This window comes from Exiguobacterium sp. EA-TM-5 (genome assembly GCF_053878415.1).
The window spans coordinates 1,136,055-1,192,883 of record NZ_CM132670.1; the positions used below are offsets into that span (position 1 = coordinate 1,136,055).

The 56,829-nt window shown below is 48.9% G+C and carries 63 protein-coding genes, 1 tRNA gene, 1 other RNA gene, 2 pseudogenes and 1 riboswitch (2 of these 68 running past the window's edge); of the genes and pseudogenes, 60 read left to right on the plus strand and 7 right to left on the minus strand.

The genetic code is table 11. From position 1 onward, the window contains the following. The 4 genes from rapZ to ACV3PA_RS05845 all read left to right on the plus strand — a co-directional run. Positions 1-611 carry the 3' portion of an RNase adapter RapZ gene (rapZ, locus tag ACV3PA_RS05830; protein WP_053454172.1) on the plus strand. It extends 259 nt beyond the left edge of the window, so 611 of the gene's 870 nt are visible here — the last part of the coding sequence; its start codon lies beyond the left edge, outside the window; the stop codon is at positions 609-611. Then, complete coding sequence (locus tag ACV3PA_RS05835; protein WP_023469223.1) at positions 611-1,609, plus strand: gluconeogenesis factor YvcK family protein; 999 nt, start codon at positions 611-613, stop codon at positions 1,607-1,609. The genes rapZ and ACV3PA_RS05835 overlap by 1 nt, the downstream gene beginning before the upstream one ends. Then, complete coding sequence (gene whiA, locus ACV3PA_RS05840; RefSeq protein ID WP_053454171.1) at positions 1,606-2,562, plus strand: DNA-binding protein WhiA; 957 nt, start codon at positions 1,606-1,608, stop codon at positions 2,560-2,562. Before ACV3PA_RS05835 ends, whiA begins: the two co-directional genes overlap by 4 nt. 82 nt (positions 2,563-2,644) lie before the next feature. After that, on the plus strand, positions 2,645-2,881 hold the full coding sequence (locus tag ACV3PA_RS05845; protein WP_023469221.1) for a hypothetical protein: 237 nt from the start codon (positions 2,645-2,647) through the stop codon (positions 2,879-2,881). A 106-nt stretch (positions 2,882-2,987) separates the two neighbouring features. On the opposite strand, the pseudogene clpP reads toward ACV3PA_RS05845, so the two are convergent. Further along, a pseudogene (gene clpP, locus ACV3PA_RS05850) lies at positions 2,988-3,572 on the minus strand (ATP-dependent Clp endopeptidase proteolytic subunit ClpP); the annotation flags it as partial. Positions 3,573-3,754: 182 nt separating this feature from the next. Continuing rightward, a tRNA-Arg gene (locus ACV3PA_RS05855) sits at positions 3,755-3,830 on the minus strand. 154 nt (positions 3,831-3,984) lie between these two features. Between ACV3PA_RS05855 and ACV3PA_RS05860 the strand changes: the two genes are divergently transcribed. From ACV3PA_RS05860 to ACV3PA_RS05905, 10 genes are all read left to right on the plus strand, one after another. After that, positions 3,985-5,127 carry an RNA polymerase factor sigma-54 gene (locus ACV3PA_RS05860; RefSeq protein ID WP_456125820.1) on the plus strand — a complete coding sequence of 381 codons (1,143 nt, stop codon included), beginning with the start codon at positions 3,985-3,987 and terminating at the stop codon, positions 5,125-5,127. Beyond that, positions 5,118-5,378, plus strand: a complete 261-nt coding sequence (locus ACV3PA_RS05865; RefSeq protein WP_238237731.1) for a glutaredoxin family protein — start codon at positions 5,118-5,120, stop codon at positions 5,376-5,378. Before ACV3PA_RS05860 ends, ACV3PA_RS05865 begins: the two co-directional genes overlap by 10 nt. Before the next feature lie 118 nt (positions 5,379-5,496). After that, positions 5,497-6,522 carry a sugar-binding transcriptional regulator gene (locus tag ACV3PA_RS05870; RefSeq protein WP_238240119.1) on the plus strand — a complete coding sequence of 342 codons (1,026 nt, stop codon included), beginning with the start codon at positions 5,497-5,499 and terminating at the stop codon, positions 6,520-6,522. 53 nt (positions 6,523-6,575) lie between these two features. Continuing rightward, positions 6,576-7,583, plus strand: coding sequence for a type I glyceraldehyde-3-phosphate dehydrogenase (gene gap, locus ACV3PA_RS05875; protein ID WP_035409970.1), 1,008 nt, complete (start codon positions 6,576-6,578; stop codon positions 7,581-7,583). 121 nt (positions 7,584-7,704) lie between these two features. Beyond that, positions 7,705-8,889 carry a phosphoglycerate kinase gene (locus ACV3PA_RS05880; protein ID WP_050678694.1) on the plus strand — a complete coding sequence of 395 codons (1,185 nt, stop codon included), beginning with the start codon at positions 7,705-7,707 and terminating at the stop codon, positions 8,887-8,889. Positions 8,890-8,916: 27 nt separating this feature from the next. Continuing rightward, positions 8,917-9,669, plus strand: coding sequence for a triose-phosphate isomerase (tpiA, locus tag ACV3PA_RS05885; protein WP_053454168.1), 753 nt, complete (start codon positions 8,917-8,919; stop codon positions 9,667-9,669). Continuing rightward, positions 9,670-11,217, plus strand: a complete 1,548-nt coding sequence (gpmI, locus tag ACV3PA_RS05890; RefSeq protein ID WP_456125821.1) for a 2,3-bisphosphoglycerate-independent phosphoglycerate mutase — start codon at positions 9,670-9,672, stop codon at positions 11,215-11,217. It begins immediately after the preceding gene. 59 nt (positions 11,218-11,276) lie between these two features. Further along, positions 11,277-12,569 carry a phosphopyruvate hydratase gene (gene eno / locus ACV3PA_RS05895; protein ID WP_035409961.1) on the plus strand — a complete coding sequence of 431 codons (1,293 nt, stop codon included), beginning with the start codon at positions 11,277-11,279 and terminating at the stop codon, positions 12,567-12,569. Positions 12,570-12,838: 269 nt separating this feature from the next. Next, a complete protein-coding gene (locus ACV3PA_RS05900) occupies positions 12,839-13,750 on the plus strand; it encodes an acyl-ACP desaturase (protein WP_053454166.1) in 912 nt (303 codons plus the stop codon). 13 nt (positions 13,751-13,763) lie between these two features. Then, entirely contained in the window at positions 13,764-14,012 is a 249-nt protein-coding gene (locus tag ACV3PA_RS05905; protein WP_231925650.1) for a hypothetical protein, read from the plus strand. A gap of 137 nt (positions 14,013-14,149) precedes the next feature. Here ACV3PA_RS05905 and ACV3PA_RS05910 read toward each other — a convergent pair whose 3' ends face one another. Further along, on the minus strand, positions 14,150-14,452 hold the full coding sequence (locus ACV3PA_RS05910; protein WP_456125822.1) for a hypothetical protein: 303 nt from the start codon (positions 14,450-14,452) through the stop codon (positions 14,150-14,152). A 153-nt stretch (positions 14,453-14,605) separates the two neighbouring features. On the opposite strand from ACV3PA_RS05910, the gene ACV3PA_RS05915 reads away from it, so the two are divergent. From ACV3PA_RS05915 to ACV3PA_RS05985, 15 genes are all read left to right on the plus strand, one after another. After that, on the plus strand, positions 14,606-14,959 hold the full coding sequence (locus ACV3PA_RS05915; RefSeq protein WP_052019103.1) for a hypothetical protein: 354 nt from the start codon (positions 14,606-14,608) through the stop codon (positions 14,957-14,959). Positions 14,960-15,135: 176 nt separating this feature from the next. Continuing rightward, the gene (locus tag ACV3PA_RS05920; RefSeq protein ID WP_053454164.1) at positions 15,136-15,375 is read left to right on the plus strand and encodes a hypothetical protein; all 240 of its coding nucleotides are present in this window, start codon (positions 15,136-15,138) and stop codon (positions 15,373-15,375) included. Between the two features lie 197 nt (positions 15,376-15,572). After that, complete coding sequence (locus ACV3PA_RS05925) at positions 15,573-16,553, plus strand: LacI family DNA-binding transcriptional regulator (protein WP_053454163.1); 981 nt, start codon at positions 15,573-15,575, stop codon at positions 16,551-16,553. Continuing rightward, positions 16,550-17,428 carry a ribokinase gene (rbsK, locus tag ACV3PA_RS05930; protein WP_456125823.1) on the plus strand — a complete coding sequence of 293 codons (879 nt, stop codon included), beginning with the start codon at positions 16,550-16,552 and terminating at the stop codon, positions 17,426-17,428. The genes ACV3PA_RS05925 and rbsK overlap by 4 nt, the downstream gene beginning before the upstream one ends. Continuing rightward, positions 17,425-17,814, plus strand: a complete 390-nt coding sequence (rbsD, locus tag ACV3PA_RS05935; protein ID WP_456125824.1) for a D-ribose pyranase — start codon at positions 17,425-17,427, stop codon at positions 17,812-17,814. The genes rbsK and rbsD overlap by 4 nt, the downstream gene beginning before the upstream one ends. A 12-nt stretch (positions 17,815-17,826) precedes the next feature. After that, positions 17,827-19,305 carry a sugar ABC transporter ATP-binding protein gene (locus tag ACV3PA_RS05940; RefSeq protein ID WP_053454160.1) on the plus strand — a complete coding sequence of 493 codons (1,479 nt, stop codon included), beginning with the start codon at positions 17,827-17,829 and terminating at the stop codon, positions 19,303-19,305. Position 19,306: 1 nt separating this feature from the next. Continuing rightward, complete coding sequence (gene rbsC / locus ACV3PA_RS05945; RefSeq protein WP_053454159.1) at positions 19,307-20,275, plus strand: ribose ABC transporter permease; 969 nt, start codon at positions 19,307-19,309, stop codon at positions 20,273-20,275. 27 nt (positions 20,276-20,302) lie between these two features. Continuing rightward, a complete protein-coding gene (gene rbsB, locus ACV3PA_RS05950; protein WP_053454158.1) occupies positions 20,303-21,217 on the plus strand; it encodes a ribose ABC transporter substrate-binding protein RbsB in 915 nt (304 codons plus the stop codon). A gap of 146 nt (positions 21,218-21,363) precedes the next feature. Next, positions 21,364-21,597, plus strand: coding sequence for a preprotein translocase subunit SecG (gene secG, locus ACV3PA_RS05955; protein WP_023469201.1), 234 nt, complete (start codon positions 21,364-21,366; stop codon positions 21,595-21,597). A 101-nt stretch (positions 21,598-21,698) separates the two neighbouring features. Continuing rightward, positions 21,699-22,439: an alpha/beta hydrolase gene (locus tag ACV3PA_RS05960; RefSeq protein WP_035409936.1), complete on the plus strand. Its 741-nt coding sequence runs from the start codon at positions 21,699-21,701 to the stop codon at positions 22,437-22,439. A 14-nt stretch (positions 22,440-22,453) separates the two neighbouring features. Continuing rightward, positions 22,454-24,814: a ribonuclease R gene (rnr, locus tag ACV3PA_RS05965; RefSeq protein WP_053454157.1), complete on the plus strand. Its 2,361-nt coding sequence runs from the start codon at positions 22,454-22,456 to the stop codon at positions 24,812-24,814. Between the two features lie 32 nt (positions 24,815-24,846). After that, positions 24,847-25,317, plus strand: coding sequence for an SsrA-binding protein SmpB (gene smpB, locus ACV3PA_RS05970; RefSeq protein ID WP_029342464.1), 471 nt, complete (start codon positions 24,847-24,849; stop codon positions 25,315-25,317). Between the two features lie 58 nt (positions 25,318-25,375). Further along, positions 25,376-25,734, plus strand: a transfer-messenger RNA (tmRNA) gene (ssrA, locus tag ACV3PA_RS05975). Between the two features lie 124 nt (positions 25,735-25,858). Then, complete coding sequence (locus tag ACV3PA_RS05980; RefSeq protein ID WP_456125825.1) at positions 25,859-26,698, plus strand: GIY-YIG nuclease family protein; 840 nt, start codon at positions 25,859-25,861, stop codon at positions 26,696-26,698. Positions 26,699-26,770: 72 nt separating this feature from the next. After that, the gene (locus ACV3PA_RS05985; RefSeq protein ID WP_456125826.1) at positions 26,771-27,280 is read left to right on the plus strand and encodes a GNAT family N-acetyltransferase; all 510 of its coding nucleotides are present in this window, start codon (positions 26,771-26,773) and stop codon (positions 27,278-27,280) included. Between the two features lie 55 nt (positions 27,281-27,335). Here ACV3PA_RS05985 and ACV3PA_RS05990 read toward each other — a convergent pair whose 3' ends face one another. Then, entirely contained in the window at positions 27,336-27,701 is a 366-nt protein-coding gene (locus ACV3PA_RS05990; RefSeq protein ID WP_029342458.1) for a transcriptional activator HxlR, read from the minus strand. A 199-nt stretch (positions 27,702-27,900) separates the two neighbouring features. Between ACV3PA_RS05990 and hxlA the strand changes: the two genes are divergently transcribed. The 3 genes from hxlA (at position 27,901) to ACV3PA_RS06005 (ending at position 30,013) form a co-directional block, all read left to right on the plus strand. After that, a complete protein-coding gene (gene hxlA / locus ACV3PA_RS05995) occupies positions 27,901-28,536 on the plus strand; it encodes a 3-hexulose-6-phosphate synthase (protein ID WP_023469194.1) in 636 nt (211 codons plus the stop codon). Further along, positions 28,537-29,085, plus strand: coding sequence for a 6-phospho-3-hexuloisomerase (gene hxlB / locus ACV3PA_RS06000; protein WP_456125827.1), 549 nt, complete (start codon positions 28,537-28,539; stop codon positions 29,083-29,085). Between the two features lie 160 nt (positions 29,086-29,245). After that, positions 29,246-30,013 carry a hypothetical protein gene (locus ACV3PA_RS06005; protein WP_053454153.1) on the plus strand — a complete coding sequence of 256 codons (768 nt, stop codon included), beginning with the start codon at positions 29,246-29,248 and terminating at the stop codon, positions 30,011-30,013. A 71-nt stretch (positions 30,014-30,084) separates the two neighbouring features. On the opposite strand, the gene hisJ is transcribed toward ACV3PA_RS06005, so the two are convergent. Beyond that, positions 30,085-30,879 (minus strand): histidinol-phosphatase HisJ, encoded by a 795-nt coding sequence (gene hisJ, locus ACV3PA_RS06010; protein WP_053454152.1) that lies wholly within the window; start codon positions 30,877-30,879, stop codon positions 30,085-30,087. 122 nt (positions 30,880-31,001) lie between these two features. On the opposite strand from hisJ, the gene ACV3PA_RS06015 reads away from it, so the two are divergent. The 13 genes and pseudogenes from ACV3PA_RS06015 to ACV3PA_RS06075 all read left to right on the plus strand — a co-directional run bounded on the left by ACV3PA_RS06015 (position 31,002) and on the right by ACV3PA_RS06075 (position 41,221). Beyond that, positions 31,002-31,823, plus strand: a complete 822-nt coding sequence (locus ACV3PA_RS06015) for an ATP phosphoribosyltransferase regulatory subunit (protein WP_047393357.1) — start codon at positions 31,002-31,004, stop codon at positions 31,821-31,823. Next, positions 31,824-32,435, plus strand: a complete 612-nt coding sequence (gene hisG / locus ACV3PA_RS06020; RefSeq protein ID WP_053454150.1) for an ATP phosphoribosyltransferase — start codon at positions 31,824-31,826, stop codon at positions 32,433-32,435. It abuts the gene before it with no gap. Then, a complete protein-coding gene (hisD, locus tag ACV3PA_RS06025; RefSeq protein WP_456125828.1) occupies positions 32,432-33,649 on the plus strand; it encodes a histidinol dehydrogenase in 1,218 nt (405 codons plus the stop codon). Before hisG ends, hisD begins: the two co-directional genes overlap by 4 nt. Beyond that, entirely contained in the window at positions 33,649-34,620 is a 972-nt protein-coding gene (locus ACV3PA_RS06030; RefSeq protein ID WP_456125829.1) for a pyridoxal phosphate-dependent aminotransferase, read from the plus strand. Before hisD ends, ACV3PA_RS06030 begins: the two co-directional genes overlap by 1 nt. Further along, on the plus strand, positions 34,593-35,174 hold the full coding sequence (gene hisB / locus ACV3PA_RS06035) for an imidazoleglycerol-phosphate dehydratase HisB (RefSeq protein ID WP_456125830.1): 582 nt from the start codon (positions 34,593-34,595) through the stop codon (positions 35,172-35,174). Before ACV3PA_RS06030 ends, hisB begins: the two co-directional genes overlap by 28 nt. Then, positions 35,171-35,758 carry an imidazole glycerol phosphate synthase subunit HisH gene (gene hisH, locus ACV3PA_RS06040; protein ID WP_029342451.1) on the plus strand — a complete coding sequence of 196 codons (588 nt, stop codon included), beginning with the start codon at positions 35,171-35,173 and terminating at the stop codon, positions 35,756-35,758. Before hisB ends, hisH begins: the two co-directional genes overlap by 4 nt. After that, on the plus strand, positions 35,731-36,435 hold the full coding sequence (hisA, locus tag ACV3PA_RS06045) for a 1-(5-phosphoribosyl)-5-[(5-phosphoribosylamino)methylideneamino]imidazole-4-carboxamide isomerase (protein ID WP_035396350.1): 705 nt from the start codon (positions 35,731-35,733) through the stop codon (positions 36,433-36,435). The genes hisH and hisA overlap by 28 nt, the downstream gene beginning before the upstream one ends. Then, positions 36,429-37,178 (plus strand): imidazole glycerol phosphate synthase subunit HisF, encoded by a 750-nt coding sequence (gene hisF / locus ACV3PA_RS06050; RefSeq protein WP_456125831.1) that lies wholly within the window; start codon positions 36,429-36,431, stop codon positions 37,176-37,178. Before hisA ends, hisF begins: the two co-directional genes overlap by 7 nt. Beyond that, a pseudogene (gene hisIE, locus ACV3PA_RS06055) lies at positions 37,175-37,790 on the plus strand (bifunctional phosphoribosyl-AMP cyclohydrolase/phosphoribosyl-ATP diphosphatase HisIE). The gene hisF and the pseudogene hisIE overlap by 4 nt, the downstream one beginning before the upstream one ends. Before the next feature lie 221 nt (positions 37,791-38,011). Beyond that, complete coding sequence (trhA, locus tag ACV3PA_RS06060; protein WP_035396436.1) at positions 38,012-38,671, plus strand: PAQR family membrane homeostasis protein TrhA; 660 nt, start codon at positions 38,012-38,014, stop codon at positions 38,669-38,671. Then, a complete protein-coding gene (locus ACV3PA_RS06065) occupies positions 38,668-39,342 on the plus strand; it encodes a TVP38/TMEM64 family protein (protein WP_053454144.1) in 675 nt (224 codons plus the stop codon). The genes trhA and ACV3PA_RS06065 overlap by 4 nt, the downstream gene beginning before the upstream one ends. A gap of 84 nt (positions 39,343-39,426) precedes the next feature. Then, positions 39,427-40,344 (plus strand): proline dehydrogenase family protein, encoded by a 918-nt coding sequence (locus tag ACV3PA_RS06070; protein ID WP_035405952.1) that lies wholly within the window; start codon positions 39,427-39,429, stop codon positions 40,342-40,344. Positions 40,345-40,402: 58 nt separating this feature from the next. Then, positions 40,403-41,221, plus strand: a complete 819-nt coding sequence (locus ACV3PA_RS06075) for a DUF2785 domain-containing protein (RefSeq protein ID WP_456125832.1) — start codon at positions 40,403-40,405, stop codon at positions 41,219-41,221. A gap of 379 nt (positions 41,222-41,600) precedes the next feature. On the opposite strand, the gene ACV3PA_RS06080 is transcribed toward ACV3PA_RS06075, so the two are convergent. Together ACV3PA_RS06080 and ACV3PA_RS06085 are read right to left on the minus strand one after the other, a co-directional pair. After that, positions 41,601-41,858 carry a hypothetical protein gene (locus ACV3PA_RS06080; protein ID WP_290779023.1) on the minus strand — a complete coding sequence of 86 codons (258 nt, stop codon included), beginning with the start codon at positions 41,856-41,858 and terminating at the stop codon, positions 41,601-41,603. Between the two features lies 1 nt (position 41,859). Then, positions 41,860-42,507 (minus strand): class I SAM-dependent methyltransferase, encoded by a 648-nt coding sequence (locus tag ACV3PA_RS06085; protein ID WP_456125833.1) that lies wholly within the window; start codon positions 42,505-42,507, stop codon positions 41,860-41,862. Positions 42,508-42,690: 183 nt separating this feature from the next. Here ACV3PA_RS06085 and ACV3PA_RS06090 point away from each other — a divergent pair, with 183 nt between their 5' ends. From ACV3PA_RS06090 to ACV3PA_RS06160, 15 genes are all read left to right on the plus strand, one after another. Beyond that, positions 42,691-45,108, plus strand: coding sequence for a 3-hydroxyacyl-CoA dehydrogenase/enoyl-CoA hydratase family protein (locus ACV3PA_RS06090; RefSeq protein ID WP_456125834.1), 2,418 nt, complete (start codon positions 42,691-42,693; stop codon positions 45,106-45,108). Between the two features lie 17 nt (positions 45,109-45,125). Continuing rightward, on the plus strand, positions 45,126-46,316 hold the full coding sequence (locus tag ACV3PA_RS06095; protein ID WP_456125835.1) for an acetyl-CoA C-acetyltransferase: 1,191 nt from the start codon (positions 45,126-45,128) through the stop codon (positions 46,314-46,316). After that, positions 46,313-48,097: an acyl-CoA dehydrogenase family protein gene (locus tag ACV3PA_RS06100; protein WP_023469171.1), complete on the plus strand. Its 1,785-nt coding sequence runs from the start codon at positions 46,313-46,315 to the stop codon at positions 48,095-48,097. The genes ACV3PA_RS06095 and ACV3PA_RS06100 overlap by 4 nt, the downstream gene beginning before the upstream one ends. Positions 48,098-48,172: 75 nt before the next feature. Further along, the gene (locus ACV3PA_RS06105; protein WP_053454137.1) at positions 48,173-48,625 is read left to right on the plus strand and encodes a DinB family protein; all 453 of its coding nucleotides are present in this window, start codon (positions 48,173-48,175) and stop codon (positions 48,623-48,625) included. Between the two features lie 34 nt (positions 48,626-48,659). Continuing rightward, positions 48,660-49,022, plus strand: a complete 363-nt coding sequence (locus tag ACV3PA_RS06110; RefSeq protein ID WP_053454567.1) for an arsenate reductase family protein — start codon at positions 48,660-48,662, stop codon at positions 49,020-49,022. 64 nt (positions 49,023-49,086) lie between these two features. Next, positions 49,087-49,470 (plus strand): glycine cleavage system protein GcvH, encoded by a 384-nt coding sequence (gene gcvH, locus ACV3PA_RS06115; RefSeq protein WP_029342437.1) that lies wholly within the window; start codon positions 49,087-49,089, stop codon positions 49,468-49,470. Positions 49,471-49,568: 98 nt separating this feature from the next. Beyond that, entirely contained in the window at positions 49,569-49,850 is a 282-nt protein-coding gene (locus tag ACV3PA_RS06120; protein WP_035405990.1) for a thioredoxin family protein, read from the plus strand. 539 nt (positions 49,851-50,389) lie between these two features. Continuing rightward, entirely contained in the window at positions 50,390-51,028 is a 639-nt protein-coding gene (locus ACV3PA_RS06125) for a class I SAM-dependent methyltransferase (protein ID WP_456125836.1), read from the plus strand. A 3-nt stretch (positions 51,029-51,031) separates the two neighbouring features. Beyond that, the gene (locus tag ACV3PA_RS06130; protein WP_029342435.1) at positions 51,032-51,496 is read left to right on the plus strand and encodes an S-ribosylhomocysteine lyase; all 465 of its coding nucleotides are present in this window, start codon (positions 51,032-51,034) and stop codon (positions 51,494-51,496) included. Further along, a complete protein-coding gene (locus ACV3PA_RS06135; protein ID WP_456125954.1) occupies positions 51,493-52,416 on the plus strand; it encodes a PLP-dependent cysteine synthase family protein in 924 nt (307 codons plus the stop codon). Before ACV3PA_RS06130 ends, ACV3PA_RS06135 begins: the two co-directional genes overlap by 4 nt. Further along, positions 52,409-53,575 (plus strand): bifunctional cystathionine gamma-lyase/homocysteine desulfhydrase, encoded by a 1,167-nt coding sequence (locus ACV3PA_RS06140; protein ID WP_023469163.1) that lies wholly within the window; start codon positions 52,409-52,411, stop codon positions 53,573-53,575. Before ACV3PA_RS06135 ends, ACV3PA_RS06140 begins: the two co-directional genes overlap by 8 nt. Before the next feature lie 57 nt (positions 53,576-53,632). Beyond that, positions 53,633-53,737, plus strand: a riboswitch (SAM riboswitch). A 77-nt stretch (positions 53,738-53,814) separates the two neighbouring features. Further along, positions 53,815-54,837 carry a methionine ABC transporter ATP-binding protein gene (locus tag ACV3PA_RS06145; protein WP_456125837.1) on the plus strand — a complete coding sequence of 341 codons (1,023 nt, stop codon included), beginning with the start codon at positions 53,815-53,817 and terminating at the stop codon, positions 54,835-54,837. After that, entirely contained in the window at positions 54,834-55,499 is a 666-nt protein-coding gene (locus ACV3PA_RS06150) for a methionine ABC transporter permease (RefSeq protein ID WP_456125838.1), read from the plus strand. Before ACV3PA_RS06145 ends, ACV3PA_RS06150 begins: the two co-directional genes overlap by 4 nt. Before the next feature lie 32 nt (positions 55,500-55,531). Then, positions 55,532-56,365: a MetQ/NlpA family ABC transporter substrate-binding protein gene (locus tag ACV3PA_RS06155; protein ID WP_456125839.1), complete on the plus strand. Its 834-nt coding sequence runs from the start codon at positions 55,532-55,534 to the stop codon at positions 56,363-56,365. Positions 56,366-56,444: 79 nt separating this feature from the next. Next, positions 56,445-56,829, plus strand: partial view of an MDR family MFS transporter gene (locus tag ACV3PA_RS06160; protein WP_456125840.1) — the 5' portion only. Its footprint extends 866 nt past the window's final position; only the first 385 of its 1,251 coding nucleotides appear in the window; its start codon is at positions 56,445-56,447; its stop codon lies off the right edge, out of view.

Below are 56,829 nucleotides of genomic sequence, written 5' to 3' on the forward strand. Positions count from 1 at the left end.
TGCTGTATCTCGATGCGCGTAACGATGTCCTCGTACGCCGTTATAAAGAATCACGTCGTTCCCATCCGCTTGCACCCACTGACTCACCACTGATCGGGATTGAACGTGAGCGGACGTTGCTCGAAGGGTTCCGTGATAAAGCACAAATGCTGATTGATACGAGTGACATCAAACCACTCGTCCTAAAAGAACGATTATTGAAAGAGTTTACGACAGGAGAACGGATTCCGTTCACGGTCAACGTCATGTCGTTTGGTTTTAAACACGGATTGCCGCTTGATGCCGATCTTGTCTTTGACCTCCGGTTCTTACCGAACCCGTTCTACATTCCAGAACTGCGTCCAAAAACAGGACTCGATGAGGAAGTCGCGTCTTACGTCATGCAGTGGCCTGAAGCGAAGCTGTTCTATAAAAAACTCGTCGATTTGCTCGAGTTCCTGATTCCGCAATACGAGCGAGAAGGGAAGTCGCAACTCGTCATCGCCCTCGGTTGTACGGGAGGAAAGCATCGGTCGATTACGTTCGCGGAAGCAATCAGCAAGGAATTCGCGACGCAGTATCACATTGAGACGAACCACCGGGATTATGTACATGCGAAGGAGGAGAAGTGATGAAATGGGAACGTAAAGTCGTCGCCATTGGTGGCGGGACAGGACTCTCGACGCTTCTTCGTGGACTGAAGCATTATCCGCTCGATATTACAGCAATCGTTACCGTCGCGGATGACGGCGGAAGTTCTGGTCGCCTGCGGACAGAGTTTAATATGTTGCCGCCTGGCGATATTCGCAATGTCATCGTCTCCTTATCGAAATCGGAAACCCTGATGGACCGGATCATGCAGTACCGGTTTGAGACCGGCGAAGGATTACATGGGCATTCGCTCGGCAACTTGATGCTGACGGCAGCGACGCAACTCTGTAACGGTTCGTTCGTTGAAGCGATTGGTGTCATGGGACAACTGTTGAACGCGGAAGGAAAAGTCTATCCCGCGACAGAACGTACGATTACACTATGTGCTGAGTTCGAGGATGGAACGATCGTTAAAGGGGAGTCACTGATTCCGACGGTTGGTAAGAAAATCGAACGAATTTTCCTCGAGGAACAAGACGTCCGTCCAGTACCGGAAGCGATTCAAGCGATTCTTGATGCCGATGTCATCGTCCTTGGACCAGGGAGTCTCTATACAAGTATCATTCCGAACGTCTTGATCGATGAGATTCGAGAAGCAATTCAGCAATCGCTGGCTCCAGTCGTCTATATTTGTAACGTCATGACACAACCCGGTGAGACGACAGCATTTACAGCAAACGAGCACTTATCGACGCTCGAACGCTTTCTCGGTCAAGGAGTCGTCGATACGATCATCGTCAATAATGAGTCGATCGATGCTGGTTATTTGAAAAAGTATCAAAAGGATCACGCCGACATCGTCACCTATAATGAAAAACAATTCGAGTTAGCAGGCGTTGAAGTGCTTGCAGACGATATCGTTGATTATAATCATCACTTCATTCGTCACGATTCAGACGCCGTCGCAAGTCTCGTCATGCGAAAAGTATTATCGATTCGGCGCATGCGTCAACTCGAAGGGAAGGAGGAGCTGACATGAGCTTTGCCTCAGAAGTCAAAAAAGAATTAACGCAGATTCCGATTACCGATCATGAGATGAAGGCAGAACTTGCAGCACTCGCTCGGATGAACGGTGCGATCTCGTTCGGACTCGGACGCGGTCTGACACTGGATATTTCAACTGAGAATGCTTCGATTGCTCGTCGGATCTATTCGTTGCTTAAAAAAGCATACGGTGTTCACCTCGATCTGCTCGTGCGGAAGAAAATGCGTCTGAAAAAGAACAATGTCTACATCGTCCGTGTTAAACAACAAGCGGATAAGATTTTGCAAGACCTCGGGATTTTAGGGGAAGGATTCACGATGATTCGTTCGATCAGTGATGCGATCTTAAACGATGAACGAAAAGCACGCGCTTATTTGAGAGGGGCATTCCTCGCTGGTGGTTCGCTCAACAATCCGGCGACGTCGTCGTATCATTTAGAAATCTTCAGCTTGTACGAAGAACACAATGCGGCGCTACGCGGTTTATCGAATGTCTTTGACTTGAATGCGAAGGCGATCGAACGGAAAAAAGGACACATCCTCTACATCAAGGAGAGCGAAAAGATTTCCGATTTCCTCAAACTCATCGATGCGACACAATCGATGCTGCGGTTCGAGGACGTGCGGATTTTAAAAGATATGCGCAACTCGGTCAACCGTCTCGTTAACTGTGAGACAGCGAACCTCAACAAGACGGTCGGTGCGGCATTACGTCAAGTCGAAAACATCAAGTTCCTCGAGCGGACGGTCGGTCTCGACGTCTTACCAGATAAGTTGAAGGAAATCGCAATCTTGCGTGTCACGCATCAAGACGTCACGTTACAAGAGCTCGGTGAGATGGTCGAAAGCGGCTCCATCTCAAAATCAGGGATCAATCACCGGTTGCGGAAGATTGATCAAATCGCAGAAAAAATCCGAAATGGCGAGTCGATGACAGGGGCCTTATAAGAGGGTCGCTTGCGAGATGAACCATAGTCTACTATAATATATAGTCGATGCAACTAAATGTTCGAATTAAGGAGTTTTTGAAATGGCTAACGAAAAGAAACGTATTTCGCTGACTGTAGACGCGAAGTTTGACGAAGTATTAACGAAAAAAGCAAAATCAATCGGTGTACCGAAAAGCACGCTCGTTGCATTCGCAACATCATTATTCCTGAAGCAATTACAAGCAGAAGAAGAGCTTTCGCCACATGCGAACGCCATCTACTCGCTGATTCGTGAAAACCACGACATCGTTTCAGACATCACAGACTTGATCGACTGATCATCGACCTCTCGTTCTTTATGGAACGGGAGGTTTTTTGTATATGTATAGATGTGGAAATACGTATTAAAAAAGTGCCTCCCGTAAAGGAGACACTTTGGATGACTTATGCACGTTCCATGACGCGGTCGATGAGACCGTAGTCAGCAGCAGCTTGTGCTGACATGAAGTTGTCACGCTCTGTATCGCGTTCGATGACTTCAAGTGGTTGTCCTGTGTTTTCAGCCATGATTTTGTTGAGATGCTCACGCATTTTGATGATACGTTCCGCATGGATTTTAATATCCGATGCTTGACCTTGTGTACCACCGAGTGGTTGGTGGATCATGATTTCAGCGTTTGGTAACGCGAAACGTTTTCCTTTTGCGCCAGCTTGGAGCAAGAATGCACCCATTGATGCTGCCATACCGATACAAATCGTAGAAACTTGTGGTTTGATGAAGTTCATTGTATCGTAAATCGCCATACCGGCAGTGATCGAACCACCTGGGCTGTTGATGTAAAGCGAGATTTCTTTATCTGGATCTTCTGCTGCTAAGAACAGAAGTTGGGCAACGACTGAGTTGGCGACGTTGTCGTCAATCGCGCTCCCGAGAAGAATGATGCGGTCTTTTAGCAAACGTGAGTAGATATCGTAAGCACGTTCCCCGCGGTTTGTTTGTTCGATGACTGTTGGAATTAACATAGTCTTTGCCTCCTTATAGTTGGTATGTAGCTTCCTATTCGACTTATCCTTATCATAATCCTTTGGTCAATATTGGTCAAAAGATACGATGCGACTTTTAGGTATTTTTCCATTACAAGGGCAAATGAAACATATCAATATAGAAAAAAGGCAACGCCATTGCTGGCATTGCCTTGTAGTTGAATAAATGGTACACCCGGAGAGATTCGAACTCCCGACACCTGGTACCGGAAACCAGTGCTCTATCCCCTGAGCTACGGGTGCATCTGATGTACTGAACAATTAATAGTATATCGACATTTTTTCAGAAAAGCAATAGGGAAGCGTGAGTTTTCTTTTTCCTGAGCGGTGCGAGAAACGTTCGTAGGGTGTTTTTTAAAACGTTTCTTCTATAATAAGAGGCAGAGGAGGGGAATCGATGGATCAACGCCAAGAACAGACGCAACAGATGACATTATCGGCGTCACAACAGTATCAGTTACATGTGCTCGAGCAACCTGCGGCTGAACTCGAGGAGGAATGGCGACGATTGAAACGACGAATGCACCGCCATTACCCGAATCAGCTTTCGCTAGAAGTCGAGCAAGTGACGGGAAACATGGCGTCCTATGAAGAGGAGCTTCTTGCACAAATACGTTTAGAATCAGTCAGACAGGAAATAAGATATATGGCGGAACAACTCATTGTGTATTTAGAAGCGGACGGTTTAATGCGGACATCGGACGAGCAGCTCGCTGCATCCTTCTCGACTGATGTCGCATCGATTCAAGAAGCACGAACGCTCCTCCAACAATGTGAACCGGTCGGCATCGCTGCCCGTTCGGAACGCGAATGCCAGTGGTTACAGGCAATCGAGCTAGACGATGCGGAACTGATCGAACTAACGGATCGGTTGCGACATGAATCGGCGAATCAGGTGTTCACGCAGTACAGTGAACCGGATCGAACGCGGTTGCGAAAACGATTGACGCGACTAAGCCGGACCCCAGATCTTCAAAAAGGAGAACGAACGGTCACAGCAGAGGCGCGAATTCGTGTGTTGGATGGAGAACTTCATATCGACTGGATGACACTCGACACGGATCAGACGTGGCTCGAATTAAAAGAGGCAACGCCTTTTTTGCGCGCTTACGAACGACGACGTGTTACATTGCATGCCATTCTTTCAGTTTTACTTGAGCGACAAGGACGCTGGTTCAAAGGCGAACTGCATCTCGAGCCGCTGACGAAAAAACAAGTCGCAGAAGCAACGGGACATCATCCGTCGACGGTCGGTCGAGCGATTGCTTCGAAGTACGTCGAGACGGTACATGGTCTCGTTGCCCTAGAAGACTTGTTCGTCTCACGGACGACGACTGGGGATTCGAGTTTTTTAATCAAACGACGAATCGCCGAATACATTCAGCAAAGCGATCGACCGTTAAGTGATCAGCAATTGACGGACCGCCTGCAGGCAGACGGTCTGACAGTCGCGCGACGGACGGTCGCAAAATATCGGGCAGCGCTTGGATTGACCCGAAAAACGATGCAGCAAAGGAAGGCGCAATCAGAATGGGATTAAAACGACACAGACACTTAACACTCTATTCACGTCCGGGATGTACGCTGTGTGAAGAGGCCGCCATCTTACTCGACTTCGTACTCGATGAGTTTCCAGAATGGACGTTCGAGGAAGTCAACATTGATCAGGATGAAGCGCTCAGTCTACGGTTCTTATATGAGATTCCCGTCGTCATGCATGACGAGGAAATCTGGAGTTATGGCAAATTCGACACGGAAACAGTAAGAAAACGCTTACTTCAAAAAACTTGAGAAACGAGACTTGCAAGGCGAGAAATGGACTGTTATGATAACGGTGTACCAAGTGGGACACGTTATGACATGCGGGACAAAAAGCGTCCAGCTACTTGAGAGGAGAGGGAAATACATGATTCGGCAGTTAGTCCAGATCCAAAAACGAATCGTGCCTGATCTGATCGAAGAAATGCAGACACGCTACGACATCCTTCATTATGTGCGACTGATGCAACCGATCGGACGACGTACACTTGCGACAAGCCTTGGCTTGACGGAACGCGTCTTACGGCGGGAAGTCGACTTTTTGAAGCAACAAGACCTCCTAGAGGTCGCAACGCAAGGGATGTCCTTAACGGATGAAGGACGAAACGTTCTTCGCAGCATGCACAGCATCATGGGAGAACTCGCAGGGATCTCAGACATGGCGAAAGCCTTGAAAGAGAGACTCGGAGTACGGGACGTCGTCATCGTACCGGGTGATTCCGATGAGACCTTCTGGGTACAACGAGACATGGGGCGGGCGACCGTCGCACGACTCAAGCGAGAGCTTTCTTCAGACCATCACAATACGATCGCTGTCACAGGCGGTACGACGATGGCTTCGGTCGCGGCGATGATGTCGCCAGACAAGGAACACCGTCCAATGACGTTCGTTCCGGCGCGCGGAGGACTGGGAGAAACGCTCGAACTACAAGCGAACACAGTATGCTCACGGATGGCGTCACGCGCTCAAAGTGATTATCATCTGCTTCACATCCCGGACATGGTCAGTACAGAGACTTTCGTCAAGATGATCGAAGAGCCGAGCATAAAAAATGTGCTTCAAATGATTAAAGGTGCTTCAATCGTGGTACATGGAATTGGTGAGGCGAAAACGATGGCAAAACGTCGTCGCGCGTCTGAGGATCTCCTGACCCGACTGGAACATGAACAGGCAGTAGCGGAAGCATTCGGTTATTACTTCGACCGAGACGGCAACATCGTGCACCGGGTTAAGACAGTTGGTCTCCAACTGGATGACTTGAAGCAAGTTGAACACGTCATCGTCGTCGCAGGTGGTCATTCGAAGGCAGAAGCGATCAACGCCTATGTCAAACAGTCGCCTGACATCATCCTGATTACGGATGAAGGCGCAGCAGCTTCGATTTTGAAAGGGTAACCCCCTTTTGAATAATAGATAACTCGCTTTACATTAAAAGGAGGAAAATTATCATGGCAGTAAAAGTTGGTATTAACGGATTTGGACGTATCGGACGTTTGGCACTTCGTCAAATTCTTCAATTCGATGGAATCGAAGTAGTCGCGATCAACGACCTTACAGACACTAAAATGCTTGCACACCTTCTCAAATATGACACGACTCAAGGTCGTTTCGACGGCGAAGTTGAAGTACACGACGGTTACTTCCTCGTCAACGGTAAAGAAATCAAAACACTTGCTAACCGCAACCCAGAAGAACTCCCATGGGGCGAGCTCGGTGTTGACATCGTTCTCGAATGTACTGGTTTCTTCACAGACAAAGAAAAAGCTGAGCTTCACTTGAAAGCTGGCGCTAAAAAAGTCGTTATCTCTGCACCTGCAACTGGCGACATGAAAACAGTCGTCTTCAACACAAACCACGAAATCCTTGACGGAACTGAAACAGTTATCTCTGGTGCTTCTTGTACTACTAACTGTCTCGCGCCAATGGCTAAAGTTCTCCAAGATCAGTTCGGAATCGTTGAAGGTCTCATGACTACGATCCACGCTTACACTGGTGACCAAAACACACTCGACGCTCCACACCCTAAAGGTGACTTCCGTCGTGCACGTGCGGCAGCAGCAAACATCGTTCCTAACTCAACTGGTGCTGCAAAAGCAATCGGTCTCGTTCTTCCAGAACTTCAAGGTAAACTTGACGGATCTGCACAACGTGTACCAGTCGCTACAGGTTCACTCACTGAGCTCGTAACTGTACTCGACAAAAAAGTTTCTGTAGAAGAAATCAACGCAGCAATGAAAGCAGCTGCTAACGAGTCTTACGGTTACACTGAAGACGAAATCGTTTCTTCTGACATCGTTGGTATCTCTTACGGATCACTCTTCGATGCAACACAAACTAAAGTCATGACAGTCGGCGACAAACAACTCGTTAAAACAGTTGCTTGGTATGACAACGAAATGTCTTACACTAGCCAACTCGTTCGTACACTCAAACACTTCGCAGAAATCGCTAAGTAATTCGAGCAATTAAATAGCAATTGAATAAGAGCGGAAACGATATTAGTCTCCGCTCTTATTGCGGAAAAAAGCGGGAGGGGCATTCGCCCCTCACTATACGTAAGAGACGGAGGACGAATGTATGAATAAGAAATCGATTCGCGACATCGATGTACAAGGAAAACGCGTATTTACACGCGTAGATTTCAACGTACCGTTGGAAGACGGTAAAATCACGGATGACACACGGATCCGTGCTGCACTCCCAACGATCAAACACTTGATCGACGGCGGAGCAAAAGTCATTCTCGCTAGCCACATGGGTCGTCCAAAAGGCGAAAAGAACCCTGAGTTCTCACTTGCACCAGTCGTAGCACGCCTCAGCGAATTGCTTGGTAAAGACATCAAGCTCGTTGAAGAAGCATACGGTCCAGTTGCAGAAGAAGCAGTCAGCAAACTCGAAAACGGCGATGTCGTCGTCTTAGAGAACGTCCGCTTCTATCCTGGCGAAACGAAAAACGACGAAGAGCTCGCTAAAGGATTCGCGAAACTCGCTGACGTTTTCGTCAACGACGCGTTCGGCGCAGCACACCGTGCACACGCATCGACAGAAGGTATCGCACACCATGTCGACACAGCAGTTGCCGGTCTTCTCATCGAAAAAGAACTTCAAGTTCTCGGTAAAGCTCTTTCTAACCCAGATCGCCCGTTCACGGCAATCATCGGTGGTTCGAAAGTTGCGGATAAAATCGGTGTCATCGATCACTTACTCGACATCGTCGATACGTTGATCATCGGTGGCGGCTTATCGTACACGTTCCTCACAGCTCGTGGTATCGAAGTCGGTACTTCACTTCTTGAGGTCGACAAAATCGACCAAGCGAAGGAATTCATGAAAAAAGCAGAAGAAAAAGGCGTTAAGTTCCTCATGCCTGTCGACTGTGTCATCACGAAGGAATTCGGAGAAGAAACATATGTCGGACCACGTGACATCACAGAGATCCCAGCAGATCACATGTCACTTGATATCGGTCCAAAAACGGTTGAACTCTATGCAGAGGCAATCAAGAACTCGAAACTCGTCGTCTGGAACGGACCGATGGGCGTATTCGAACTCGATAAATACGCAAACGGTACAAAAGGTGTCGCGCAAGCTCTTGCGGACAGCGATGCGTACTCAATCATCGGCGGTGGCGACTCAGCTGCTGCGGCAGAGAAATTCGGTCTTGCTGACAAAATGAGCCACATTTCTACAGGTGGTGGAGCAAGTCTCGAATTCATGGAAGGGAAAGCTCTTCCTGGTGTCGAAGCGCTAAACGACAAGTAATCTAAGTTCACAAGGGAGTGTTTCTCAATGCGTAAACCAATTATCGCAGGTAACTGGAAGATGAATCTGACGCTCAAGGATGCAGTTGCATTCGCTGAGGAAGTCAAAGGAGCTGTACCTGCTTCGACAACAGTCGACGCAGCTGTCTGTGCACCAGCCGTATTCTTGGCACACTTGACAGAAGCAGCAGCTGGTACGGATCTTAAGATCGGTGCTCAAAACATGTACGACAAAGAGAGCGGTGCCTTCACTGGTGAAATCAGCCCGCTCATGCTCAAAGAACTCGACGTGACGTACGTCATCCTCGGTCACTCTGAGCGTCGTGAGTACTTCGGCGAAACAGATGCGTTCATCAACAGCAAAGCGAAAAAAGCGTTCGAGCACGGTCTCGTTCCTATCGTTTGTGTAGGTGAAACACTGGAAGAGCGTGAAGGCGGCAAGTTCGAAGACGTCATCCGCGAACAGACAGCAAACAGCCTTAAAGACCTTACTGTCGACCAAGTGAAAAATCTCGTCGTCGCATACGAGCCTGTCTGGGCAATCGGAACAGGTAAATCAGCGACAGAACAAGATGCACAAGATTCTTGTAAATTCGTCCGTGACGTCGTTGCAGCTGAATTTGGTGCTGAAGCAGCAGAAGCTGTCCGCATCCAATACGGTGGTAGCGTCAAACCGGAAAACATCAAAGAATATATGGCTCAACCAGACATCGACGGCGCGCTCGTCGGCGGTGCAAGTCTTGAGACAGGATCGTTCCTCAAACTGTTGGAGGCGATTTAAATGACAAAACGTCCAGTCGCACTAATCATCCTTGATGGTTTTGGTATGCGTGACGAAGAGTTCGGAAATGCCGTTACGGCGGCAAACAAACCGAACTTCGATCGTTACTGGGGTCAATACCCGCATACGTTGTTGAATGCGAAAGGGGAATACGTCGGTTTGCCTGATGGTCAAATGGGGAACTCAGAAGTGGGTCACCTCAACATCGGTGCTGGTCGCGTCGTCTATCAATCGCTATCCCGAATCAACAACGCGATCAAGGATCGCTCGTTCTTCTCGCGCCAAGCGATGAACGATGCGGCAGGTCACGTGAAGAAATACGGTTCGGCGCTTCATATCTTCGGTCTGGTCTCTGACGGTGGGATCCACAGTCACATCAACCACTTGTATGCGGTACTCGAATTCGCGAAACTTCACGAAATCGAAAAAGTTTATCTTCATGCTTTCACGGACGGTCGTGACTGCGACCCACAATCGGGCGCTGGTTTCCTCCGTGACGCGCAAGCGAAGATGGACGAATTGAATGTTGGACAATTCGCGAGTATCTCTGGTCGCTACTATGCGATGGATCGCGATAACCGTTGGGAACGCGTCAAGAAAGTCTATGACGTCATCACATACGGGGAAGGTCCAACGACGAAGGATCCAATCGGCATGGTTGAAGCTTCGTACAAACAAGACGTAACGGATGAGTTCATCGAACCAACTGTTGTCGTGCAGGAAGACGGTACGCCAGTCGCACCGATCCACGATAACGATGCGATCATGTTCTTCAACTATCGTCCTGACCGTGCGATTCAGCTTTCAAAAGTTTACAAAGAGAAAAAAGGCTTCGACGGATTCGAACTTCCGAACAACGCACCGAAGAACCTGCTACTCGTCTCGATGACGAAGTACTCGGATGCGATTGATACGGACATCGTCTTCCCGCCTGAAGACATCAAAAATACGCTTGGTGAGACATTGTCAAAACAAGGTCTCAAACAGCTACGCATCGCGGAAACGGAAAAGTATCCGCACGTCACGTTCTTCTTCAACGGACAACGTGAAGAACCATACGAAGGGGAAGATCGGATCTTGATCCCTTCACCAAAAGTCGCGACATACGACTTGAAACCAGAGATGAGCGTCTATGAAGTCACAGATGCGCTCGTTGATGCCATCAACTCGGACAAACACGACGCCATTATCCTCAACTTCGCTAACCCGGATATGGTCGGTCACTCGGGTATGCTCGAGCCGACGAAAAAGGCGATCGAAGCAGTCGATGAGTGTCTTGGGAAAGTCGTTGACTTGATTCTCAGTAAAGGCGGCGCGGCAGTCATCACGGCTGACCACGGGAACGCGGATAAAGTCCTCAATGCAGACGGCAGTAAGATGACGGCGCATACGACAGAACCTGTTCCATGTATCGTGACGGTTGAGGACGTTGAACTCCTTGAACCACTCACAGGTGCACTCGCTGATCTCGCACCAACGGTCCTTGATCTCCTCGGAGCGGACCAACCAGCAGAGATGACTGGTAAATCGATCGTATTGAAGAAATAATCCCGTCGATCGAAGTAGCTACACCACATATTTCTTACACACAAAAGGAGCGAATTTAAATGTCAATGATTACAGAGATTTACGCACGCGAGATTCTTGATTCACGCGGTAACCCAACAGTAGAAGTAGAAGTTTATACAGAAGATGGCGGTTTCGGTCGCGCACTCGTACCATCAGGTGCATCAACTGGTGAGCACGAAGCAGTCGAACTCCGTGATGGCGACAAAGCACGTTACCTCGGAAAAGGTGTTTTGAAAGCTGTTGACAACGTCAATGAAAAAATCGCACCAGAAATCATCGGTTACGATGTCTTTGACCAAACTGGAATCGACAAAAAAATGATCGATCTCGACGGTACGAAAAACAAAGGTAACTTCGGCGCTAACGCAATCCTTGGTGTTTCTATGGCTGCTGCACGTGCTGCTGCAGATGAGCTTGGTCTTCCACTTTACACGTACCTCGGTGGATTCAACGCGAAAACATTACCAACACCAATGATGAACATCATCAACGGTGGATCACACGCAGACAACAACGTGGACTTCCAAGAGTTCATGATCATGCCTGTCGGTGCTCCAACATTCAAAGAAGCACTTCGTATGGGTGCTGAAATCTTCCACGCGTTGAAATCAGTTCTTAGCGGAATGGGTCTTAACACAGCAGTTGGTGACGAGGGTGGATTCGCTCCAAACTTGAAATCAAACGAAGAAGCAATCACAGTTATCCTTGAAGCAATCGAAAAAGCTGGCTACAAAGCAGGCGAAGATGTTTACCTTGCAATGGACGTCGCTTCTTCTGAGTTCTACGATAAAGCAGCTGGAAAATACAACCTCGCTGGCGAAGGCAAAGTCCTTTCAACAGAAGAGCTTGTTGAATTCTACGCGCAACTCGTCGACAAATACCCAATCATCTCAATCGAAGATGGCTGTGACGAAAACGACTGGGATGGTCACAAACTCCTTACAGATCGTATCGGACACAAAGTTCAACTCGTTGGGGATGACTTGTTCGTAACAAACACTGAGAAACTTGCTGAAGGTATCGAAAAAGGCATCGCTAACTCGATCCTCATCAAAGTTAACCAAATCGGTACGTTGACTGAAACATTCGACGCAATCGAAATGGCTAAAAAAGCTGGTTACACAGCTGTCGTTTCTCACCGTTCTGGTGAAACTGAAGATTCAACGATCGCTGACATCGCTGTTGCGACAAACGCTGGTCAAATCAAAACTGGTTCACTTTCACGTACAGACCGTATCGCGAAATACAACCAACTTCTCCGCATCGAAGACATGCTTTCAGACGTTGCTGTCTACGACGGAATCAAATCATTCTACAACCTCAAGAAGTAATTTCAGGTTGATTGTTTGAACAAACTATAAGGAAACCCTCCTATTCGTGTGATACGTACACACGGATAGGAGGGTTTTTGTCTATCAAGTAATGTCAAACATGAAAACCATTTTTGTCATTAAAACTATACCGAACTGTCAAAAAATTGATTCATCCTAGTAGATGACTAAAATGTTATACTCATAAATAAGTGCAAATCAAATAGTTATAGGGATTAATTACATCTTGGTTAATGAAGATGAAAAATACGTCTAAAGGAGATAAGATCATGTTAAATTCAGATTTAGATATCCGTTTAGAACCACGCATTCAAGAGTTATATCGACTACACAAGGAGCGTTCAGCCAATATTGACTGGAGCTATCACGAGTTCATTCCATGGGATAAGGCGATGTCCTTTAAACGTGTTCCTTGGGACGAAAGCCAAGTTACGCTTCCAGAAGGTGTCATCGTAGCGATCGAAACGGCATTGCTGACAGAGGTCAACTTACCTTGGTATACGTCGCACTTAGACTATACATTTAAGAACTCAATGGAAGTCATCAATGATTTCGTTCGGACGTGGACAGCGGAAGAAGATCAGCATTCGAACTTACTCGAGACGTATTTACTCGTCACGCGGAACGTCAATCCGACACGACTTCATCAGTTAAGAAGACGCGTCGTTGAAAGTGGCTGGTTCCCGGACTTCACGAATCCGTTAGCGACGATGGCATACACATCGCTGCAAGAGTTAGCGACACTCGTCTTTTACAACAACGTCGCGAAGATCGCAGGTGCCCACGATAAGGACTTAGCAACGTTACTCCGTCGTCTAGCGAAAGACGAAGCATTGCATTATGCGTTCTATCGTGACACGGTCAAAGCACACTTAGAGCTTGATCCGAACTTCATCGTCTTCTTCGAAGATGTCATCATTAACTTCTCGATGCCGGGTGCTGTCATGCCTGACTTTACAGAACGCATGAAGACGATTGCTGTTGATACGAACTATGGACCACTTCAATACTTCGACCAAGTATTAGACGTCGTCGTCAAATACTGGGGAATCGCTGATTTGGAGCCGACAACTGAAGAAGCAAAACAATCACAAGCGAACATCATGAAGTATCATGGACGTTTGAAGCGTATCAAGGAACGTCAGGAACGCCAACTCGAAAAAGCGAAGCTCGACGTCTAAGGAGGCAATGAACATGAAGTGTGAAATTTGTGGAACTGAAACGAACAACCAAGTCAGTTACTTGGAACTCGATACGTGGGAATTCAACTCATTAAACAAAGAAGCAAAAGATTTTTATCCGATTTGTTTTGATTGTTTTGATAAACATACGAACCATTTCATCGATCAGGAAATGGATCTGGAGTTACGAAAAAAACGTTCACAAATGGTCAACAAAGAAGTAGAAGCTGAAATCGAAGCGATTCTTGAGGTTGAAAATTAAGTCATCTTCTTCTGTGTGATGGGAAGTCAAACCGGTAGTGCTGCGGCTCTATCGGTTTTTTGCTATCTACAAAAAAGCAGCTATTTCTTCTTTCACGGAAATGCGTGAAAGAAAAGATAGCTGCTTTTAACATACGATCAATCTTCAATGAATGTAACGAGATAATGATGGGCAGAATGAAGCGGTGCACGCGTCACGAAAAAATCTGGGAGATCCACATCGATTCCGAGTTCGCGTAGGGTATCTGGATCGAGACATTCTTGAACGAGTCGTTTTATATCTTGTAACAGTTCATCGTGTAAGTTCGCTTCTTTTGGAAAAGCGCGTTTCGCATCATCGCGCAACAATAGTACGATCGGTGGTAGACCTCGTAAGAGATCGACCTGAAGGGGCTGCTGATGACGTTCGAAATAATCATTCAAACAACTGACGACCTTCATCGAGTGTTCTTCCTTCATGCAATCCCAACTCTCTGTGTGTGACTGTAACTCTCTAGCTATTCCCTAATTAAAGCGAGGATATGCAGGGAAACTGGAAATCAAGCATTACGAGGACGCTGTTCTGGGTAAAACTAGAGGGAAGGGGGAATCGACATGCTATTTCGGTTTTTGTTTTTAGGGCTTGATACGTCGATTGGTGACATCCCATTGCGCCTCATCTATTTTACGGAACTCATACTATTCATCGGCTTGTACCAAATCACGAGCCGGTTTTCGCGTCAGAGTCTGATTTTGGGAACAGCTCTCGGAATCGGTGGATTAATCGCCATCTTACCAGGGGCGCTCTACATCATTCGTTATAATCCAGAGGATGCTGTTATTGATGTCACGTTCCTGTTGATCTATTTGTTCGAGCCGCTCGCAATCGTTGCGTTCGTTGTTGCCTTGATCCGTCGCTTGTATACAGAGAAGAAAAGTAAAAAGAAGCGAAGTAGAGATGTTCATTGATTTCCGTCCTAAGCTGATAATTCATAAACCGTGAGGTGATGTAACACTGCCTCATGGTTTATTTGCGTCCGAATCTAAATGCTTTCTTTCGATAATGTAAGGAAGGATTTCTGGAAGAATATTCTATAATAGAGAAAGAACGAAATCAGATCTTAATAATTATAGGAGTGGCTTACGTGCAGAAAATCTTGTTTGGTTTGTCCGTCTTAAACAGTGTCTACATTACGAATAATTTATTTACGTATTCCGATAGTTTTCTAAACGCTCCACTTGGCGTAACAACCGTTATTGCCGTGACACTGATGTTCCTTAACGATAGCGTCAAAAAAGATAAGCCATCGTTATATACAAAAGCGACGGACTGGTTAGGGTTCATCAATATTCTGATAGGTCTCTCGCTGATCGTCTTTATTTAAGAGTGTTCCAGAGCTTTTAAGTGAACGTTAATACGGTATGATCTTAAGTCTGATGCGGTATCAGGCTTCTTTTTTATGGTTTCATCCAAGGATTCGAAAAAAATAAAATATATTTTATACAAAAAAGATTGATGTGTAACCGGTTACACAATATGATGATTCTTGTAAGCGTTATCAAAAGAAAGAGGTGGCGAAACATGTCGACCATCCGGGAAGTAGCGAAAGCGGCACATGTCTCCGTCGCGACGGTCTCACGCGTCATGAACGAAAAGGGTTATGTCAGTGAGAAATCGCGTAAGGCGGTGCTTCAGGCAATCAAACAATTGGATTATCGACCGAACCGGGTCGCGCGATCGTTGTTCCAAAAACGGTCCGGACTGATCGGGTTGATCGTTCCAGACATCACGAACCCGTTCTTCCCACAACTCGCACGGGCTGTGGAAGATATGGCACATCAACATGGTTTTCAGGTCATTTTGTGTAACACAGACGAACAGTTTCAGAAAGAACGCGAATATATCAAGTCACTCGAGGCAATGCATGTCGACGGATTGATCATCACGACAAACTACTCGAACAATCCGAACTATGAAGAACTCGAAGTGCCGGTCGTAGCGTTAGACCGTGTGTTACAAGGTGCGATTCCGACGGTAACGTCAAACGGATACGAAGGTGGGAAGAAGGCAGCTTCGCTTTTACTTGAAGCGGGTGCAACTGAATTAGCCGTCATCAGTGGTCCGTCAAAACTCCCGACGATCAAGAAAAGACGGGACGGTTTCGAGGAAATCGCCGGAACGCATCTCGTCGCAAGTATCGAGTCACCGTTCCACTTTCAAGGGGCGCTCGACGCAGCGAACTATCTCTTTGATCATTATCACTGTAACGGGATCTTTGCTGCGAGTGATGTCATTGCTGCGGCAGCAATCCAAGTTGCGGCGGAACGCGGGATTACGATTCCGGATGAACTGCAAGTGATCGGCTATGACGGGATCGAACTCGGACAAATGATTTCACCGCCGTTGACGACGATTGCGCAGCCAATCTATCAAATGGGGGAGCTAGCCGCGAAACTCTTGATTCAGCGGATCGAAGGCACGCCGATTGCCGCCGTCCATCATGAGTTAACAGTTGAGATCATCGAACGGGAAACGACGAAACGGAAGGATGAGGAAGCATGAAACAAATCAGTGTCATCGGTAGTATCTCGATGGATCTCGTCGTCGAAAGCAAACGCCGTCCAGGCGCAGGCGAAACGGTCATCGGGGATGCCTTTCATACCGTACCGGGCGGAAAAGGTGCGAACCAAGCCGTAGCAGTCGCGCGTCTCGGCAGTACCGTCGAAATGATTGGTTGTGTCGGCAGTGACGCAAACGGTGAAGCGATTCGCGAAAACTTCAAAACGCAAGGGGTACAGACGACACACTTGCAAACAATTGAAGGCGAACGGACGGGCACAGCACACATCACGCTCGCTGAAGGCGATAACTCGATCGTCGTCGTTCAGTCTGCTAATCAACATGTACAATTTGCGGAGGATACACTCGCACCGATTCTTGCAGACAGTGAAATCATCTTACTACAGCTTGAGATTCCAATCGAAACGGTCGAGACCGTTGCTCGGGAAGCACATGCGGCCGGCATTCCGGTCGTCTTGAATCCAGCACCAGCGATGTCACTCAGTCCGGAATTGATTGAACACGTCACGTACTTAACGCCAAACGAACATGAATGCGGCTTGATTTTCGGACAAGACCAGCCGATCGAACATTGGTTGATGGAATACCCGAATAAATTAATCGTAACGGAAGGCAGTCGGGGGGCACGCTTCTACGACGGAGAGTCGATCGTGACGATTCCAGCGATTGAGACGACCGTCGTCGATACGACGGGGGCGGGAGATACGTTCAACGGTGCTTTAGCTGTCGCTTTAACCGAAGGACAATCGCTCGTTGAAGCGATTCGTTTCGCGAATCGAGCAGCCGGTTTATCGATCCGCGCACTCGGCGCACAAGGCGGCATGCCAACACGGAAACAGATGGAGGGAGACGCATGAAGAAGCACGGTATCTTAAACAGTCATATCAGTAAGGTCCTGACCGATCTTGGTCATACCGATACGATCGTCATCGCCGATTGCGGCTTACCGATTCCAGACGGTGTTGCACGAATCGATTTAGCACTTGAACTTGGCACACCGTCATTTCTCGATGTCGTCCGTGTCGTTGCTGGTGACATGGCGATCGAACAACTGACACTCGCAACGGAGATCAAGGAAGCGAATCCGAATGTCCTTGAGGCACTGGAAGACATGCAGATTGAGACGACGTTCGTCTCACATGAAGAATTCAAGAAATTGACGCAGCAGGCGAAGGTCATCATCCGGACCGGGGAAGCGACACCGTACGCAAATGTTATCTTCCGTTCCGGCGTAATCTTTTAAGGGGGTCGTGCGATGCGTATCGAGATGACAGGTATTAAAAAAGCATTCGGTCCTGTTCCCGTCCTTAAAGGCGTTGACTTCGACCTCGCAGCGGGTGAGATTCATGCCTTGATGGGAGAGAACGGTGCTGGGAAATCGACATTGATGAAGATTTTGACCGGTGTCCATAAAGCGGACGCGGGGACGATCCGGGTTGATGGACAGGTCGTCGAGTATAAGAATCCGAAGCTTGCCGAAGAGGCGGGAATCGCCTTCATCCACCAGGAACTGAACATCCTCCCCGATTTGACGGTGACGGAGAACTTATTCCTTGGACGGGAACTGAAGTCACGCTTTGGGATTCTCAAGCAAGGGGAGATGAAGCGCCAGGCAGAACGCGAACTCGCGGAATTGAACGTCTTCATGGACGTCGATCAACTTGCCCGGACCTTGTCGGTCGGTCAACAACAGATGATCGAGATTGCGAAAGCCTTGATGACGGACGCGAAGGTCATCATCATGGATGAACCGACGGCAGCACTGACGGAGCGGGAAATTCGCGCCTTATTCAGCGTCGCAACGGCACTGCGTAATCAAGGTGTCTCGATCGTCTATATCTCGCACCGAATGGAGGAAATTTTCGAGCTCTGCGACCGGATCACGGTCTTACGGGACGGGATTTCCGTCTCAACGCACGCGATTCCTGAGACATCGTTCGAACAGATTGTTCGGGAGATGGTTGGTCGCGAGATGGGAGAACGGTATCCGGATCGTGATGTTTCGATTGGCGCGACCGTCCTTGAAGTCAAGCAGGCGAGCGGGAAACGGTTTGACGATGTTTCGTTCTCCGTCAAAGCTGGCGAAATCATCGGCTTCTCGGGTTTGATGGGTGCTGGGCGGACGGAAGTGATGCGGGGACTGTTCGGAGTCGATCGCCTGAAAGATGGAACAATCGAGCTGAACGGACAGGCGCTGAAGATCAAGACACCGTACGACGCGATTCGCCAAGGTATCGGCTTTTTGACCGAAGACCGCAAAGGCGAAGGATTGTTCCTCGACTTTTCACTGCGTGAGAACATCTCACTGCCGACGATCCGTTCGTTATCAAGATCCGGTGTCATCAAGGATCAGGCAGAACGTGATTTCGCAGAAGGGTACTTGAAGTCGCTCTCGGTCCGCCATAGCTCGATGGACCAACCGGCGAAGTCACTATCCGGGGGGAACCAACAGAAGGTCGTCCTCGCGAAATGGCTCGGGACACAACCAAAAGTCTTGATACTCGACGAACCAACACGTGGTGTTGATGTCGGGGCGAAGAAAGAGATTTACCTCATCATGAACGAACTCGCTGCGGCGGGGGTCGCAATCATCATGGTCAGCTCGGACCTCCCGGAGATTCTCGGGATGAGCGACCGCGTCTACGTCATGCGCGAAGGCAAGATGAGCGGCATGTTGACACGACAGGAAGCGACGCAAGAAAGCATCATGACACTTGCGACAGGAGGACAATGATATGGAATTGATGCAAGGCAAGGTAACGGAAGCAAAACCGAGACGTCTTGGGATCGGACAAAAGCTTGGACCACTCGCAGGATTGTTCGCGATCGTCCTCGTCGTCTCGATCATGGAACCGGACTTTTTAACATTGAATAATTTATTTAACATCTTACGACAAGTCTCGATCAATGCCTTGATTGCCTTCGGGATGACGTTCGTCATTCTGACGGGTGGGATTGATTTATCGGTCGGCTCGATTCTCGCCCTCTCGTCCGCCTTCGTCGCGGGTCTGATGACGGATGGAATGTCAGCGTTGATCGCTGTTCTCGCCGGATTGATCGTCGGAGCTGTCATGGGTGCGTTGAACGGAATGGTCATCTCACTCGGGAAAGTCGCACCGTTCATCGCAACACTTGCGACGATGACGATTTTCCGAGGCTTGACGCTCGTCTATACGGACGGGAAACCAATCACTGGACTTAGCCAAGGTGGCTGGTTCGAACTGTTCGGACGCGGCTACTTCTGGATCTTCCCAGTACCGGTTCTAACGATGTTGCTTGCCTTTGCGGTTCTCTACTTCATCTTAAAGAAGACGACGTTCGGTCGCTATACGTATGCGATTGGTGGCAACGAAGAAGCAGCGAAGTTGATGGGGATTCAAGTTAATAAAGTGAAGATCATGATTTACTCACTCTCAGGCTTGATGGCAGCACTTGCCGGCATCATCCTGACGTCTCGTCTGAACTCGGCACAGCCGACGGCGGGGACATCGTACGAACTCGACGCCATCGCGGCGGTCGTCCTTGGTGGGACGAGCCTCTCAGGTGGTCGTGGCTGGATTGTCGGTACCTTGATTGGTGCCTTGATCATCGGAACACTGAACAACGGACTTAACTTGCTTGGTGTCTCCTCGTTCTTCCAACTCGTCGTCAAAGGTTTAGTCATTTTGTTCGCGGTACTCGCGGACCGGAAACAAGCAGCGTAACCCACACTCAAAAAGGAGGATTTACAGATGAAAAAACTACTTGCAGTCGTCATGATGGCATTAATGGTCTTCGCAGCAGCCTGTTCGACGGAACAGCCAGGCAGCAGCAACGGTGAAACGAAGAAGACGAAGGATTTCAAAATCGGTCTTTCGATTTCAACCCTCAACAACCCATTCTTCGTCTCGTTAAAAGAAGGGGCAGAACAAGAAGCAAAAGCACAAGGCGCAACACTTCAAGTCGCCGATGCACAAGATGATGCAGCAAAACAAGCAAGCGACATCGAAGACATGGTTCAAAAGAAAGTCGATCTCATCTTGATCAACCCAACGGATTCAGCAGCAGTTGGTGCAGCCGTTCAAACAGCAAACGATGCGAACATTCCCGTCATCACAGTTGACCGGAACGCAGAAGCAGGCGACGTCGTCGCACACATCGCGTCAGATAACGTCGCGGGTGGGAAACAAGCAGGTGAGTTCATGATCGAACTCGTCGGCGATAAAGCAAAAGTCGTTGAACTCGAAGGAATTCCAGGAGCATCCGCAACTCGTGACCGTGGTAAAGGGTTCCATGAAGCAGTCGACGGTAAACTTGACGTCGTCGCAAAACAAGCAGCAAACTTCGACCGGGCAAAAGGATTGTCGGTCATGGAGAACATCCTTCAAAACAACAAAGACATCAAAGCTGTCTTCGCTCATAATGATGAAATGGCACTCGGTGCGGTTGAAGCGTTAAAAGCAGCGGGTCTGAATGATGTGAAAGTCATCGGCTTCGATGCAACGGATGATGCGGTCAAAGCCGTCAAAGACGGAAAAATGGCAGGAACGATTGCTCAAAAACCGACTGAAATCGGGAAGATGGGTGTCGAGACAGCAATCAAGCACTTAAAGGGTGAATCAGTCGAGAAGAACATCCCAGTTGATCTCGAATTGATTAAACAATAAGTATTTAAGACATCTGAGTCGATGATTCAGGTGTCTCTTTTCGTCGGGTAAAGGACGCAGGAAAAAGTTCCTAAATCTATTCCTTGTTCCCGTACTTGTTTTTCTCTATAATGAAAGAAGCGTATATTACTGAAGGAGGATCATCGATGATCATTCATAACGTGGCTCTTGTCGGCCTCATCGTCGTTTCCGTTCTTCTCATCATCGTCGTTCTATTGATGTCGGGTCGTACGACCGGACTCGGAGCATTGACGGGTGGAGCAGAACAATTATTTGGTCGCCAAAAAGCTCGTGGCTTGGATGCGGTCCTAAATCGTGTGGCGTCTATCTTAGGAGCATTACTCTTCATCTTGGCGTTACTCGTCGCTTTTTATAAGTGAGCATTGAAACGACAGCCGTATGATCGCGCTGTCGTTTTTTGTATTTCTCGATATTCAATTTTTCCGGATATGGGGTATAGAGTTAGAGGGGGAATCATTTTATGAAAATCACTTTACCGAAACCATTCTTTTTCGAAGCCGGCCCACGTGCCGTTTTACTATTACACGGATTCACGGGATCGAGCGCGGATGTCCGCATCCTCGGTCGCTATCTACAAAAACAGGGCTATACGTCCCTTGCACCACAATATAAAGGGCACGCTGCCCCACCCGAAGAGCTGACGAAGACCGGGCCAGCCGACTGGTGGCAGGATGTCCTTGCCGGATATCAAGAACTCGTCGATAAAGGTTATGACGAAATCGCCGTTTGCGGACTGTCGCTTGGCGGTGTCATGTCGCTGAAGTTATCGATGAACCGTCCGGTAAAAGCGGTCATCCCGATGTGTGCACCCGCCTACATCAAAAGTGAAGAAGTCATGTATGCAGGAGTCACCGAGTACGCACGAGAATTCAAGAAGCGAGAAGGTAAATCGCAAGAAGAGATCGACCAAGAGATGGCGTCCTTCGAACCGATGCCGACCTTGAAGGACTTGCAGGAACTGCTGCGTGAGACACGCGACTCGCTTGAGGACGTCTACGCACCGACGCTCGTCGTCCAAGCACGCAACGATCACATGATCAACACCGACTCTGCGAACATCATTCATGATGGAGTCAGTGCCTTCCAAAAAGAGCTGATCTGGTATGAGAACTCAGGTCACGTCATTACGCTCGATAAAGAAAAAGACCAGCTCCACTCTGACATCTTGGACTTCCTAGAGTCATTGAACTGGAGCAAGTAACTGGAGGTGTCACGTTGGAATTACGTGAACGAATACTAACGGTCATCACGACGGAAGAACGTCCGTTGTCGATTGATCAATTAACGAAAAAACTAGAACTAGCGGATACGGAAGCATTCAAGGAATTGATTCGGACGCTAAACGCCATGGAAGACGAAGCGTTGATTGCCCGGACACGCTCGAACAAATACGGAACGCTTGCGCAAATCGGTCAAGTCGCAGGGAAGATTTCCGTTCACCAACGCGGATTCGGTTTCGTCTCACCGGAAGACGGCTCAGAAGGTGATATCTTCTTGCCGGCACCGGAACTGAAGAACGTCTATAACGGCGACCGTGTCCTCGTCAAAGTGTTTGCCGAATCAAACGGCGGCGACCGTCGTGAAGGGAAACTGCTTAAGATTCTCTCACGCGGACCAGCCGATTTCGTCGGCACGTTCGTCAGTCCAAAAGGACGGATTGAATCGATCGCTTATATCGAACCGGATGATACGAAATTGACGTTCTTACCGGTCGTCGCGAACGAAGACACACTCGGTGCCGTCGATGGTCATAAAGTCCTCGCCCGGATCACGAAGTATCCGGATGGTCGCTACGCCGGAACAGCGAAAGTCTTGAAAATCATCGGTCACAAAAATGACCCAGGCGTCGACATCTTGTCGATCGTCCATAAACACGGCATCAACGTCGACTTCTCACCGGAAGCAATCGCTGAGGCGAACGCTGTACCGGATCAGATCGATGAGAAAGATTTAGTCGGACGCGTTGATTTGCGGAATGAATTGACGGTGACGATTGACGGAGCGGACGCAAAAGACCTCGATGATGCGGTTCACGTCAAGAAGTTAGCGAACGGCAACTTCGAGCTTGGTGTCCACATCGCCGACGTCTCGCATTACGTCAAAGAAGATTCAGCACTCGACGAAGAGGCGCGTGAGCGTGGAACGAGTGTTTATCTCGTCGACCGCGTCATCCCGATGATCCCTCACCGGTTATCGAACGGGATCTGCTCGCTCAATCCGCACGTCGATCGCCTGACACTCAGCTGTATCATGGAAATCGACGCGAACGGGGCTGTCGTCAACCATGAAATCTTCCAAAGTGTCATCAAGACGACGGAACGGATGACGTACACGGACGTCCGGAAAATCGTCGAACGCGAAGACGAAGAAGTAATCGCGAAGTACCAAGATCTCGTCGAGTACTTCGACAAGATGGCGGAACTCGCAGCGATTCTGCGCGAACGTCGCTCACGTCGTGGGGCGATCAACTTCGACTTCCCAGAAGCGAAGGTCCTCGTCAACGAAGAAGGCAAGACGAGTGAGATCATCCTCCGGGAACGGTCAGTCGCCGAGAAGCTGATTGAAGAGTTCATGCTTGCAGCGAACGAAACGGTCGCGGAGCACATCCAGCGTCAAAAATTACCGTTCATGTACCGGATTCACGATGAGCCAAAAGCTGAACGTCTCGATACGTTCTTCAAGTTCATCGGCAACTTCGGCATCAACGTAGAACGCAAGGGTGAGTCGGTCGCACCGAAAACGTTGCAATCGATTTTGAACGCTGTTGAAGGTGAGCCGGAAGAAGCCGTCGTCAGTACGGTCATGCTCCGTTCGCTCCAACAAGCGAAATACGACATCGAACCAATCGGTCACTTCGGTCTGTCGACGGACTACTACACGCACTTCACGTCACCAATCCGTCGGTATCCAGACTTGATGGTTCACCGTCTGTTGCGTGAATATGTCGTCTACAATGACAAGTCGCAAAAGACGCAAGACCGGTACTCGGAAATCTTACCGGAAATCGCCGACCATTCGTCAAAACGCGAGCGTCGTGCGGTTGACGCTGAGCGGGAAACGAATGCCTTGAAGAAAGCCGAGTATATGGAGCAACACATCGGCGAGACATTTGAAGGCGTCGTCAGTGGTGTGACGAACTTCGGGATGTTCGTCGAATTGCCGAACACGATTGAAGGACTCGTCCACATCCAAGCGATGACGGATGACTTCTACCGCTACGATGAAGCGAACTATCAGCTAATCGGTGAGCGGACGAAGCAACAGTTCCGAATTGGGGATGTCGTCGAGATCAAGGTCACGAACGTCAACATCGATGAACGGACGATTGACTTTAGCGTCGTCGGGATGCCGGAACGGCAGCCGAAGAAACGGTTCGAGTCGAAGACGATCCGCTCAAGCGGTGGACGTCCGGGACAAAAACGTGACGACAAGAAGAAGGACGACCGGCGTGGCAAGTCAAAACGTCCGGGCAAGTCGAAGGACCAGTCGAAGGGCAAAGGCTTCGCGCTGAAAGACAAAAAGGATAAGCCGCCATTCCATAAGGCGGTCTCGAATAAGAAACGGAAGCGCAAATAAGCGCTTCCGCATCGGAAATGTGGTGAATGAACATGCCAAAGGGAACAGATTCGAAAGTCTTAGCGAACAACAAACGGGCCTCGTTCGATTATGCGATCGAGGATACGATTGAAGCCGGTCTCGTCTTGACGGGAACGGAAATCAAATCGGTCCGCAAAGGAAAAATCAGTATCGGGGACGCGTTCGTCCGGTTCGATGGGGGAGAAGCGATTCTTTGGAATTCGAACATCGCCCACTTCGAACAGGGGAACCGGTACAACCATGAACAGCTCCGCCCACGGAAGTTGTTGCTACACAAGAAACAGATCGCAAACTTGATCGGGGCAGTCTCACGGGACGGCTATACGATCGTACCGCTCAAGGTCTACATCAAGAACGGTTACGCAAAATGCTTGATCGGGCTTGGACGAGGGAAGAAAAAATTCGATAAACGCGACGACCTGAAGAAGAAGGATGCGAAGCGTGATATCGACCGGGCACTACGCGATAAGCAAAAGTATTGAACCCGTAACACTTTTCTGCTAGAATATTAGTATTCGGAAAGCCCCAATTTATTATCTTGGGGACGTTACGGATTCGACGGGGGTAGTTCGGTCTTCTGTGGCGTGTCGAGGGGTCGGCCTCGTTAAAACGCACCAGCCATAACTGGCAAAACTAACACACAACTCGCAGCAGCTTAATTGCCGCTACGGATCCTAGCAGCCGTCGCCTGGTCGGCTGATTTCTAGGGTCTCACTTTAAACAGGCTACGCTTGGACCCTTCCGTCTGGAGGGAAAGAGAAGAGATGGAATCAGACTGGTCGGACGGACGCCTGTCAATTGGCAGCCTGACGACGAGATCCCAATAAATTGACTACACACGTAGAAGCTTAAGTATACGATGCCTTCGGACGTGGGTTCGACTCCCACCGTCTCCATACGACGAAATCAGTGGATTTCAAAAAAGTACTTGAATCTCATTAAAGGGGTTCAAGTACTTTTTAGTATAAAAAACTATTTATAAATAATAGAAATAAAATAAAAAATTAATAAGGAGAACGAAATATGAAATTTGGGCAAACAATTAAAATGTTTTTAATTGATGGTAATTCTGATGGAAGATTAACGTGTGAGTTGTCAAATTGGACTGGTCTCGCTTACAGACTTCCACGCACTGAAGTTAAAAAATGTAGTGATCGACCTAACTTAAATTCCACAGGAATTTATATGTTGTTTGGTCGAAATGAAGAAGATGAAGAGGCAGTTTATATTGGTGAAGCTGAAGAAGTGTATAATCGTCTTCAAGATCATTTACGAGAAAAAGATTTTTGGAATGAAGTGATTGTGTTTATTAGTAAAGATGAAAACTTGAATAAAGCACATATTAAATATTTGGAGAACAAACTGTATCATAAAGCAAAAAAAGCAAACCGTTATAAAATCTTAAACGGTAATATTCCCCCTATGCCTTCTATATCTGAGGCAGATCGTGCTGAAATGAATACTTTTGGTGAGAATGTTGAAATGTTAGTAAATATGTTGGGACATAAATTATTCTCAGAAGTTCAAAAGAATATCGATACTGAGAACGAGAACGTTCTATACTTAAAGGGGCCAAGAGGTGCTGACGGTATGGGGGCTCAAACTTCAGAAGGTTTCGTTGTTTTCAAAAACTCTAAAATTGCATCAGAAGTTGTCAGTTCATTCTCTGAACGATTGAAAGTTAAAAGAAAAGAATTAATTGACTCTAATAAAGTTCAAATAATTGATGGAGAATACATAGTAATCGAAGACTTATTGTTTTCGAGTCCGTCGTTAGCAGCTGATATTGTTACGGGTAGAAGTGCCAATGGATTGATCGAATGGAAGAATGAACATGGAGTTATCCTAAAGAATTTATCTTAATTTTTTACTATTTATAATTTTTGTGCAGAGTGAAAATAGGCTGTAATATTGTAAGAAAAGGAGCTGACACCTATGATACGACGCGCCACGTTGATGGACGGAAAAGCCTTATCGGACTTGATGCGACGCATTGATCGGGAAACGAAATATATGTTGTATGAGCCGGAGGAACGCGTCCTGTCAACAGAACAGGCTGAGGCGTTCATCGAGAAGTTCGGTCAGGCTGCGAATTCGGACATCTTCGTCGTGGACGTCGATGACCAACTCGTCGGATACGTGCTCGTCGTTGGCGGTGAGCCGAGTCGGATCCGTCACCGGGCGAACCTCGTCATCGGTTTGCTCGATGCCTATACAGGTCGTGGACTCGGTGCGGGACTACTTGAAGCGGTTGATGCCTTTGCGATTGAAGCGGGACTCATCCGACTCGAGTTGACGGTTCGCAAAGACAATCTGCGGGCAATCGAACTCTATCATAAATTTGGCTTCAATATCGAAGGTACACGGATTGCGTCACTCTTTATCGATGGCGAATACGTTGATGAACTGGCAATGTCGAAGATTTATAAGACCGAAGAATCCTAAAAAGATGCTCCGTGGACTTATCTCTGAAAAGAGACGAGACCCATGAGCATCTTTTTTATGGTGATATCTTTTGTTGTTCGAAGTCGATCTCTAGAACGTTTTTTGCATAATCCTTACCCCAGTCATACATCGCATCTAAAATCGGCATTAAGCTATGTCCATGCGGTGTCAACGAGTATTCGACCTTCGGTGGTACGACCGGATAGACTTCTCGGTGAATGATATGGTGGTCTTCGAGTTCCCGCAGTTGATTGACGAGCATCCGTTGCGTAATGCCGGGCATCAGACTTTTCAGTTCCCCGAAGCGTTTCGTGCCTTCCTTACCTAAGTGCCAAAGAATGAGCATCTTCCATTTTCCCCCGATGATCGAAAGGGTCAATTCCTTCTCACAGTTAAACTGACGGTCTTCAAAATGTGGCATTGTTCCACCTCCTGCTCCAGTATAGTCTTTCTTCTAGTCGACAGTATACTTTTCCGCACTATGTATGAAAAATCGCACTATGTAAATTAAAAGTGCGTACTTTTCAAGAATGCTCCTGCGGATTATATTTAGTCCTGTTCCTTCTGTTTGAAGGAAGTATCAGGTACGACAATATAGAGAAGAATGGGAGAGATACAGAATGAAATTACAACTCGCAATTGATTTAGTCGATACAGCAGGTGCAATCGCTTTAGTCAAAGAAATCGGGGAAGATAATTTAGATATCGTTGAGATTGGCACACCGGTCGTCATCAACGAAGGGCTCCGCGCCGTTAAAGAAATGAAAGCCGCGTTTCCGAACTTAACGGTCCTCGCTGACTTGAAGATCATGGACGCTGCCGGCTACGAAGTCAGCCAAGCTGTCGCACACGGCGCTGACATCGTAACGATCCTTGGTGCTGCGGAAGACATGTCAATCAAAGGGGCAGTCGAAGAAGCGAAAAAATCAGGCAAACAGATTCTCGTCGACATGATTGCCGTGAAAGATATCGCAACACGTGCGAAAGAACTTGATGCATTAGGCGTCGACTACATCTGTGTCCACACAGGTTACGATCTCCAAGCAGTCGGTCAAAACTCATTCGAAGATCTCGCGACAATCAAGTCGGTTGTGACAAATGCAAAAACAGCTGTTGCGGGTGGCATCAAGATGGAGACGTTACCGGAAGTCATCGCGGCACGTCCTGATCTGATCATCGTCGGTGGCGGGATCACGGGACAAGATGATAAACAAGAGACAGCGTCAACGATGCACCGGATGCTGCAAGAGGCGTAAATGACACACATTCAAACGATTATCGAAGAGCTGACTTCGACGGTCGAAGCAATCGATGCGACCGAGACAAAAGAACTGGCAGACGCTGTGCTGCAAGCGAACCGAATCTTTCTCGCAGGAGCCGGTCGCTCCGGCTTAATGGGAAAAGCGTTCGTCATGCGGTTGATGCACATGGGACTCGACGCGTATGTCGTCGGTGAGACGGTCACGGCGAATTTACGCGAGGGTGACGTGTTGATCGTCGGTTCCGGATCGGGTGAGACGAAAACATTGATTCCAATCGTCGAGAAAGCACAGCAACTCGGTGGAACCGTTGCCGTTGTCACGATTAATCCGACGTCGACGTTAGCACTACTTGCAGACTTAGTCGTCAAACTGCCTGGAGTTCCGAAAGAACAAACGGCATCAGCGGATGAGACGGTTCAACCGATGGGCTCGTTGTTTGAACAGACGATGTTGTTGTTTTATGATGCCTTGATTCTGCAGATCATGGAAGAGAAGCAGCTTGATTCGCAAACGATGTACGGGAAACATGCCAACTTAGAATAGAAAAACCAGAAGACCGGTTGACGTATGCGATACGTTTACCGGTCTTTTTTTGACTTGATTTTTAATAAAACATTTCCTGTTTGTGTGAATTTGTTCAGATACTAGCAGGAATCGACCTGCCATACTAAAAGAAGTAAAGGTATGGTAAGGGGGAGGAGCAATGCGTTTTATGAAATCGATGACAACTGTCGTATTGATCAGTAGTTGCGTTTTATCGGGATGTGCAACGGAGACAAAGGATCATGCTGTAAAACCATCTACAAAAGTTACGTCCGTGAAACCAACTAAAGGACAAAAGGAAGTCGAAGAAATTTTAATTAAAGAGCCATCCGTCGAGGCAGATACACCGGGCAAAGCGAGCGTCGAGCAAATTCAGCTGACCTACAAAAACGGACAAACCGCCGTACCGACCAAAGATGATATCTTGTCGGAAACGATTCTCGGTCAAAAAGCGATTGTCACTCTGCAGTCTCCGGAAGGACCACATCATTACATCATTTTGTTTTATGAACAGTCTGATCGCTGGATATTAACTGGTGTTCTTCCTGCGACGGGACCTGTTACAACCGAACGCTCGGAATCACGTGGCTTGAAGCTCCCGTTTTCGACATTTACAGCGAATGAAATGAGTTGGAGTGATGCGGAAGACGCGCCAATCACATGGACGTTTGCTGGAAAACAATCAATCCTTACGGTTTCGAAGCTCCCGCAACAACCGATTGACAGCAAACCGTCGGAGGTCGTGACATTAATGAATGGAATAGAAGCTTACGTCCATGAGACGAAGCGGGAAGCTAGTTTGTCTTATCAGGACGGCGAACAGACGGTTCTGTTAGCTGGTAACGTATCAGTTGATCGTCTTAAAATACTTGCGGCATCATTGCCATCCGTCACGTCAGGATCGTTTCCGTATAGCGAAACAGAATAAAGAAAATCGCGCGCTTCACACAACTCTTGTCAGAGTAAGTGAAGCGCGCGATCTTTTATCTATTTACGTTCTTACCATTTGAAATCAAAATCAGCACCAACATCTTTTGCAAGATGGGCATCTGATCCATAGACGAGCGGAATCGATAACGACTGCGTGACTTGCAGGAGTTCCGGGTAAGGATAGGAAAGACCACATAACGGCTTACGAAGTCCTGCCGTGTTGACGTCGAGCGTAAAGTTCGCCTGACGGATCTTCCGCAACGTGTCGTCGAGGTTCGACGGATTCGATTCAAGCGGATAAGTTTGGATGAACTTCGTCGGTAACGTCAAGTGACCGAGCCGCTTTGGTTGATGTGCACCGAGGTCTGTCATGACGAGGGCTTGAATGCCTTCATAATACCGTTCATGGACGGCTGTGACGCTCCCGAGTTTCGTGACGATCTCACCGAAGCTTTCCTTGCTGAAGTCGACGCCATAGTACTGCTCATCGATGTATAAGTAATGCAGTGAGAGAATACCGTCGGTCAAGAAGTCAGCGTAGCGAGCGATAATGTCACGCGTGCCATCGACATGCCCTTCCCAGTAGTCGAACTCCATCCCGATCCGGATGTCGATTTGATTCTTGTATGTCTCGCGGAGTTGTGTCAATTCCTTCAGGTAGGCATCGGCTGTCGCGAACGACATTCCGGAATCGTTATCCGGTGCGGGGTCCGTCAGACCTTCAGGTAAAGGCGCATGTTCCGTGAAGCTGATTCGTTCTAAGCCTTGCTCTAACGCGCGCTCGATGTAGGCTTCAAGTGGATCCTTCGTACCGTGTGGACAATATGGACTGTGGACGTGACCGTCCCATTTCAATAATTGCATGATAAACCCTCCGATTTTTTAGAATTGGCAAGCAAAGCGATTGACAATGTGCCCGAAACGCGGTATCTTATCGTTAAATAATTTAGCGTGGTACAGTGATAATAAGATAAAGGAGTGGGAGTATGCAATCATTTTCTACGATTCGACTCAAGGATGGAGCGACGGATTACGTCGGTGCCTCGGCAACAAGGCTTCAACGGGTCATCCGTCAGCTCGAAGATGGACTCGAACAATCTAACTATACCCGATTAATCACCCCCCTAATTGAGGAAATCGGTGGACGGGAACAGATTCGGATGGACTTTACGACTAGTGTCGCGCGTGCACTCAGCGAACGCGGTCGCGAACAATATAAACGAGTCTTCTACAGTGGCTCGGTCTTTCAACCAGAAGAGAAGTTCCAAGTCGGGTTTGAGGAACGGGGACAAATCGCGGAAGTCGAAGCGATCCAACTCGCGGTCCGACTCGTTGAGGAACTGACAGGAAAAGAAGTCACCCTCTCAATCGGCGATGCCGGTCTAATCGAGCATTTGATTGAGACGCGCGTCGGTGATCACCACTTACGTGATCAAGTGACACAGATGCTCCGTTTACGTAACGTCATCGAACTGAAGCGGATTGCGGGTCAACTCGATGATGCTTTACTCGCGAAACTTCCTTTATTATTCGGACGCGAAGGAGCAGAGACGATTCTACCGTACGTTGACGAGACACGACTCAATGCCGTGCTTGATCTTGCGGAAGCCGTCAATGCCGATCTCGACTTCGGTCAAATGGGCTTACAGACGTACTATGACGGGATCACGATTCACGGTTTCATCGAAGGTGTGACAGAACCCGTCCTCGTCGGTGGACGCTACGACCGACTTTATGAACAATTCGGACAAGAACAACAGGCGTTCGGCATCGGATTCTCGGTCGAACGGTTGGCGGAGGTGCTCTAAATGCGAATCGGAATTACGAAAGGACGGCTGTCGAAAGCGACAGAACGTTATCTAAAAGAAGCTGGCGTCGAGACATGGGGAGCCATTGAACGCGAACTGATCGTCAAACGGGGCGAGCACGAATTCGTCTTTATGAAAGGATCGGATTTGATTCCGTACGTTGCTCAAGGCGTTCTTGATGTCGCGATCACGGGGAGCGACATCTTACTTGAATCGGATCAAGAACTATCGGAACTGACAGAATTGCCATTCGGTGTCTGCCGGATGTCCGTCTGTGCGAAGGAACCCTTGCAATTTGAAGGTGGGCGCCGCGTCCGGATTGCGACGAAGTATCCGGTCATCGCGAAACGCTACTTCAGCGAACTCGGTGTCGACGTCGACATCGTACCGTTGAACGGATCGGTCGAACTAGCACCGTTACTCGGACTTGCTGACGCAATCGTCGATATCGTCGAGACGGGTGAGACGTTACGCGCGAACGGACTAAACGAATACGAGAAAATCATCGATATCAGTGCTCGGTTCTTTACGAGTGAATGGACGTTAAAGCGGAAGCGGGTTGAAGTCATCCGCTTACTGGAGCAATTGACAGAAGGAGTGACACGATCATGACACCGACAAAACCTTTCAGCATCGATCGCGACACGGAGCTCGCGGTCCGCGCGATTCTAGAACGCGTCGCAACAGACGGTGACGCTGCTGTCCGCGATTACACGAACCAATTCGATCAGGTCGATCTCGAAGATTTCCGTCTCAGTGAAACACGGATCACACAAGCGTTCGAACAGGCAGACGCCAACTTGATCGACTCGTTGAAGTTGATGGCGACACGGCTCGTCGAATGGCACGAACAGGAACTTCCGTCTGACATCGAACTCGTCGAAGCAGACGTGACACGACGTCAACGGTTCGTTCCCGTCGATTCAGTCGGGATCTACGTACCGGGTGGTGCAGCGAGTTATCCATCGACGGTCTTGATGAACGCCATTCCAGCGAAGGTTGCTGGTGTCGACCGTGTCGTCATGGTGACGCCGATGACGAACTTAAGTGACGAGGTTCTCGTTGCCGCACGCATCGCTGGTGTGACAGAAATCTATACGATCGGTGGCGCGCAAGCCGTCGCCGCTTTGACATTCGGAACAGAAAGTATCCAAGCCGTCGATTTAATCGTCGGACCCGGGAACCGCTTCGTCGCCGAAGCGAAACGCCAAGTTTACGGCATCGTCGGAATTGACTCGGTCGCCGGTCCATCGGAAGTCGTCGTCATCGCTGACGAAACGGCGCATCCGGACCGGATCGCAGCTGATCTTCTTGCTCAAGCTGAACACGACCGTGACGCTGTCGCGATCGCCTTCGTGCCGACAGAAGAGATGAAACAAGCCGTTGATGCAGAAATCGAACGACGCTTACAGCAATTGCCGCGTCAAGAGATTGCCCGTCGTGCGATGGAAAACGGTGGCGTTTTCGTCACCCCACTCGAAACAGCCATTGAAGAAGCGAACCGTCTGGCAGCGGAACACTTGGAACTCGCGGTTGCCAATCCGCAAGAGGTCGTCAAATCGATCCGTCACGCCGGGATGATCTTCCTCGGTCACGAAACACCGGAGACGCTCGGTGATTACGTTGCCGGGACGAACCACGTCTTACCGACATCCGGAACAGCTCGTTTTGCATCTGGATTATCAGCACGGACGTTCCTGCGTCACCAGACGATGCTCGAAGCAACACGTGAAGGCGTACAACGTCTCGCGAACGCAGCGAAGACCGTTGCCCGGGTCGAAGGACTCGAAGCACACGCACAAGCCATCGAAGTGAGGGAAGACTAATGCGATTACACCAAAACGAACGATTTACGACCCATAGTCCAGTCGGGATTGAAGCGATTCAGGAATTGATTGCAACGTTCCCTTTAAACGAATATCCCGTCGAAATCATCGATCAAGTCAAGGCATCGTACGCGACCTACGCCGGTGTCCGTCCGACGCAGCTCGTCGCCGGGAACGGCTCGGACGAGCTGATCGGCTACTTATGTGCCCGCTATGGGGGACCCAGTATGCCAGTCATTGCCTCAGAACCTGATTTCGTCATGTACCAGTTCTACGCTGACCGGGCACGAGCACCGTTTGAACGCGTGCCACTACTCGACGAGATGGCGCTTGACGTTGACAGATTGATTGCCGCACCCGGTGAGATTATCTTCTTGAGTCACCCGCACAATCCGTCCGGTGTCCTTCGCAAGGAAGCAGACATCCGTCGTTTGCTCGACAGTGGCAAATATGTCGTCATCGATGAGGCGTACATCGACTTTGCACTCGAACAGTCGATGCTTCATCTACTAGAAGAGTATCCGAAAGCGATCATTTTACGGACACTCTCAAAAGCGTTTGGACTCGCATCGCTCCGACTCGGATTCGTCATCGCGAGCGAACAAATCATCGAAGAAATCGAACAGATTAAATCACCTTATAACGTCTCTGGTTTATCAGCGGCAGTCGGCATCGCTATCATGGCGGAACCAGAACTCGATCGAGTCTTAGAGGAAACGTATGCGAGTCGTGAAGCGATTGAACGGATTCTCGCCCCGATCGGGAAGACGTATCCGAGTGCAGCGAACTTCGTCTATGTCGAGTATCTAGAAGCCGAACGCTTTACGCAGCGTTGTGCTGACGCCGGATTACGGATTCGCTTGTTTGACCAAGCATTCCGTGTCAGTTGTGGATCACCGGAAGCGATGCAAGTCTTAGAAACGTGTGTAGAGGAGGAATTACGATGCGGCGTGGCGCAAGCGAACGAGTAAGTGCAGAGTCAGACATCAAGGTCGAGATTGATCTCGCAGGAGGTCCTATTGAGATCAAGACCGGTGTCGGATTCTTTGATCATATGTTGACATTATTCGCCTTTCAGGCCCGGATCGGTCTGAAGGTAACCGCAAAAGGGGATACTTGGATTGATGCCCACCACACGGTTGAAGATACAGCCATCGTCCTCGGGGCAGCATTGACGGAAGCGCTCGGTGATAAAGCCGGGATCGAACGTTACGGTGAATCGCGTGTACCGATGGACGAGACCCTCGCGTCGGTCGTGCTTGATTTCAGCGGTCGTCCGTTCACGGTCTTCCGTGCTAGTTTCAAGAATCCGAAGCTCGGTGATTTTGATACAGAACTTGCAGAAGAGTTCTTCCAAGGCTTATCACGGAGTGCCCGGATGACGATTCATGCCGAAGTCTTGTATGGTTCGAACACACACCACATGATCGAAGGATTGTTCAAAGCACTCGGTCGGGCTGTTCGTCAGGCAGTTGCCGTGACGAGCGAAGGAGTACCGTCTACGAAAGGGTTGATTGATCAATGATAGCAATCGTCGATTATGGCGTCGGGAATATCGCGAACGTCGAGCGCGCGTTAAAGGAACTCGGCGAAGCAGTCATCGTCACGAGTGACACAGAGTTGCTCGACCAAGCAGAAGCACTCGTCTTACCGGGTGTCGGTGCCTATGCACCGGCAATGGAGCGCCTAAAGGAAACGGGACTCGTCGACTTCTTAAAAGAACAAGCCGAAAAGAAACCATTCCTCGGGATTTGTCTCGGAATGCAGTTACTCTTTGAATCAAGTGACGAAGATGGACTGACGGAAGGACTCGGAATCTTACCGGGAACGATTGAAAAACTACCGAGCGACGTCCGCTTACCACATATGGGGTGGCACCAACTGACGAACCACGGCGAAGCCGTCTATTTCGTGCACTCGTACGGTGCCGTCTGTGATCCAGAATGGATCGTCGACGCGGTTGAATACGGACGTCTCGTTCCGGCAATCGTTCAAAAAGGACAAGTCACGGGGATGCAGTTCCACCCGGAAAAGAGTGGCGAAGTCGGACTGAAACTACTGAAGGAATGGAGAGAGACGACATGCAACTCTACCCAGCAATCGATTTAATGAGCGGACAGGCGGTACGCCTGAAGCAAGGAGATTTTGACCAACAGACATTCTTCGGTGATGCGTTGACAATCGCGAAGCGCTTCAAGGAAGACGGGGCGACTGCGATTCACTTGATCGATCTCGACGGTGCGAAAGCCGGCGAACCGTTACATTTGAGCTTAATCGCCGACATTAAAAAAGAGACCGGTTTGTTCGTTGAAGCGGGTGGTGGTGTCCGCAATATCGAGACCGTCGAAGCATACGTCGGTGCCGGAATCGACCGGATTCTCGTCGGGACGGTCGCCCTTGAAGATGAGGCATTACTCGAGCAGATGATCGCCCTCGCTGGTGATAAACTAGCTGTTGCGTTAGATGCAAAAGAAGGCATCGTTCAGACACGCGGCTGGCTCGAAGCGAGCGGTTGGACGCTCGAAGAGGCGATGACGCACTTGATCGGTAAAGGCATCAAGACGTTCCTCTATACAGACATTTCGCGTGACGGAATGATGATGGGACCGGACGTTGATGGACTTGATCGTTTAAAACGTGAAGGGGTCGAATTGATCGCTTCCGGTGGTGTGACGACAGTTGACGACGTTGCGCGTCTCAAAGAGATCGGGATGGACGGAGCAGTAGTCGGTCGGGCCTTACTTGACGGATCACTTGCCTTAAAAGAGGTGTTACGCGTATGTTGATGAAACGGATCATTCCCTGTCTTGACGTCAAAGAAGGACGTGTCGTCAAAGGGGTCAAATTCCAGAACTTACGTGATCTTGGGGACCCAGTCGCCGTCGCGAAATACTATTACGAACAAGGGGCCGACGAACTCGTCCTGCTCGATATTTCAGCAACGCAAGAAGGGCGGGAGACGATGCTTGATATCGTCGAACGCGTCGCAGAAGTCATCTATATGCCGTTTACGGTCGGTGGCGGAATCAAGACGATTGAAGACGCAAAACGGTTGATTCGTGCCGGTGCCGATAAAGTATCACTCAACTCGTCAGCGCTTCAAAACCCACAACTGATTCAAGAAGTCAGCCGCTTGTTTGGTGTCCAAGCGACGGTCGTCGCGATCGATGCGAAACAGACCGGTGATTCGTGGGGTGTCTTCTCGCACGGTGGCACACAACCCGTCGGACGTGACGTAATCGAGTGGGCACAGGTAGCCGTTGCCCTGGGTGCCGGTGAATTACTCGTCACTTCAATGGATGCTGACGGCACAAAAGACGGCTATGATCTCGCCTTGATCCGTCGTCTGCGTGAAGTCGTCAACGTGCCGATCATTGCTTCCGGTGGGGTCGGAACACTCGATCACTTAGCGGAAGGACTAGAGGCAGGGGCTGACGCGGCTCTAGCTGCTTCGATTTTCCATGAAGCGACGTACACGATGCCGGAAACGAAAGCCTACCTCAAAGAACGGGGAGTCGAAGTCCGATGACGACATTGAATTTTTCAAAAGGACTCGTCGCTGCCGTCGTCGTCGACGAGCAGACGAACGATGTCTTGATGGTCGGGTTCATGGACCAAGCGGCTTATGATAAGACGCTTGCGACCGGTCTCGTCACCTTCTTCTCGCGGACGAAGAATCGTCTCTGGACGAAAGGCGAGACAAGCGGGAACACGCTTGAACTCAAACGGATGTGGATCGATTGTGATCAAGATAGTCTCTTGATCACGGTCAAAGCGAACGGTCCAACATGCCATACCGGAAATCGCAGTTGTTTCTATACGGAAGTGGAGGTGCCCGATGTTATACGAACTGGAACAGACCGTCAAAGCGAAGATTGAGGCGAAGGAAGCAGAGTCCTATACGAACTATTTGATTGCTTCTGGGTACGAGAAGATTGCGAAGAAATTTGGCGAAGAGGCGTTTGAAGTCGTCCTTGCTGGCAATGATACGTTAGCAGAAGAGACAGCAGACTTGTTGTATCACTTAACCGTCTTGCTTGCTGAGCGCGGTGTCTCCTTCAAAGAAGTCGAAGCGGTTCTCAATGAACGTCATGGAACAAAATCGACGTTCAAGGACCGCCCAGATATTGAACAGTGGTAAGACATATCCACATCGCGTAGTAGGCGGTGTGGATTTTTGTATGAGCGGGAAAAGACAATCAGATGACAGATGTCATCAAATCGACAGAATCTTTCGATAGGCACACTGTCGCATGAGGGCGTATAATCAAAAGCATAGTCCTTTGTTTTTAGAAAGTAGGTGTTCGGTTGGTTACGAAAAAAGAAATCAAGCAAACGATCAAGCAACAATCCAAGGAAACGATCGAAGAGCTGCTCGCAAAAGGTGATTCCTTGAAAGAGGAAATCGCTAGTGCCATCACGCATGGTCTCGGTGTCATCTTCAGTATCGTTGCGCTCGTGATGTTGATCCTGCAGGCGACGAAATCCGGTAGCGCTTGGAATGTCACTGCCGTCAGTATCTTTGGGGCGACGATGATTCTGCTTTATCTGTTCTCGACTTTGATGCATTCATTGATGCACACGAAAGCGAATAAGGTCTTGCAAATTTTAGATCATGCTGGTATCTATCTCTTGATTGCCGGTAGTTATACACCGTTCGCCTTGATCACGCTCCGTGGTCCGCTCGGCTGGACTTTGCTTGGAATCGTCTGGGGTGTCGGAACACTCGGCATCATTTGGAAGCTCTATTCGACGGGTAAATATGTTTGGATCTCGAATGCGTCTTATCTGATTCTCGGCTGGTGCTGTCTGTTTGCGATCAAGCCGATTTATGAAGCACTCGGGTTACAAGGATTCTTACTCCTCCTCGGTGGCGGACTCGCGTATTCCCTCGGCGTCATCTTCTACGTCTGGGCACGCTTGCCGTATAACCACGCGATTTGGCATCTGTTCGTCCTGGCTGGTAGTGTCTTGATCTTCCTCTCGATTTTCTATTACGTTGCTCCGGCGACGATGTCATGAAGAAACTGCGCATACGGGACTGGCTCCCGATCACGCTGTATTTTATGTTTGGTCTTGGATTGCTCCTGTACTTCCGGATGTCTGGGATGCTGGAGCAATTCGACATTCAAGCGTTATCCGATTGGGTACGGGATCAAGGTCTGACTGGTATGTTGCTTTATGTGCTTGCTTATACCGTCCGACCACTCGTCTTTTTCCCAGCGAGTCTTTTGACCGTCTTTGGCGGTTATACGTATGGTCCATGGCTCGGTACATTACTCGACGTCATTGGCGCCGGTACTGGTGGCTTGCTCAGCTTTTGGATTGCCCGCTTGCTCGGTCGGCGTGGGGTCGAAAAGTTAATCGGCAAAGGAAAGCTGAACGTGCTTGACGACCGGATTGCGACGAATGGCTTTCTCGTTGTCTTAGTCGTCCGGTTGATCCCGTTGTTTCCGTTTGACGCGATCAGCTACGCATCGGGTCTCTCGAAAATCCGCTTCAAACAGTTCGCGATCGCCAACTACATTGGGATCATTCCTGGTGCGTTCGTTTACAACAATATTGGTTCAAGTCTGCGTGATCCATTCTCCTGGAAATTTTTCGTTGCCATCGGATTGTATGTCTTATTCTTTGCCGTAGGACTTGTTGCCCAACGGATTCTCAAAAATAAACGAAATAAAGAGCGTATGTAAGCGCTTTATGGCATAATATGAGTGCAGAGATGTGAACCGATACGGTAAAACAGCCTAGCATTTATTTAGGGGGAATCATGAGTGATGGAAAAAGTACTACGGGATGGTTTTATCTTCTTATCGCAAAACAAGACATTGAACGGTCTCGCCAAGCGATACGGGCTTAAATTCGGAGCAAGTCGCTTCGTGGCAGGGGATTCATTGGAAGCATCAAAACGGGCGATCCAGGAATTGAACGCAAAAGGATTATGCGTCACGATGGACCATTTAGGGGAGTTCATCTCGACGGTGGCTGAAGCAGAGATGATGACACAAGAATGTATTCGTGCGGTTGAGATGATTGCGGAAGAAAAATTAGACTCGCAACTCTCGTTGAAACTGACATCACTCGGACTTGATATCTCGGACGACTTGATCCGCTCGAACATGGAACGGATCTTAACACGGGCAAAAGAACTCGGTGTCTTCGTCACGATCGATATGGAAGATGAGCCACGTTGTGAAAAGACGATTCAATTGTTTGAAGAATTGCGCCAATCTTTCGATAACATCGGTACAGTCATTCAGTCATACCTCTACCGGTCGGAAGATGATATCAAACGCGTCGGTCGTTTCGAGACGAACCTTCGAATCGTCAAAGGGGCATACAAAGAGCCGGCGACGGTGGCGTTCCCAGAGAAAGAAGACGTCGACCACAACTACATCAAGCTCGTGAAGTTACAATTATCACTCGGAAACTATGCTGCCGTCGCAACGCATGACGATGCGATGATCGAGCAAATCATCCGTTACGCTAAAGAAAACGGAATCGAAAAAGACCAGTTCGAATTCCAGATGTTGTTCGGCATCCGAGTCGAGCGTCAACTCGAACTCGTCAAACAAGGCTATAAAGTCCGTGTCTATGTCCCTTATGGACGTGACTGGTACGGTTACTTCATGCGCCGTTTAGCAGAACGACCAGCAAACGTTGCCTTCGTTCTTAAAGGAATGGTCAAAGGATAAGTAGAGAAGACGATGCAGCGCTGCATCGTCTTTTTTGATTTAGAGAGGAGAGGACAGAATGGCACGCACAGAACAAGAGTTAAAGGAACTGTTACAACAAGACACGAGTACAACGCCTGCATTACTCAATGAGTTGCTTTTACATATTGGTTCGACGGATCCTAAGTTACGAGATGGATTAATCTATCCGCAGTTAGCGACATATATCAGCTCAGACGCATTGACGAGAGCTGAGACAGAGCAGATTTTCGATTTTATTTTAAGCGGGCATGGATTGATGTACCGGATGGGAACATCGGATGCAACGGCTGTCCTGACGCGATCGTTTTCCGCTTTGGCACTTGCTGAGCTGTTAGTCATGGATAAAACTCGGCAAGTCTTGACGCAAGATCAGCTGGGTCAACTATCGAATTACTTACAAACCTATCTGGAGCAAGAAAGAGATGTCCGCGGATTCATTGACGGATTGGGATGGGCACATAGTATAGCGCATATCGCGGATGTCTATGCGGTCTGGTTTACGCATCCAGCCAGTCGTCCTGAGGAGGAAATCGGAGCGATTGATGCGATGATTCGTCAGTTGACGCGGTCCGATTATCTCTACATTGACGAAGAAGCCGATCGAATGGTGACGGCATGGTTGCAAGCTTGTCGCTATGGATTGTCGGAAGACCTCCTATTGCAACGAATCGAACAGACCATTCAGGAGTGGCTTGAGAGTGACGTGACATGGGGAGATGCGGAATGGACGACGTATCGTAACGTCAAACAGATGCTGCAGACACTCTATTTCCGACTGAAATGGGAAGAACAATCGGGTCTCATCTTAATTGAAGAGTGGTTGCGACAGGTACACCAGCGAACGCATGGAGCATAGTATACCGGACGTTCCCAGCATCTTCGAGGTGATTTGCCGGGTCTTCCTATTCCCTGACGGAAGCATGGTTCATGCTTTCTTTTCCTGTAGGAGTCGAAGATGCCTGGTTTCGCCCTAAATGAACTCACATCAAAAGCGATCGAATTCCGTCAATGGAATCGATCGCTTTTGAATTCTTTGGATAACAAATGAGTGCGTCCTCCTCACATGTCTTCACCCGACTCCTACAGGAAAAAGCGAAATGTTTCACCTCGCGCTGTCAGAGACAAACAAGACCCGGATTCGTCATCCGAGGGATGAGGAAGACTGGCTTGTGTCTCGCCTGAGGAAAGCGGGTGAGAAGACGGTGAGGTTATTGATAATGGAGTTTCATCGATCATTACGGCAAAATGACATTTCCTAAAAACAGCATGCCTGCAAATACAAGGATGACAAGAAAGATAGAAGTCTGCGGGTGGAATCGCTTTTCTTGATAGCGTCGAAAAATGCGTCTTCCGAGTTCAGGTATACCCATCAGAAAAACCATGTACAATAAGAAATATTGCCACCGCTCTAAAACATCAAGTGAATCGATATAAAACAACAGATTGATACCTAAAGCTACTAATATGAATGTATAAAAAGTTGTATACGACATCTTACTTCTCCCTCACAGCCGTCGTCTGAAAAGCAAACAAACACGAGAAGGCATGTGCTTGATCAAGTAACCGATGCCCCGTCATGACGGCGCCTTCCTTTTGGATGACTGCTTCATCAAGTAACGTCCAGCCGCGTTCTTTTGCTAGCTGCAGCAATTCCCACGGCATCATCGTATTCCCCATCGCGACTTCTTCGCCATAGAGACGACGATAAGCAAGTTGCCGTGGTGCGGCTGTCGGACCGAGTAGACTGATGACGACAAGTGGGGCGACGCGTTCAATTTCTTGTAACACCTGGACGGGACGTGTCGACCATTCGAGTGAATTGACGGCAAGAACGACGTCAAATGCATAATCGCCGAACGGTAATGCTTCGCCCGTTCCGACGATGAACGTCTGCTCGGGTGATTTCTGACGTGCAATTCGAATCATCTCGTCAGAGACATCGAGTCCGACTGTTTGAAAGTCTGGTGTCAGTAGTCGACAGGCGGCACCATCGCCACAACCGAGATCAAGCAACCGACCACCGGTGATCATTTTTCGTAAGAACGGTAAAACGGTTTTGCGGCTGCCATTCGTCCACATATCATCAGCGCGCTCCGCCCAGTCAGCGGCTTTTTGATTCCATACGTGCTCAGTTTGACTCATTTTCAACCACCCCTTTATATCAGTCTAACAGGAAAATTTGTCCATTGACTGATTTTTTATTGCTACTGAATCATTATTCATTTATGATGAAGATGTAGAAGAAGCAAACGAAAACCGATTGGCTTCTTTTTTTGTCAGTATAATGAATGGTTGTTCATTCAATTTAAACTCAGGGGGTATATCATGGCGAGTCAAATCGGTCAGCCGACCACAATACAGTTGACGAAACACATCCAATTCGCCGTCATCATCGGTTCAGGGGTGATGGGTGCAGGCATCGCGGCACATCTTGCGAATGCTGGCATACGGACATTGATGCTTGATATCGTACCAAAAGAACTTACGGCACAAGAAGAGAAGCAGGGTTTGACGCTGAGTGATCCGCGCGTCCGTTCCCGCATCGCGCGCGATAACCGCGAAAAGCTCTTGAAACAAAATCCAGCACCACTGGCATCGAAGAAATTGATCGACTTCATCGAGGTCGGAAACTTAGAAGACGACTTAGAGCGTTTGAAAGAAGCGGACTGGATCGTTGAAGTCGTCGTCGAACGACTCGATGTCAAACAGCAATTGTTCGCAACAATCGAACCGTTCATTCGGGAAGACGCAATCGTCAGTTCGAACACATCGGGCATCTCGATCGAGGCGATGCGCGAAGGGCGCTCGGAATCGTTCAACCGTCGTTTCCTCGGGACACACTTCTTTAACCCACCACGTTATCTGAAGTTACTCGAGTTGATTCCAACGTCAGACACGGATCCAAGTGTCGTCGACTTCATGAAACAATTCGCAGAAGAACGACTCGGAAAAGGTGTCGTCATCGCGAAGGACACACCGAACTTCATTGGCAACCGGATCGGGACATACGGTCTCCTCGTGACGATGGATGAGATGAAAAAGGGTGGCTATTCGATCGGGGAGGTCGATTCCGTCACAGGTCCATTACTCGGACGTCCAGGCTCAGCGACGTTCCGGACACTCGACGTCGTCGGCATCGACACGTTCGTCCACGTCGCGAACAACGTTTACGACTTATTGCCTGAAGGCGAGGAGAAGGAGACATTTGCAGTTCCGACTGAGATGCGTCGCCTTGTCGAACAAGGATCGCTCGGTGCAAAGACGGGGCAAGGATTCTATAAAAAAGTTGGAAAACAGATCCTTGAACTTGATCTTGAGACATTTGAGTACGTTGAAAAGAAAGCGCTTACTGAACCGTCGATCGGACAAGCAAAAGCACTTCCGGGCGCAAAAAATAAACTGAAGGCTGTCGTCTTCGCGCAAGATCGTGTCGGTGCGTTACTCTGGCCGATTCACGCAAAAACATTGCTCTATTCGGCACAACTGACGGGTGAGATCGCAGACGACATCAAAGCGATCGACGAAGCAATGAAATGGGGCTTCGGCTGGAAGATGGGACCGTTTGAGACATGGGATACACTTGGCGTCGAGAAAACAGTCGCGAAGATGAAACAAGATGGATACGCGGTACCGGCATGGGTCGATGAGATGCTCGCAGCAGGGAAGACGAGTTTCTATGATGCATCGGGTCGCCATTATGACGTTGCAACGAAAGATTACGTCGGAGCGACGGTCAATCCGAAGGAAATCCGCCTCCGTGACGTCCGAAAATCAAACGGTGTCTTACTAGAGAACAACGGAGCACGCTTGCTTGATATCGGAGACGATGTCGCGGTCCTTGAGTTCACATCGAAGAGCAATGCAATCGGTGTCGACATCATGCAGATGATCGAACAGTCAGTCGATTTAGTTGAGAAAAACCACCGTGGTCTCGTCATCGCAAACGATGGTAAGAACTTCTGTGTCGGGGCGAACTTAGCGATGATGCTGATGGAAGCAGAAGATGAGAACTGGTTCGAACTCGACTGGATCATCAACAAATTCCAACAATCGATTCAAAAGATTCGTTACGCATCGCGTCCAATCGTCGCTGCACCACAAGGAATGACGCTTGGTGGTGGTACCGAGATCTCGCTTCCGGCAGCTCGTCTGCAAGCTGGTCTGGAAACGTACATGGGTCTCGTCGAAGTCGGTGTCGGTCTGATTCCAGGAGGCGGCGGAAACGTCAACACGTATCGTCGACTGTTAGAAAACACACCAGACGGACTCGTCAACATCGAGAAAGCAGCGCAAAAGACATTTGAAAACGTCGCGATGGCAAAAGTCTCAAAATCAGCCTTTGAAGCACGCGAACTCGGATATGTCCGCTCCGTTGATCAAATCTCGATGAACCGCGATCACTTGACGTATGATGCGAAACAACTCGTCCTTGAACTTGACCGGACTGGCTACACAGCACCAGCGAAAGCGAAGATTCCGGTCGTTGGTCGTGCCGGTAAAGCGACGCTTGAACTCGCGACACGCGAAATGTTCTACGGTGGTTATATCTCAGAACACGACTTAAAAATCGCAAGTAAACTCGCACATGTCATCGCTGGTGGGAACGTCGCCTTCGGTAGCCACGTCGATGAACAATATATGCTCGACATCGAACGGGAAGCTTTTTTGAGCCTGATCGGTGAGATGAAAACACAACAACGGATGCAGCACATGCTCGTCAAAGGCAAGCCGCTTCGTAACTGAGGACTGGGGGGATTCGGATGAAGGAAGCAGTAATCGTCGCCGGTGCACGGACACCGGTCGGAAAAGCAAAAAAGGGCGCATTCAAGTCAATGCGCTCGGATGAATTAGCAGGCATCGCCATCCAGGAAACGTTAAAACGGTCCGGTTACACGGGAGCGGTTGATGACGTCATCCTCGGATGTGCCTTACCGGAAGCAGAGCAAGGGATGAACATCGCCCGGTACGCTTCCGTCCTTGGTGGATTATCACACGAGGTACCGGCAATCACGATCAACCGGTATTGCTCAAGTGGTCTACAATCGATTGCTGACGCGGCAATGAAAATCATGACGGGGCAAGCAACTGCTGTCGTCGCTGGTGGACTCGAATCGATGAGTCAAGTCCCGATGCCCGGTCACGTCGTCCGACCTAATCCGTCGATCGTCGATACGGCACCAGAGTACTACATGAGCATGGGGCATACAGCGGAGCAAGTCGCTGCAACCTACAAGGTCTCAAGAGAAGATCAAGATGCTTTTGCACTAAAGAGTCACCAAAAGGCAGCAGCAGCAATCGCAGCTGGTAAGTTTGCTGACGAAATCGTCCCGGTGACAGTGACGGAACAATTCGTCAATGATGAACTGAAAATCGAAGAGAAGACATTCGTCGTCGAGCACGATGAAGGCGTTCGTCCGGATTCGTCACCTGAAGGTCTCGCGAAACTTCGCCCAGCATTCCGCCTCGGCGGTAGCGTCACAGCAGGGAATTCTTCGCAGACGTCAGACGGTGCAGCTGCCGTCCTCGTCATGGAACGGGAAGAGGCAGAACGCCAAGGCTTACCGATTCTCGGCAAGTTCAAATCGTTCGCTGTCGGTGGTGTCCGTCCGGAAGTCATGGGGATCGGACCAGTCGTCGCGATACCAAAAGCACTCGAACTCGCAGGCATCACGCTTGAGGACGTTGGTTTGATCGAGTTGAACGAAGCGTTCGCTTCGCAGTCACTCGGTGTCATCCGCGAGCTTGGACTAAACGAAGATATCGTCAACGTCAACGGTGGAGCAATTGCCCTCGGCCACCCGCTCGGTTGTACAGGAACGAAATTGACATTAACGCTCTTGCATGAAATGAAACGCCGGAATGTCCAGTATGGTGTCGTCTCGATGTGTATCGGTGGCGGAATGGGCGCAGCAGGTGTATTCGAACTAGTTGAAGGAGGAACAGGACAATGAGCCAAACGACAAACGAATTAATCAAAGGTGGCAGTTTTGTATTAGATGAGTTAGCACCAGAACGTCTCTTCACACCAGAGGATTTCTCGGAAGAACACAAAATGGTCGGTGATATGACAGCGAAGTTCGTCGAAGATCGTGTCGTTCCTGTCTTGGACCGGATCGAAAAACACGAGTTCGAACTATCGGTCGGTCTACTCCGTGAAGCAGGCGAGCTTGGTTTACTCGGCGCAGACGTTCCGGAAGCATATGGCGGCTATCAGATGGATAAGATCTCGTCTTCGATCATCACGGAGAAGTTCGCGCGCGGTCGTTCATTCGCCCTCAGCTACGGCGCACACGTCGGAATCGGTTCGTTGCCGATCGTCTTCTTCGGTAACGAAGAGCAAAAGCATAAATACTTGCCGAAACTCGCTTCAGGGGAGTGGATCGCTTCGTACGCATTGACAGAGCCAGGCTCTGGTTCGGATGCACTCGGTGCTAAAACGACGGCTGTCTTGAATGAAGCAGGAACGCACTACATCCTAAACGGTGAAAAACAATGGATCACGAACGCTGGTTTCGCAAGCTTGTTCGTCGTCTACGCAAAAATCGACGGTGACAAGTTCACAGCCTTCCTCGTCGAAGGATCATATCCAGGCGTCTCGACAGGTGTCGAGGAGCAGAAGATGGGGATTAAAGGGTCATCAACACGGACATTGATTTTACAAGACGCAGAAGTACCAGTCGATAACGTCCTCGGTGAGATTGGACGCGGTCACGTCATCGCCTTTAACATCTTGAACGTCGGTCGTTATAAATTAGCTGTTGGTGCTGTCGGTTCGTCGAAACGAGCAATTGATCTCGCAGTCCAGTACTCAAACGAACGCAAGCAGTTCAAAACACCGATCAGCTCGTTCCCATTGATTCAAGAAAAACTCGCGACGATGGCAGCACAGACGTATGCGATGGAAAGTTCAGTTTACCGGACAGGTGGTCTGTTCCAAGATAGCCTTGATCAGCTGTCAGAAGAAGAGAGCAAAGACGGTAAGAAAATCGCCGATGCGATTGCTGAGTATGCGATTGAATGCTCGATGAACAAAGTCTTTGCTTCGGAAACATTTGATTACGTTATCGACGAAGCAGTTCAGATTCACGGTGGTTACGGCTTCATGGCAGAATATGAAGTCGAGAACATGTACCGCGATTCACGGATCAACCGAATCTTTGAAGGAACGAACGAAATCAACCGTCTCCTCGTACCGGGAACATTGTTGAAGAAAGCGATGAAAGGCGAGTTGCCGTTGCTTGCGGAAGCACAACGTCTGCAACAAGAAGTGATGAGCTTCATGCCAACAGAAATCGGAACAGCACCACTCGATCGCGAACGTCACTTACTCGCAATGATGAAGAAAATCTTCTTGTTGACTGCCGGAACAGCGGTCCAGAAATACCAGGACAAACTCCAAGGCGAGCAAGAGATCTTAGCGAACACAGCCGACATCATGAGTGCAATCTATGCGCTTGAGTCAGCGATCGTCCGGACGGACAAAGCGATTGCCGATAAAGGCATCGAGAAGAGCGAACTGAAAGTCCGTTATACGGAAGTCTTCGCGCAACAAGCATTCGAAGCTGTCGAGCGTGACGCGAAAGAGACACTCTACGCGGCAGCAAGCGGCGACGAACTCCGGATGTTGCTCTCGGCGCTCAAAAAATTCAGCCGTTACCAGCCGATCAACGTCATCGGTACGAAACGCGACATCGCAAAACGCCTCATCGAGTCAAATAAATATACGGTCTAAGTCAGGTTTACCGCTTCGCCTTTGCAGGGAAAATCTCTGTAAAGGCGAAGTTTTTGGTTGAGGAGGGAAAACGAGATGCGCCAAGAATTGGTTGAACTGCAATTTGCGATTGCCTACTATCAATCCCTTGAACGTTTGTCGCCAGAAGAATGGGAACTGCCGCTTGCCCTTAACAAGTGGACGGTCCTTGAGTGTGTCAGCCACCTCTATTTATGGGATCGGTTTTATTATGATCATGCCATCTCGAAGTTACCGGACGAACCGTTGACACTGGTCGAGACGGATTTCGATCAGTTCAATCGACTGGCAATCGAGTATGCGCATCATATCGATCCGCTTGCCTTACTGAAGAAAGCGATCAGTGTCCGGCGTGACATCGTCGACCATCTCAACCGTCTGTCTGACGAGGAATTTGCGGCGACCTATGAGAATTTCCGACCGCAAGAATTCGTCGAGTCGTTCGTTGCCCATGACGCCCATCATCAAGATCAGATCGACGGGGCGCTCGCACGCTTGAAGCAGAAGTGATCCATCTGCTACTCTTGAAGGTGAGGTGATGAACATGACAACAACAGTCACGATGTACGGCTATCCGAAATGTAGTACGTGCGTCAAAGCAAAAAAAGCACTCGAACAACACGGTGTCGAAGTCGATTACAAACATATCGTTGAAGAGACACCGTCTGCAGCAACGATTCAGGAGCTCCACCAAAAAAGTGGGGAGCCGTTGAAGAAGTTCTTCAACACGAGCGGTCAATCGTATCGTTCGCAAGGCATCAAGGACAAACTTCCTGCGTTATCAGAAGACGAGCAATACAAGTTGCTCGCAAGTGATGGTATGTTGCTGAAGCGTCCAATCGTTACCGACGGGAAAGACGTTACGATTGGCTTCAAGGAAGAATTGTATCAAGGAAAATGGTATTAAGTTCAGAGTCGATTTTGGTATACTGAACACGTTAGTCCAAATTAGTCCACAGGGGGAATCGGAAATGAGTCAAGTAAAAGACAACTTACGCTATTCGGAAGAACATGAATGGGTCGAAGTATCAGGAAACAAAGCGCGTATCGGAATCACGGATTTCGCGCAACACGAACTCGGGGATATCGTCTTCGTCGAATTACCTGAAGTTGGGGATACAATCTCAGCAAACGAGCCATTCGGTTCAGTCGAGTCGGTCAAGACAGTCTCAGAATTATATGCACCGATCTCTGGTAAAGTCGTTGCGATCAACGAAAACCTTTCGGATTCCCCAGAACTCGTCAACGAGTCACCATTTGAAGGCGCTTGGATGGTCGACATCGAAATCGAAGATGCTTCACAAGTTGAGGCATTGATGGACGCTGCAGCGTACAAATCGATGATCAACGAGTAATACTTAACGAAAAGAGAGTGAACGAGGCGCTTGCGTTTCGTCCGCTCTCTTTTTTTTGTATACTGACGACAGATACCACGAAGAAAGGAGCGACCCCAATGCAAGAGGTCACGACTGTCCCGGAAAACGGGTTATTGTATGTCTATGCACCGATGTGCGGGACATGCGCTATCGCAGAACGAATGCTTGATATCGTCGAAGCTACGGATTCAGGTCAATCGATTCAGAAGGCGAACGGGAATTTTATTCCGGACTTCTTAGAAGAAGCCCGAGTCATGAGCGTACCGGCGTTATTGCGAATCGAAGAAAACCAAGTCGTAGAGCGACTTTATGCTTTCCAGTCCGTCCAAAATGTCTTCGCTTTCTGTCAAGAACGTTAAGAAAAGTCCGACTGGATTTTTCTTTTTGTTAAATTGTCGGAATATTTACAATAATCCGTTGACAACGCAGAAATATGAATGGTATATTCATAACAACTTCTAGAAATGCATTATAGGAAGTCTAGCAGAGATGACCGTTCCATATGCTTCAAGTCTTGAACCCTTTCTCCCATCCTAAGCCGGTGTATTGTTTCCCCTTAAGTCGTCCCCCAAAGACGAAGCGGTGCAATAGACAGGTGGTGGATCGAAAGGACCGATCAGGAAGTGAACGTAAGCTGACGATCATGTCGAACAGGCGCCGTCCTCCACGCGGAAGAGCGAACAATTCCGAATGGAGCTGGGTTTTCCTTCGTAGCATTTCTAACCACATTATTCGTGTTGTCGGTTCGCCGGCAACGCCTTTTTTTTGTTTTCTGGAAGTTTTTCGAGCCGGTCGCTTGCCAGGATAGGATCTCCTTGCTACAATGCGAATAAGGAAAATTACTTTAATTCATATCCGATTACTCGGAATTAACTGGTGAGATGGAGGACGACAAGGCATGACAGTACGTTTTATGGATGTTTTCACAGAATGGGCATCGACGTATGACGAGACAGTAACCGGGCACGATCCGGAGTATAAAGAAGTCTTTCGTCGATACGATGAGATTTTGGATACAGTAGCGGATAAAGCGCAGTCGCCGGTCATTGAATTCGGAGCAGGCACAGGGAACCTGACACAACGTCTTCTGACACGTCACGACGCCGTACTCGCCGTCGAACCAAGCCCGGAGATGCGGGCGATTTTGACGGAGAAGATTCCATCGCTTGATGTACAGGATGGTCACTTCCTCTCGTTCAAAGCGAAGGAAGCAAGCAGTTTCGTCTCCACTTATGCGTTTCATCATCTAACGGATGAGGAAAAGGGAGAAGCAATCGATCTGATGGCGTCGCATTTATCGAAAGACGGAAAAATCGTCTACGCGGATACGATGTTCGTCTCAGAAGAGGCACGCCTGCAAACGATCCGCGAAGCACGCGCTCAAGGGTTTGACGCGTTAGCGGACGATCTCGAACGCGAGTTTTACCCGTTGATTCCAGTCATGGAAGAATTGTTTACAGCACGGGGATTCACTGTTAACTTCACACAATACAATCACTTCGTCTGGCTCGTAGAAGCCGAGAAAATGGGGGAATAAATCATGGCACTTCAAAAAATGAACGTCGAAAGCTTTAACCTGGATCATACGAAAGTCAAAGCACCTTATATCCGCGTCGCAGGATATAAAGAAGGTAAAGTAGACCAAGTCGTCAAATACGATATCCGTTTCACACAACCAAACGTTGAGCAAATGCCGATGCGTGCGATGCACACACTCGAGCACTTACTTGCTGAAAACATCCGCAACTACTCGGATGATGTCATCGATGTCTCGCCAATGGGATGCCAAACAGGTTTCTACATGGCGATGATGAACTTCGACTCGGTCGAAAAAATGAGCGAACTCGTTGAGAAGACGTTAAATGACGTCCTCGCAGCAGAAGAGATTCCAGCGCAAAACGAAGTCCAATGTGGATTTGCAAGCGCACATGACCTCAAAGGAGCGAAGCACTATGCCGAGAAAATGCTTGCCGGTCGTGATGAATGGGACATCGTCTTCGGATGATCGCGAACAACGTCCGCGACCTCGTCGGAAACACACCACTCTACGAGATCACTTCATTCGATTTGCCTGCTGGTACGCGCATTTTGGCGAAGCTCGAATGGATGAACCCTGGGGGCAGCGTCAAAGACCGCCTTGGCATTCAACTCGTTGATGCAGCAATCGAAAACGGACATGTGACACCAGGCGGTACGATCATCGAGCCGACAGCCGGCAATACCGGCATCGGCTTGGCGCTCGCCGCTAAGAAATACGATCTACAAGTCATTTGTGTCGTTCCAGAAAAATTCAGTCAGGAAAAGCAGACGTTGATGCGGGCACTCGGCGCTACCGTCGTCAACACGCCGACTGAACTTGATATGCAAGGGGCAATTGACCGGGCAAAAGAACTCGGTCAGGAAATTCCGAACAGTTACGTTCCGTTACAATTCGAAAACGAAGAGAATCCAGTCACGTATCAGCGGACACTCGGTCCTGAGCTGATTGCAGACTTACCGCACATCGACTGGTTTGTTGCCGGTTGTGGTTCAGGTGGTACGTTTGCAGGAACAGCGGACTTCTTAAAACAACGTCTCGGCACAAAAGCAGCGATCGTCGAACCGGAAGGCTCCGTTTTAAACGGTGGTCCCGCCGGTCCGCACAAGACAGAAGGCATCGGTACAGCAAAATGGCCAAGTCTCGTGCCGCGTGAGCTCGTTGACGAGATTCATACGATTTCTGACCGCGATGCATTTGACGCGGTCCATACACTTGCCGCTCGTGAAGGACTACTCGTCGGTAGTTCAGCAGGTGCAGCGCTCGTTGCTGTCCTTGATATCGCGAAGCGTCACCCCGGCAGTACGATCGTCACGGTCTTCGCAGACAGTGCCGAACGCTACTTAAGCCAACAAATCTTTGAAAAGGTGGACGAAACTCATGCGTAAGAAGACAGCATTGATTCATGGAGGAACAGGTGTCGACCGGGCAACAGGTGCCGTCACACCACCAATCTATCAAACAAGCACATACAAGCAGGATAAAATCGGTCAACTCAAAGACGGATACGAATACTCACGGACAGCGAACCCAACACGGACGAGCATCGAACGTTTGATTGCGGATCTTGAAGGCGGCGCACGTGGTTTTGCGTTCGGTTCTGGTATGGCAGCAATCCATGCCGTCTTCCATTTGCTTGAGTCTGGTGACCACATCGTCATGACAGATGACGTTTACGGTGGAACGTTCCGCTTGATGCAACGCGTCTTACCGAAGTTCAACATCCAAGTGACATTCGTCGATACGACGGATCTTGCAGCAACGGAAGCAGCGATTCAAGACAACACGAAGATCGTCTATGTCGAAACACCGACGAATCCGTTGTTGAAAGTGACAGACATCGAAGCAATCGCAACGATCGCGAAACGTCACGATCTCAAACTCGTCGTCGATAATACGTTCGCAACACCATACCATCAACAACCACTCGCACTTGGTGCAGACATCGTCTTGCACAGTGCGACGAAATACATCGGCGGACACTCGGACGTCGTCGCTGGTCTTGTCGTCGTCAAAGATGATGCGCTCGGCGAAGAACTGCACTTCATCCAAAACTCGACAGGTGGCGTTCTTGGACCGCAAGACAGTTTCTTGCTCGTCCGTGGTCTTCGTACGCTTGGTATTCGGATGGATGCGATCGAAGAAACAGCCCATGATCTCGTTGCGTTCTTACAAGCACAAGACATCGTCTCGAACATCTTCTACCCAGGACTTGCATCGCACCCTGGACATGACATCCAAGCGAAACAAGCGACTGGATTCGGTGGGATGATCAGCTTTGATGTCGGTTCAGCAGCGAACGCAGAAAAACTCGTCGAGGCAACACACTTCTTCACACTCGCTGAGAGTCTTGGCGCCGTTGAGAGTCTGATTTCCGTTCCTGCACGGATGACGCACGCGTCAATCCCAGCAGAGCGTCGGGCAGAACTCGGGATCACAGATGGTCTCGTTCGGATTTCAGTTGGACTTGAGGATGCGGAAGATTTGAAAGAAGACTTAACACGTGCTTTCACGTTCCTCGAAAAAGTTTCTGAAAAAACTGTTTGACAACAAAAATAACCCCTGCTAATATTCAGAATATATTCTACAAACTTAATACCGAAACTCTTATCGAGAGTGGTGGAGGGACTGGCCCGATGAAACCCGGCAACCGCGGATCTAATCCGAAGTGGTGCTAATTCCAGCAGACAAAAGTCTGGGAGATGAGAGCAAATGGTTTTGTGTACTGAAAAGTGCGCGCGTTTGCTCAAAAACGCGCGCACTTTTTTTATTTAGGAGGGACAGTTGTGATTCGTTTACAAGACGTAGGAAAGATTTATCGCTCAAAGCGCGGAGCGGTCGAAGCCGTTGCGAATGTCGACCTGACAATCGAGCGCGGTGAAATTTTTGGAATAATCGGTTATTCCGGAGCAGGGAAATCGACTCTGATTCGCTTGCTTAATATGCTCGAGGCACCAACGAGTGGTTCGATCCAAATCGACGGTGTTGAAATGACATCACTTAAACCAAAAGAATTACGAGGCGTCCGCAAGAATGTCTCGATGGTTTTTCAGCACTTCAACTTACTCTGGTCACGGACTGTTGAAGAAAATATCATGTTCCCACTCGAACTCGGTGGCTTCCCGAAAGCACGCCGCAAAGAACGAGTCGCGGAGTTGATCCAACTTGTTGGTCTGGATGGACGAGAAGGGGCTTACCCGTCACAGTTATCTGGTGGTCAAAAGCAACGTGTCGGTATCGCTCGAGCACTGGCATCGAACCCAGATGTTCTCTTATGTGATGAGGCAACGAGTGCACTCGATCCAAAAACGACGGACTCGATTCTTGAGTTACTCGTCGACATCAATGAAAAACTGAAACTGACGATCGTCTTGATCACACATGAGATGCACGTCATTCAAAAAATCTGTCACCGGGTCGCCGTCATGGAAGCCGGTAAAATCGTTGAGCAAGGACCGGTCGCAGAAGTCTTCCGTCATCCGAAACAAGCGATGACGAAAGAATTCGTCAAACAGTTGACGTCACCGTCAGAAAACGAGTTGACGTTCGCGAAACTCCGCGAACGGTACCCAACCGGTAAAATCGTTCAGTTGACGTTCGTCGGATCGACAGCGGAAAGCCCGATCCTTGCGGAAGTCATGAAAGATTCACCAGTCCTGTTCAATATCATCGGCGGAAACGTTGGTCAATCACAGGAAGGGGCACTCGGTACACTGTTCATTCAGTTGATCGGGGAAACAGAAGCAACACAAGCGGTCATCACGAAGCTTCAAGCCAGTGATGTTGAAGTGGAGGTGGATCACCGATGATTTCATTCTTTGACAACCTAGACTGGGACATGGTGTGGGAAGCGACAGGTAGCACGATCTATATGACGGCAGTCGCAGGTCTCTCGACATTCGTTCTCGGTCTGATCATTGGTTTACTATTATTTGCAACAAACGAAGAATTGTTATTCAAGAACCGGGCGTTCTATTCGATTTTGAGCTTGATTGTCAACGTCTTCCGTTCGATACCGTTCATCATCTTACTGATCTTATTGATTCCATTTACGAAAGCGATTGTCGGTTCGTTCCTCGGACCAACAGCAGCATTACCGGCATTGATTTTTGGTGCCGCACCATTTTACGGTCGGATGGTTGAACTCGCGTTGCGCGAAGTCGATAAAGGTGTCATCGAGGCAGCGGAATCGATGGGGGCGACGAAGTTCCAAATCATCTATAAAGTCTTAATCCCGGAAGCGTTACCTGCTATTGTTTCGGGAATCACGGTCACACTCGTTGCACTTGTCGGTTACACGGCAATGGCCGGAGTAGTCGGCGGAGGTGGACTGGGGGACATGGCCTTCATCGAAGGATTCCAGCGCTCCCAAAACGATGTCATCGTTATTGCGACACTCTTAATCTTAGCGATCGTCTTCGTCATCCAAATTATTGGTGACTTGTTGATTAAAAAAATCGATAAACGTTAATTCAAATTTTATTCATATTGGAGGAATCATTCATGAAAGTTTGGAAAAAATTCGTAGGTACTGCCGCTGTATCCGTTTTAGCAATCAGCCTTGCTGCATGTGGTGAAAAATCATCAGGATCAGGCAGCGATGACAAGACACTCGTCATTGGTGCATCGAACGTACCGCATGCTGAAATCCTTGAACACGTCAAAAAAGAATACGAAGCAAAAGGCTACAAACTTGAGATTCAAAAATTCCAAGATTACGTGCTTCCGAATAAGGCACTCGCTGAAAAAGAAATCGATGCGAACTACTTCCAGCACGTACCGTACCTCGAGCAACAAGAGAAAGAAAACAAATCGTATAAGTTCGCGAACGCAGGTGGCGTCCACGTTGAACCACTCGGTATCTACTCGAAGAAATACAAGTCACTCGATAAGTTGCCAAACGGTGCAACGATCTTAACGAGCTCAAACGTCGCGGAACGCGGACGTGTCTTGACGTTCCTTCAAAACGAAGGGTTGATCAAACTCAAAGACGGTAAAACGACAGACGCGCAACTCGGTGATATCACAGAGAACCCGAAGAAACTCAAGTTCAAGACGAACATCGAGGCATCGCTTCTTCCGCAAGCTTACAAAAACAATGAAGGCGACGCAGTCCTCATCAACACAAACTATGCGATCGATAACGGTCTGAACCCATTGAAAGATGCGATCGCATCAGAAGATGAGTCGTCACCATACGTCAACATCATCGTTACACGTAATGGCGATGAAAAAGACAAGCGTGTCACAGCACTTCTTGACGTACTACACGAAAAGAAAAACCAAGATTGGATTCTCGACAAGTACAAAGGTGCGGTCGTTCCAGTCAGCAAATAAGTTCACCGAAGCCGGCATCCTTCCTATATAATGGAAGGATGCTTTTCATTTGTCTGAAACAGGGGTTAGGGGGAATCATATGCAACGCATTCGTCAACTGCATCCGTTGACACTCGGGGTCTTGTTCGGGACGTTTTTCTCGCGTCTTGGAACGTTCATCACTATGCCGTTCTTCGCCATCTACATGACGACCGTCTTGAAGTTTGATCCGGTCGATGTCGGCTGGGTCCTCAGTATCTCAGCGATTGCCAGTCTCGTCATGAGTTTCATCGGTGGTACATTGTCGGACCGCTACGGTCGTCGGGCGATGATGCTCACTGGAACGATTGGGTTCGCGATCGTCTTCATTGCGCTCGCCCAAGTCGAGACGTTTTGGGCGTTCTTCATTCTGAGTGCCTTGAACGGGGTTTGTCGTTCGATTTTTGAACCATCCGCTCGTGCCTTGATCAGTGATACGACGGACG

Coding starts and splice junctions, on each gene's coding strand:
- ACV3PA_RS05835 (WP_023469223.1), top strand. CDS start 611: ATGAAATGGGAACGTAAAGTCGTCGCCATTGGTGGCGGGACAGGACTC.
- whiA (WP_053454171.1), top strand. CDS start 1,606: ATGAGCTTTGCCTCAGAAGTCAAAAAAGAATTAACGCAGATTCCGATT.
- ACV3PA_RS05845 (WP_023469221.1), top strand. CDS start 2,645: ATGGCTAACGAAAAGAAACGTATTTCGCTGACTGTAGACGCGAAGTTT.
- ACV3PA_RS05860 (WP_456125820.1), top strand. CDS start 3,985: ATGGATCAACGCCAAGAACAGACGCAACAGATGACATTATCGGCGTCA.
- ACV3PA_RS05865 (WP_238237731.1), top strand. CDS start 5,118: ATGGGATTAAAACGACACAGACACTTAACACTCTATTCACGTCCGGGA.
- gap (WP_035409970.1), top strand. CDS start 6,576: ATGGCAGTAAAAGTTGGTATTAACGGATTTGGACGTATCGGACGTTTG.
- ACV3PA_RS05880 (WP_050678694.1), top strand. CDS start 7,705: ATGAATAAGAAATCGATTCGCGACATCGATGTACAAGGAAAACGCGTA.
- tpiA (WP_053454168.1), top strand. CDS start 8,917: ATGCGTAAACCAATTATCGCAGGTAACTGGAAGATGAATCTGACGCTC.
- gpmI (WP_456125821.1), top strand. CDS start 9,670: ATGACAAAACGTCCAGTCGCACTAATCATCCTTGATGGTTTTGGTATG.
- eno (WP_035409961.1), top strand. CDS start 11,277: ATGTCAATGATTACAGAGATTTACGCACGCGAGATTCTTGATTCACGC.
- ACV3PA_RS05900 (WP_053454166.1), top strand. CDS start 12,839: ATGTTAAATTCAGATTTAGATATCCGTTTAGAACCACGCATTCAAGAG.
- ACV3PA_RS05905 (WP_231925650.1), top strand. CDS start 13,764: ATGAAGTGTGAAATTTGTGGAACTGAAACGAACAACCAAGTCAGTTAC.
- ACV3PA_RS05910 (WP_456125822.1), bottom strand. CDS start 14,452: ATGAAGGTCGTCAGTTGTTTGAATGATTATTTCGAACGTCATCAGCAG.
- ACV3PA_RS05915 (WP_052019103.1), top strand. CDS start 14,606: ATGCTATTTCGGTTTTTGTTTTTAGGGCTTGATACGTCGATTGGTGAC.
- ACV3PA_RS05925 (WP_053454163.1), top strand. CDS start 15,573: ATGTCGACCATCCGGGAAGTAGCGAAAGCGGCACATGTCTCCGTCGCG.
- rbsK (WP_456125823.1), top strand. CDS start 16,550: ATGAAACAAATCAGTGTCATCGGTAGTATCTCGATGGATCTCGTCGTC.
- rbsD (WP_456125824.1), top strand. CDS start 17,425: ATGAAGAAGCACGGTATCTTAAACAGTCATATCAGTAAGGTCCTGACC.
- ACV3PA_RS05940 (WP_053454160.1), top strand. CDS start 17,827: ATGCGTATCGAGATGACAGGTATTAAAAAAGCATTCGGTCCTGTTCCC.
- rbsC (WP_053454159.1), top strand. CDS start 19,307: ATGGAATTGATGCAAGGCAAGGTAACGGAAGCAAAACCGAGACGTCTT.
- rbsB (WP_053454158.1), top strand. CDS start 20,303: ATGAAAAAACTACTTGCAGTCGTCATGATGGCATTAATGGTCTTCGCA.
- secG (WP_023469201.1), top strand. CDS start 21,364: ATGATCATTCATAACGTGGCTCTTGTCGGCCTCATCGTCGTTTCCGTT.
- ACV3PA_RS05960 (WP_035409936.1), top strand. CDS start 21,699: ATGAAAATCACTTTACCGAAACCATTCTTTTTCGAAGCCGGCCCACGT.
- smpB (WP_029342464.1), top strand. CDS start 24,847: ATGCCAAAGGGAACAGATTCGAAAGTCTTAGCGAACAACAAACGGGCC.
- ACV3PA_RS05980 (WP_456125825.1), top strand. CDS start 25,859: ATGAAATTTGGGCAAACAATTAAAATGTTTTTAATTGATGGTAATTCT.
- ACV3PA_RS05985 (WP_456125826.1), top strand. CDS start 26,771: ATGATACGACGCGCCACGTTGATGGACGGAAAAGCCTTATCGGACTTG.
- ACV3PA_RS05990 (WP_029342458.1), bottom strand. CDS start 27,701: ATGCCACATTTTGAAGACCGTCAGTTTAACTGTGAGAAGGAATTGACC.
- hxlA (WP_023469194.1), top strand. CDS start 27,901: ATGAAATTACAACTCGCAATTGATTTAGTCGATACAGCAGGTGCAATC.
- hxlB (WP_456125827.1), top strand. CDS start 28,537: ATGACACACATTCAAACGATTATCGAAGAGCTGACTTCGACGGTCGAA.
- ACV3PA_RS06005 (WP_053454153.1), top strand. CDS start 29,246: ATGCGTTTTATGAAATCGATGACAACTGTCGTATTGATCAGTAGTTGC.
- hisJ (WP_053454152.1), bottom strand. CDS start 30,879: ATGCAATTATTGAAATGGGACGGTCACGTCCACAGTCCATATTGTCCA.
- ACV3PA_RS06015 (WP_047393357.1), top strand. CDS start 31,002: ATGCAATCATTTTCTACGATTCGACTCAAGGATGGAGCGACGGATTAC.
- hisG (WP_053454150.1), top strand. CDS start 31,824: ATGCGAATCGGAATTACGAAAGGACGGCTGTCGAAAGCGACAGAACGT.
- hisD (WP_456125828.1), top strand. CDS start 32,432: ATGACACCGACAAAACCTTTCAGCATCGATCGCGACACGGAGCTCGCG.
- ACV3PA_RS06030 (WP_456125829.1), top strand. CDS start 33,649: ATGCGATTACACCAAAACGAACGATTTACGACCCATAGTCCAGTCGGG.
- hisB (WP_456125830.1), top strand. CDS start 34,593: ATGCGGCGTGGCGCAAGCGAACGAGTAAGTGCAGAGTCAGACATCAAG.
- hisH (WP_029342451.1), top strand. CDS start 35,171: ATGATAGCAATCGTCGATTATGGCGTCGGGAATATCGCGAACGTCGAG.
- hisA (WP_035396350.1), top strand. CDS start 35,731: ATGCAACTCTACCCAGCAATCGATTTAATGAGCGGACAGGCGGTACGC.
- hisF (WP_456125831.1), top strand. CDS start 36,429: ATGTTGATGAAACGGATCATTCCCTGTCTTGACGTCAAAGAAGGACGT.
- ACV3PA_RS06065 (WP_053454144.1), top strand. CDS start 38,668: ATGAAGAAACTGCGCATACGGGACTGGCTCCCGATCACGCTGTATTTT.
- ACV3PA_RS06070 (WP_035405952.1), top strand. CDS start 39,427: ATGGAAAAAGTACTACGGGATGGTTTTATCTTCTTATCGCAAAACAAG.
- ACV3PA_RS06075 (WP_456125832.1), top strand. CDS start 40,403: ATGGCACGCACAGAACAAGAGTTAAAGGAACTGTTACAACAAGACACG.
- ACV3PA_RS06080 (WP_290779023.1), bottom strand. CDS start 41,858: ATGTCGTATACAACTTTTTATACATTCATATTAGTAGCTTTAGGTATC.
- ACV3PA_RS06085 (WP_456125833.1), bottom strand. CDS start 42,507: ATGAGTCAAACTGAGCACGTATGGAATCAAAAAGCCGCTGACTGGGCG.
- ACV3PA_RS06090 (WP_456125834.1), top strand. CDS start 42,691: ATGGCGAGTCAAATCGGTCAGCCGACCACAATACAGTTGACGAAACAC.
- ACV3PA_RS06095 (WP_456125835.1), top strand. CDS start 45,126: ATGAAGGAAGCAGTAATCGTCGCCGGTGCACGGACACCGGTCGGAAAA.
- ACV3PA_RS06100 (WP_023469171.1), top strand. CDS start 46,313: ATGAGCCAAACGACAAACGAATTAATCAAAGGTGGCAGTTTTGTATTA.
- ACV3PA_RS06105 (WP_053454137.1), top strand. CDS start 48,173: ATGCGCCAAGAATTGGTTGAACTGCAATTTGCGATTGCCTACTATCAA.
- ACV3PA_RS06110 (WP_053454567.1), top strand. CDS start 48,660: ATGACAACAACAGTCACGATGTACGGCTATCCGAAATGTAGTACGTGC.
- gcvH (WP_029342437.1), top strand. CDS start 49,087: ATGAGTCAAGTAAAAGACAACTTACGCTATTCGGAAGAACATGAATGG.
- ACV3PA_RS06120 (WP_035405990.1), top strand. CDS start 49,569: ATGCAAGAGGTCACGACTGTCCCGGAAAACGGGTTATTGTATGTCTAT.
- ACV3PA_RS06125 (WP_456125836.1), top strand. CDS start 50,390: ATGACAGTACGTTTTATGGATGTTTTCACAGAATGGGCATCGACGTAT.
- ACV3PA_RS06130 (WP_029342435.1), top strand. CDS start 51,032: ATGGCACTTCAAAAAATGAACGTCGAAAGCTTTAACCTGGATCATACG.
- ACV3PA_RS06135 (WP_456125954.1), top strand. CDS start 51,493: ATGATCGCGAACAACGTCCGCGACCTCGTCGGAAACACACCACTCTAC.
- ACV3PA_RS06140 (WP_023469163.1), top strand. CDS start 52,409: ATGCGTAAGAAGACAGCATTGATTCATGGAGGAACAGGTGTCGACCGG.
- ACV3PA_RS06150 (WP_456125838.1), top strand. CDS start 54,834: ATGATTTCATTCTTTGACAACCTAGACTGGGACATGGTGTGGGAAGCG.
- ACV3PA_RS06155 (WP_456125839.1), top strand. CDS start 55,532: ATGAAAGTTTGGAAAAAATTCGTAGGTACTGCCGCTGTATCCGTTTTA.